The organism is Aquimarina litoralis, assembly GCF_039523995.1.
Taxonomy (GTDB): Bacteria; Bacteroidota; Bacteroidia; order Flavobacteriales; family Flavobacteriaceae; genus Aquimarina; species Aquimarina litoralis.
On record NZ_BAAAGE010000001.1, the window covers coordinates 1425398 to 1483068 of the forward strand.

The 57671-nt window shown below is 33.6% G+C and carries 37 protein-coding genes (1 of these 37 cut by a window edge); 16 read left to right on the forward strand and 21 right to left on the reverse strand.

Translation table 11 applies throughout. The features are described 5' to 3' along the window. The 8 genes from ABD077_RS05825 to ABD077_RS05860 form a co-directional block, all read left to right on the forward strand. Nucleotides 1-2890 carry the 3' portion of an Ig-like domain-containing protein gene (locus tag ABD077_RS05825; protein ID WP_343911377.1) on the forward strand. 2522 nt of this gene lie to the left of the window's left edge, so the window shows 2890 of its 5412 coding nt (coding positions 2523-5412); its start codon lies beyond the left edge, outside the window; the stop codon is at nucleotides 2888-2890. A gap of 85 nt (nucleotides 2891-2975) precedes the next feature. Beyond that, entirely contained in the window at nucleotides 2976-5207 is a 2232-nt protein-coding gene (locus tag ABD077_RS05830) for an Ig-like domain-containing protein (RefSeq protein ID WP_343911379.1), read from the forward strand. Nucleotides 5208-5732: 525 nt separating this feature from the next. After that, a complete protein-coding gene (locus ABD077_RS05835) occupies nucleotides 5733-7838 on the forward strand; it encodes a T9SS type A sorting domain-containing protein (protein ID WP_343911381.1) in 2106 nt (701 codons plus the stop codon). Nucleotides 7839-7933: 95 nt separating this feature from the next. Continuing rightward, nucleotides 7934-9421: a polysaccharide lyase gene (locus ABD077_RS05840; RefSeq protein WP_343911383.1), complete on the forward strand. Its 1488-nt coding sequence runs from the start codon at nucleotides 7934-7936 to the stop codon at nucleotides 9419-9421. Between the two features lie 68 nt (nucleotides 9422-9489). Next, nucleotides 9490-10905, forward strand: coding sequence for a T9SS type A sorting domain-containing protein (locus tag ABD077_RS05845; protein WP_343911385.1), 1416 nt, complete (start codon nucleotides 9490-9492; stop codon nucleotides 10903-10905). Nucleotides 10906-11002: 97 nt separating this feature from the next. After that, nucleotides 11003-12904: a BNR-4 repeat-containing protein gene (locus tag ABD077_RS05850; RefSeq protein ID WP_343911387.1), complete on the forward strand. Its 1902-nt coding sequence runs from the start codon at nucleotides 11003-11005 to the stop codon at nucleotides 12902-12904. 718 nt (nucleotides 12905-13622) lie between these two features. Next, on the forward strand, nucleotides 13623-18443 hold the full coding sequence (locus ABD077_RS05855; RefSeq protein WP_343911389.1) for a carbohydrate-binding protein: 4821 nt from the start codon (nucleotides 13623-13625) through the stop codon (nucleotides 18441-18443). A gap of 659 nt (nucleotides 18444-19102) precedes the next feature. Continuing rightward, complete coding sequence (locus ABD077_RS05860) at nucleotides 19103-23773, forward strand: G8 domain-containing protein (protein WP_343911391.1); 4671 nt, start codon at nucleotides 19103-19105, stop codon at nucleotides 23771-23773. A 156-nt stretch (nucleotides 23774-23929) separates the two neighbouring features. Here the strand turns inward: ABD077_RS05860 and ABD077_RS05865 are convergent, their stop codons facing one another. From ABD077_RS05865 to ABD077_RS05910, 10 genes are all read right to left on the reverse strand, one after another. Continuing rightward, the gene (locus ABD077_RS05865) at nucleotides 23930-25225 is read right to left on the reverse strand and encodes a TRAP transporter large permease (protein ID WP_343911393.1); all 1296 of its coding nucleotides are present in this window, start codon (nucleotides 25223-25225) and stop codon (nucleotides 23930-23932) included. A gap of 3 nt (nucleotides 25226-25228) precedes the next feature. Next, nucleotides 25229-25696: a TRAP transporter small permease gene (locus ABD077_RS05870; RefSeq protein WP_343911395.1), complete on the reverse strand. Its 468-nt coding sequence runs from the start codon at nucleotides 25694-25696 to the stop codon at nucleotides 25229-25231. Further along, the gene (locus ABD077_RS05875; RefSeq protein WP_343911397.1) at nucleotides 25693-26667 is read right to left on the reverse strand and encodes a TRAP transporter substrate-binding protein; all 975 of its coding nucleotides are present in this window, start codon (nucleotides 26665-26667) and stop codon (nucleotides 25693-25695) included. Before ABD077_RS05875 ends, ABD077_RS05870 begins: the two co-directional genes overlap by 4 nt. Then, complete coding sequence (locus ABD077_RS05880; RefSeq protein WP_343911399.1) at nucleotides 26664-27341, reverse strand: beta/alpha barrel domain-containing protein; 678 nt, start codon at nucleotides 27339-27341, stop codon at nucleotides 26664-26666. The genes ABD077_RS05875 and ABD077_RS05880 overlap by 4 nt, the downstream gene beginning before the upstream one ends. Beyond that, a complete protein-coding gene (locus ABD077_RS05885; RefSeq protein ID WP_343911401.1) occupies nucleotides 27342-28337 on the reverse strand; it encodes a PfkB family carbohydrate kinase in 996 nt (331 codons plus the stop codon). It lies immediately after the preceding gene. Nucleotide 28338: 1 nt separating this feature from the next. After that, on the reverse strand, nucleotides 28339-29580 hold the full coding sequence (locus ABD077_RS05890; RefSeq protein ID WP_343911403.1) for a DUF4861 domain-containing protein: 1242 nt from the start codon (nucleotides 29578-29580) through the stop codon (nucleotides 28339-28341). Nucleotides 29581-29670: 90 nt separating this feature from the next. Continuing rightward, on the reverse strand, nucleotides 29671-30462 hold the full coding sequence (locus tag ABD077_RS05895; RefSeq protein WP_343911405.1) for a gluconate 5-dehydrogenase: 792 nt from the start codon (nucleotides 30460-30462) through the stop codon (nucleotides 29671-29673). A 7-nt stretch (nucleotides 30463-30469) separates the two neighbouring features. Beyond that, nucleotides 30470-31309, reverse strand: a complete 840-nt coding sequence (gene kduI, locus ABD077_RS05900) for a 5-dehydro-4-deoxy-D-glucuronate isomerase (protein ID WP_343911407.1) — start codon at nucleotides 31307-31309, stop codon at nucleotides 30470-30472. Nucleotides 31310-31330: 21 nt separating this feature from the next. Beyond that, entirely contained in the window at nucleotides 31331-32512 is a 1182-nt protein-coding gene (uxuA, locus tag ABD077_RS05905) for a mannonate dehydratase (protein ID WP_343911409.1), read from the reverse strand. 10 nt (nucleotides 32513-32522) lie between these two features. After that, the gene (locus ABD077_RS05910) at nucleotides 32523-33353 is read right to left on the reverse strand and encodes an SDR family oxidoreductase (RefSeq protein ID WP_343911411.1); all 831 of its coding nucleotides are present in this window, start codon (nucleotides 33351-33353) and stop codon (nucleotides 32523-32525) included. A gap of 323 nt (nucleotides 33354-33676) precedes the next feature. Between ABD077_RS05910 and ABD077_RS05915 the strand changes: the two genes are divergently transcribed. From ABD077_RS05915 to ABD077_RS05945, 7 genes are all read left to right on the forward strand, one after another. After that, complete coding sequence (locus tag ABD077_RS05915; protein WP_343911413.1) at nucleotides 33677-34810, forward strand: T9SS type A sorting domain-containing protein; 1134 nt, start codon at nucleotides 33677-33679, stop codon at nucleotides 34808-34810. Between the two features lie 4 nt (nucleotides 34811-34814). Continuing rightward, complete coding sequence (locus tag ABD077_RS05920) at nucleotides 34815-36482, forward strand: hypothetical protein (RefSeq protein ID WP_343911415.1); 1668 nt, start codon at nucleotides 34815-34817, stop codon at nucleotides 36480-36482. Nucleotides 36483-36587: 105 nt separating this feature from the next. Beyond that, on the forward strand, nucleotides 36588-40688 hold the full coding sequence (locus tag ABD077_RS05925; protein ID WP_343911417.1) for a hybrid sensor histidine kinase/response regulator: 4101 nt from the start codon (nucleotides 36588-36590) through the stop codon (nucleotides 40686-40688). A gap of 236 nt (nucleotides 40689-40924) precedes the next feature. Then, nucleotides 40925-43939: a SusC/RagA family TonB-linked outer membrane protein gene (locus ABD077_RS05930; RefSeq protein ID WP_343911419.1), complete on the forward strand. Its 3015-nt coding sequence runs from the start codon at nucleotides 40925-40927 to the stop codon at nucleotides 43937-43939. A gap of 39 nt (nucleotides 43940-43978) precedes the next feature. Further along, nucleotides 43979-45484, forward strand: a complete 1506-nt coding sequence (locus ABD077_RS05935; protein ID WP_343911421.1) for a RagB/SusD family nutrient uptake outer membrane protein — start codon at nucleotides 43979-43981, stop codon at nucleotides 45482-45484. Between the two features lie 8 nt (nucleotides 45485-45492). Next, nucleotides 45493-46692, forward strand: coding sequence for a glycoside hydrolase family 88 protein (locus tag ABD077_RS05940; protein WP_343911423.1), 1200 nt, complete (start codon nucleotides 45493-45495; stop codon nucleotides 46690-46692). Then, nucleotides 46692-49121, forward strand: coding sequence for a glycoside hydrolase family 2 protein (locus ABD077_RS05945; protein WP_343911425.1), 2430 nt, complete (start codon nucleotides 46692-46694; stop codon nucleotides 49119-49121). Before ABD077_RS05940 ends, ABD077_RS05945 begins: the two co-directional genes overlap by 1 nt. An 81-nt stretch (nucleotides 49122-49202) precedes the next feature. On the opposite strand, the gene uxaC is transcribed toward ABD077_RS05945, so the two are convergent. Beyond that, the gene (gene uxaC / locus ABD077_RS05950) at nucleotides 49203-50612 is read right to left on the reverse strand and encodes a glucuronate isomerase (protein ID WP_343911427.1); all 1410 of its coding nucleotides are present in this window, start codon (nucleotides 50610-50612) and stop codon (nucleotides 49203-49205) included. A gap of 322 nt (nucleotides 50613-50934) precedes the next feature. On the opposite strand from uxaC, the gene ABD077_RS05955 reads away from it, so the two are divergent. After that, nucleotides 50935-51240, forward strand: a complete 306-nt coding sequence (locus tag ABD077_RS05955) for a hypothetical protein (protein WP_343911429.1) — start codon at nucleotides 50935-50937, stop codon at nucleotides 51238-51240. A 653-nt stretch (nucleotides 51241-51893) separates the two neighbouring features. Here the strand turns inward: ABD077_RS05955 and ABD077_RS05960 are convergent. The 10 genes from ABD077_RS05960 to ABD077_RS06005 all read right to left on the reverse strand — a co-directional run bounded on the left by ABD077_RS05960 (nucleotide 51894) and on the right by ABD077_RS06005 (nucleotide 57589). Next, nucleotides 51894-52058, reverse strand: a complete 165-nt coding sequence (locus tag ABD077_RS05960) for a hypothetical protein (protein ID WP_343911431.1) — start codon at nucleotides 52056-52058, stop codon at nucleotides 51894-51896. A gap of 157 nt (nucleotides 52059-52215) precedes the next feature. Further along, the gene (locus ABD077_RS05965) at nucleotides 52216-52968 is read right to left on the reverse strand and encodes a LytR/AlgR family response regulator transcription factor (protein ID WP_343911433.1); all 753 of its coding nucleotides are present in this window, start codon (nucleotides 52966-52968) and stop codon (nucleotides 52216-52218) included. Between the two features lie 21 nt (nucleotides 52969-52989). Continuing rightward, on the reverse strand, nucleotides 52990-53415 hold the full coding sequence (locus tag ABD077_RS05970; RefSeq protein ID WP_343911435.1) for a PH domain-containing protein: 426 nt from the start codon (nucleotides 53413-53415) through the stop codon (nucleotides 52990-52992). 11 nt (nucleotides 53416-53426) lie between these two features. Next, a complete protein-coding gene (locus ABD077_RS05975) occupies nucleotides 53427-54053 on the reverse strand; it encodes a hypothetical protein (protein ID WP_343911437.1) in 627 nt (208 codons plus the stop codon). A gap of 215 nt (nucleotides 54054-54268) precedes the next feature. Beyond that, nucleotides 54269-54646, reverse strand: a complete 378-nt coding sequence (locus ABD077_RS05980) for a hypothetical protein (protein ID WP_343911439.1) — start codon at nucleotides 54644-54646, stop codon at nucleotides 54269-54271. Between the two features lie 44 nt (nucleotides 54647-54690). Continuing rightward, nucleotides 54691-54972 (reverse strand): hypothetical protein, encoded by a 282-nt coding sequence (locus ABD077_RS05985; protein WP_343911441.1) that lies wholly within the window; start codon nucleotides 54970-54972, stop codon nucleotides 54691-54693. Between the two features lie 6 nt (nucleotides 54973-54978). Continuing rightward, entirely contained in the window at nucleotides 54979-55884 is a 906-nt protein-coding gene (locus tag ABD077_RS05990) for a hypothetical protein (RefSeq protein WP_343911443.1), read from the reverse strand. A 21-nt stretch (nucleotides 55885-55905) separates the two neighbouring features. After that, nucleotides 55906-56487, reverse strand: a complete 582-nt coding sequence (locus ABD077_RS05995; protein WP_343911445.1) for a hypothetical protein — start codon at nucleotides 56485-56487, stop codon at nucleotides 55906-55908. Next, the gene (locus tag ABD077_RS06000; protein WP_343911447.1) at nucleotides 56474-57019 is read right to left on the reverse strand and encodes a hypothetical protein; all 546 of its coding nucleotides are present in this window, start codon (nucleotides 57017-57019) and stop codon (nucleotides 56474-56476) included. Before ABD077_RS06000 ends, ABD077_RS05995 begins: the two co-directional genes overlap by 14 nt. Before the next feature lie 30 nt (nucleotides 57020-57049). After that, on the reverse strand, nucleotides 57050-57589 hold the full coding sequence (locus ABD077_RS06005) for a hypothetical protein (protein WP_343911449.1): 540 nt from the start codon (nucleotides 57587-57589) through the stop codon (nucleotides 57050-57052). Between the last annotated feature and the right edge of the window lie 82 nt (nucleotides 57590-57671).

Sequence of the window (57671 nt, forward strand, 5' to 3'; positions counted from 1 at the left end):
AGTCCCTGGTTATTATGCTGCTGATGGAAATGCTGCACAAACATCAGCAAATAATGGTAACAAATGGAGAGTGCATTTTGCACCTGATAAAACAGGTCAGTGGAATTACAATGTCTCTTTTAGAAAAGGAAATAATGTTGCTGTAAATGATGGAGCAACTGCAGGAACAGTAGCAGGTTTCATGAATGGAAAAACAGGATCTTTTTCAATTGAAGCATCCGATAAAACAGGAAGAGATTTTAGAGGAAAAGGTCGTTTGCAATATGTAGGAGAACATTACCTGAAATTTGCAGAAACAGGAGAGTATATGATAAAGCAAGGCCCTGATTCTCCAGAAAACTTGTTTGCTTATGACGATTTTGATAATACTCCCAATGAGGGGAATCGCCGAAAGGATTATCAACCCCATATAAACGATTGGGATAATGGAGATCCTACCTGGAAAAATGGAAAAGGAAAAGGATTGATCGGAGCTGTAAATTATATCGCTAGTGAAGGCCTAAATTCTATGTCGTTCTTGACGATGAATATCAATGGAGATGATAAAAATGTGTATCCATATATAGCAAGTAATCAGAGAACTCGTATGGATGTATCTAAATTGGCACAATGGGCTATCGTAATTGAACATATGCAAGAAAATGGAATTTTTGCTCATTTTAAGACCCAAGAAACAGAAAATGAAACCCTTCTAGATAATGGAAATACTGGTAATCAACGTAAGTTATATTATCGCGAACTTATAGCGAGATTTGGATATAATTTAGCCCTTAATTGGAATTTAGGAGAAGAAAACGGTGGAGGACCACAATCTGTTGATCAGTCACCAGCGCAAGAAAGGGCGATGGCAGAGTACTTTTATAAACATGATCCATATCGCCATCATGTGGTGATACATAAACATCCGAATGACTTTCCTGATTACTTAACTGGAAATCAATCTAGATTAACTGGTTTTTCGTTACAGACGAATAAATCTGATTTTGCCAATGTTTTTAGTAGAGTAAAAGAAGGAATTGACAAATCCAGGAATTCAGGTAAAAAATGGGCAATTGCCTGTGATGAACCTGGTGATGCACAACATGCTATACGACCAGATAATAATGCTGCAAGCTCACATACCGATGGACGTAAGAATGCCTTATGGGCAACATTACTAGCAGGAGGATGGGGTAATGAGTGGTATTTCGGATATCAAAATGCACATTCTGATCTTACACTTCAGGATTTTAGAAGCCGAGATAAATGGTGGGATTATGGGCGTCATGCGATCCGATTCTTTAATATTACCAATCTTCCATTGACGGAAATGCGTAATAATAACGGTTTATCTTCTAGTAATAATGATTATTGCTACGCAAAACAAGGAGAGGCTTATGTGGTTTACTTAAAAAATGGAGGGTCTACAAATCTAAATTTGAATGGACAAAGTGGTCAATTTACAATAAAATGGTACAACCCTAGAAATGGTGGTAATCTTGTTAATGGTTCGGTTACCTCGGTGAGCGGTGGCGGAAATAGATCATTAGGAACTGCTCCTAATAGTACTAGTAGTGATTGGATAATACTAATTACCAAAAACGGTTCTGATCCTGGCGAAAACGAACCACCTTCTGTATCTTTTGCTAATCCGTCAGGCAATACTTCTATACAAGAAGGATATAGTAGCTTTGAAGTTACGGTGAATGCTTCAGACAGCGATGGAACTATTGATAATGTAAAGTTGTATGTGGACGGAAACTTAATTCGTCAAGAATTGTTAGCACCTTATACTTGGGGTCAAGGGAATAATACAGATGAGCTTTTAGGACTTTCTGTTGGCCAACATATAATCAAAGCGGAAGCTACAGATGATGATGGTGCTACAACGAGTAAAACATTCACGCTAACAGTTACTGGAACTGGCAGTAATCAAGGGCCAAATGTTTCCTTTGCTTCTCCTTCTAACGATATTACGGTACAAGAAGGATATGACCTTGTTGTAATTGTGAATGCATCTGATCCAGATGGAAGTGTTTCTAATGTAAAATTATATATTAACGATAATTTGGTTCGTCAGGAAAATATAGCTCCATATGAGTGGGGACACGATGGATCCCCTAATCCACAAGAGGTAAATGGATTAGCAATTGGAACCCATTCCTTCAAAGCTGTTGCTACCGATAATGAAGGAAACACGTCAGAAACTGCGTTTATATTAACAGTACAATCTGATGACAATGGAGATGGCGATAACAATAATAGTTGTTCATTCGATACTCCTGCCAATAGCGGTCTTGCTGCTATGGATAAAGTTACATATTCCAATGTTCATGTATTAGGAAATAACGGTCCCAAGTTTAGTAATTTCAGGAAGTTTACCATCAATTGGGCACCTCAAAACAATGGATTATACCAGTTTGCAATCAATACCAATAATGGATCACCAGATTGGTATGTAGACTTTAAGAATACAATGACTTTCCAATTACAAAATGCACAACCTGAGGTAACGCTTAATGATACTGGTTTTGATGGGTTAGATGGTGCTTATTGGGTAGCTAGAGATGGTGAAAATCTTACATTGGTTTCTAAGTCTTGGAACTATACGATTTATTTCAGCAATTCGCCAACTGCTCCGAATTGTAATAGATCAAACCCAGAAACAGATCTTATAAAGATTAAAGCATTTCCTAATCCAGTTTTGGATTCCTATTTATTAGTTACAGGGATGATGTCTGAAGAATTGAAAACACTTCAAATAATAAGTGTAGATGGAAGAGTTGTAAAAGAAATTAATACTAAAAATGAGACAGAAACAATAGATGTTTCTGAATTGCCATCAGGTTCTTATTTCTTGTCAATCAAAGCTGCACGATTTAAAGAGTCACTCTTATTTGTAAAAAAATAAAGATCTACTATTAGTACTAGGATGTTTTGTTTAACAGAATGTCCTAGTTCTAATTGATATATAAAAACAACAACAACTAATCACTATGAAAAATTTTAAAACAAGATTTAATCAAGATTTATTTTGGTTGCGAGAATATCTCGCTACTAATAAGAAGCAATTAAATGTAAATATTAGAAGACAGAAATTGTTTTCTGATCTACTTATCAATAGGTCTGGTGTATTCCTTTGGTGTATCTTATTTGCCAATATACCCTTGCTTCAATCTCAAACTACTTCTTCTGCTACTTCCAGTTCAGGCAGTGGGTATTCTGTTATAAAAAATGATGGATTTGGCATAGAAGATCCAGATTGTAAGCACAAGAGTTTTGGACCTCATATTACCCAAAGATTTGATAATGAATTAGACAAGAATGTGTTTGTTTTTCATAGTCATATCGATGACGATGATGATCGATGTAAAAATGATGATCGTGTACGTATAGAAATAAAAGGAGGACCAGGTGCTAGTTCCAATACTTTGCGTCACCCCAGAAATTCTACGAGCTACTACAGATGGAAGTTTCGCTTAGCGAGTAATTATAAAGCTAGTAATAGATTCTGTCACTTCTTTCAATTAAAGGCTAAAGGCGGAAGTAATGATAAGCCTCCCATATTAACGTTATCAGCACAAAAAGATAAATTTGAGTTGGTGCATAATAGAAAAAATCCGAATTCTGTTTATGTTGATTTAAAACAGGAGCCACTATCTAGATTTAAAGGAGAATGGATCGAAGGCTATGTAAAAATAAAACATGGAGATAATGGTGCGCTCAATGTGGTACTGAAAAAAGTATCTAATGGACAAACCGTTTTTTCATATTCTAATTCGAATATAGATTTATGGAGAAGTGGAGCAGATTACAATAGACCTAAATGGGGTATTTATAGAGGAAAAACGAGTGGATTAAATGATGAGCAGGTACGATTTGCAGATTGGTGTGTTTCGGAGTCTTCTGAGAGTCAGTGTCCCTCTTCTATTGGTAATGGAGGATCCAATCAAAAACCAAACATTTCTTTTGCTTCGCCGTCAGGAGATATTAGTTTACCAGAAGGTTACGATGAACTCGAAGTTACTGTAAACGCATCTGATAATGATGGTTCTATTAGTAATGTAAAGTTGTATGTGGATGGCAATTTTATTCGTCAGGAAGTTAATGCACCCTACACTTGGGGACAAGGAAATTTTACAGATGAACTTTTAGGATTACCAGTAGGACAACATATAATCAAAGCAGAAGCCATAGATAATGATGGAGCTAAATCAAGTAAGTCGATAACAGTAACAGTGACTGGTACTTCAAATAATCAAAAACCAAATGTATCCTTTACATTGCCATCGGGTAATATTACGGTTGATGAGGGATATGATCTCACTGCAATTGTGAATGCATCTGATCCTGATGGAACTGTAGCTAATGTAAAGTTGTATATAAATAATGATTTTGTACGACAAGAGGTTAATGCTCCATACGAATGGGGTCATGATACTTCTCCAAACCCTCAAGAATTAAATGGGTTGGGTACAGGTTCTTATACATTTAAAGCGGTTGCTACGGATAATGATGGAGCAACTAATCAAGCAACATTTACACTAACTGTAAGAGGAATAGATTCAGGTGGCGGAGATACATGTGCATTCGGAGCACCTATGAGTAGTGCTTTAAGTGCTATGGATAAGGTGTCATATTCGAATGTTCATGTGTTAGGAGACTACGGACCTAAATTAGGGAACTTCAGAAAATTTACGATTAACTGGGTGCCAGATAGTAATGGATTGTACCAGTTTGCAATGAATACCAATAATGGATCTCCGGATTGGTATGTAGATTTTAAAGATTCCATGAACTTTCAATTACAGAATTCAAATCCTGAAGTTACCTTAAGGAATACAGGTTTTGATGGGTTAGACGGTGCTTATTGGGTAGCTAGAGATGGTGAAAATCTTGCATTGGTTTCTAAGTCTGGGAACTATACGATTTATTTCAGTAATTCGGCAACTGCTCCGAATTGTGATAGATTAAACCCAGAAACAAATTTTATAAAGATTAAAGCATTTCCTAATCCAGTTTTGGATTCCTATTTATCAGTTACAGGGATGATGTCTGAAGAATTAAAAACACTTCAAATAATAAGTGTAGATGGTAGAGTTGTAAAAGAAATTACTACTAAAAATGAGGCAGAAACTATAGATGTTTCTGAATTACCATCAGGTTCTTATTTCTTAGTTGTTAAATCAGTCAGATTTAAAGAATCAATATTAGTAGTGAAAAAATAAAATTAAAGTTTATCTAGGATGCTTCGAACCAACAGAAGCATCCTAGTTTTTTAAATTTTAAAAAGTATTTTATATAATCTTTATTTATAAAAATACAAAGGTCTAAGGTTAATTGATCTAAAACAATGAATCATTGGATAGGAATTATTCTTAATCTTAATAGATAAAGCATGTTATTTTTGTGCAAATTATCTATAAAAGGTATTGAAAAAATCAGGATAAAAAACTGTTAATCAGATGCCTGTATATTTTTCACCCCTATTCTGTACTCATGTAAACAGCTATTTTTACTAATTTTACATCGGTTGCAAAATGATTGAAGTTCCAGACCTTCAATCAATCATTCGATATCTGATTTAAACGGTTATATCCGTTTGAATATTTTTTAATTTACCTCCCTTAGTCTTTTAATATCTAAAAGAAGATGTTGCGTTTTGCATTGGACAAAATAAATTCATTTTTAGAATTTACTGTTCGAGAAAAATAGAGATAATTGATATTAAAATAACTACTAAGTCCCAAAAAATGAAAACCTACACAAGTTCGTTAACATCACGAATAATTACATTATTATTTACGTTTCTATCGCTCATAGAGTTTGCTCAAGCACAGGTGCATCAAGCCAAGCTAAATAGTATTAATTGTAATACTCTCGATTGTATTTTGGAAGCAATGACAAATGCTGTTCCTGGAGATGAGATTATTATAGCTTCTGGAACCTATGTTGCTCCTGATAAATTTAATAATCAAGGAAAGGCTTCTAGATTTGCTTCTTCTAATGATGGTACTTCATCAAACCCAATAATATTAAGAGGAGAAAACCCTGCTAATCCACCAATCCTTAAAGGTCCTGATGGAATTTATGATGGATATGCACTTCATATATTGGGCGATTATTGGCAGGTTAAAGACATTATTTTTGAAGAAGGTTCTAAGGGAATTGTCTTTGATAATGCCAATTATGGTGTTATTGAAAATGTAACAGTGAGAGAACTAGGAGAAGAAGGAATTCATTTAAGAGATGGATCTAGTTTTAACTTAGTTAAAGACTGCAAAGTATATAATGTCGGTATTAAAAAACCAGGTATTGGAGAAGGATTGTATGTAGGATCCGATAAAAATCAACATGCAGGACCTGGTGACGAAAATGAAAATAGTAAGTATGATCCGGATTGTAATAATAATACGATCGAAGGTTGTATCGTAGGGCCGAATGTAACTGCAGAAGGCGTAGATGTAAAAGAAGGAACGAAAAACACGATCATACGAGATTGCGTGTTTTCTGCAGAAGGAATCTCTGGTGAAAATAGTGCAGATGCGTTTATAGACCTTAAGGGAGCTTATGGTTTTGTGTATAATAATACGTTCAATCTAGATGGATCTACGATTATTAATGCAGGAATTGATTTTTTAGATCGAGGTACTAATTATAACACGGGATTTAGAAATGCAATATTTAATAATACGTTTAATCTAGAAAGTAGAGGAAATGAAATCCCAACAGCTAGGAAAAAGCAAGGCGACCCTTCAGAAATTCATGTATGGGATAATGTTAGAAATCCAAATACTCCAGATTTTCCAATTAGCGATGGTAGTTTAAACCATATCACACAATCTTGTCCTAGCTGGAATATAGAACCATGTGATGGAACACAGAACCAAGCTCCGGTAGTTTCATTTGTGAATCCAACCACAAATTTAACCGTTTTACTAGGCTATGATGCGCTAACTGTAGAGGTCAACGCAATGGATCCAGATGGTAGTATTTCTGATGTAAAACTTTATGTAGATAATGCATTAGTAAGACAAATAAACCAACCACCATACCAATGGGGAACAGGTGAGAATGCGAACGAATTAGTAGGACTTTCTTTAGGAATTTATACCATAAAAGCTGAGGCTACAGATAATGAAGGGAAAATTAGTGATGTAGAATTTACAGTAACAGTTCGAGATGAGAATACAGGAGGAGACGGAGATTGTTCGTTTGGAACACCAATAGCTACTGGCTTACCAACCTTCGATAATGCCTCTTTTGATCATGCTCACGTTTTAGGGCAAGGACCTGATGTAAGTAATATTAGTCGACTAAGAATTTCCTGGAATTTGGAAGAAAATAAATTAGACAGATTTGATATGAATACTTCAGATGGAGTACCAGAATTTTATATGAATCTTAAAGATGTTATTAGTTATGACTTTAATACATCGCAACCAGAACTTACCATAAGTAACTCGAATCTGGCTGGATGGGATGGTTCATATTGGGTTACAAAAGATGGAGACAATTTTGTTATGGTTTCTAAAAATAACGGATTTACAATCTATTTCAATAATGCTGTTGAAAGTCCAGAGTGTGAATCAACCTTATCGAATCCTGATTTTTCAGAAAGAGAATTACAAGTCACGATCTACCCTAATCCAGTTAATCAAAAACACTTGCATATAGTAGCCGTTTCTAAGGAGGAAAAAACTGTTGAAGTAATAGATCTTCTTGGGAAAAGAATTATATCTCAAAAGTTGGATACTAATGATCCTAAAGTAGATGTTTCTAGCTTGCATCAAGGAACTTATATTCTTTTAATCAAATCAGACAACAATAAAGAATCTTTATTTTTTGTAAAGAAATAATAGCATGTTTTAGGAGTAACCGATCTAAAACCGCAGAAACATAATTTCATTACATAGCAATCACAAAAGATCTTAAAACCAACTAAAAACTTATTATGAAAACACCGAACCTACACAAAATTCAGAAGTATAAGATCATCATTATTTTCCTTCTGATAAGCATTGGAATTAGAGCTCAAGACTGTAATAATTCACAATTAGTAATAGATCAGGATTTTAGCCAATACAATGGAGAAAACCAATTATATACTAGAAGTATGGCTAACAATGATTTTCCAAACTTAGGAGGAAGAACTTCAGGTGGAAATGTTAGAGGGCTTAGTAATGATTTTCCACAAAGAAATCGAGTAATTAATGGCGAGTTACGAGCAGAGTTTACCAAGGATGATGCTAGCGGCAGAACTGGAGGTTTTGTATTCGATAGTAGTTTTGATGGTGTCGAAGAGGCAGTATTACAATATCGTGTAAAATTTGCAGATGACTTTGTTTGGGCTACTGGAGGAAAACTTCCTGGTTTAGGAGGAGCTTCTACTCCGAATGGGTCTCAACCCGCCGGTTGTACACAAAATCAGAACACTATTGAGAACGCATTTTCTTGTCGATTAATGTGGCGTTCTAATACCGCACATACACAACCACCTTATCTTATTGTGTACGATTATTTGCCTAATAGGGAAACAAGATGTGGAGGAAATACACGTCTTGGAGATTTAAAACTGGAACGAAATACCTGGTACACCGTAAAGCAATATCTAAAATTAAATACACCTGGTCAAGAAAATGGTCTTTTGAAGATGTATATCGATGGAGAATTATTGGTGGATTTAGATGACGTTATGTTCCGATTATCCGGAAAAGGAAGCGTTAAAATTAATTCAGTTGTAATGCATACCTATAGAGGCGGAAATCGTTCAGATGATTGGTGGCAATCGCCTCAGGATGATTATGTATACTTTGATGATTTTAAAGTATGGACTAATTGTTCTGATGTTACAGATAATGGAGAGAACCAGTTACCAGTGATATCTTTTAATGATCCTACTTCTCCAACTGTGACAGTAGATGAAGGGCACAATCTAATGGTAAATGTAGCAGCGAGTGATCCCGATGGAACTATTGAGAACGTAAAGTTATATATGGATAACGTAGAAATACGAGAAGAGGTAAATCCACCTTATGAATGGGGACATCGAGATGATCTAGATGAGCAATTAAAAAACTTAGCTGCTGGCACATACCAAATGAAAGCGGTAGCTACTGATAATCGAGGAGGTACAAGTGAGATTTCTTTTGAGCTAGTGGTAGAAGAAAATGTGTTGTCAGTAGACGAGTTTGATGCATCTGATTTAAAGATTAAAATATATCCAAATCCTGCTGATAATATAATCTTTATAGAGAATGAAGGAAATACTACAGAAGATATTCAGATTAAAATAAATGATGTAAGCGGAAGAACGGTTAAAACGATTACTTCTAATAGTTCTGTAATAGAAATAAATACAAGTGCATTAAGTTCTGGAATGTTTTTGATGACGGTAAAAAGTGGAAAATTGAGTACATCCAAACTTTTGGTAAAAAAATAACTTGAGACAAGAAACTTATGGGACAGATAAAATCAAATAGCACTTCTAAATTTCTATGTCTAAAATTCATGGTCATAAACGTTGTATTGTTGCTTTCAATCAATAGTTTAAAAGCACAGGTTTTATGGTATGGAGATCCTGACAAGAGTGTTAATTCTAGCTTTAGAAGGTTTGATTCAGGAAATGCTGGTGATGATTGCAGTAATCAATCTAATAATAATTCTTCGGCATCTACAGTAAATGATTCTGAATATGGAAAGGTCTGGAGGATACAGAAACCCACTGGTCAAAAAAGAGGTGAATTTGCCAGAACTACTGGTACTATAAATAATTATGAACCCGAAGAAGGGGATTTTGTCTATTACGGGTGGCGATGGAAAATAGAGTCTACACCCAATATTACAAGTGGTGTAGCCGTTTGGCAATGGAAAACAGATGCAGGAGACCAGAACAATACACAGAATTACCCTTTAAACATGGGATATGGAAATGGTACGTTGACTTTTAGTGCTTGGGGTCCATGTTTTCCTAGTTGGAATTCCTGTAGTGGATCGATCAGTAAACGTAAAACTACACTATGGAGCAAACCTATTCCAGAAAATACGTGGGTAAGTTTTGTGGTTGGGATAAAAATGTCTAGAAATGATGACATAGGTTACGTAGAGCTATGGTATAATGGACAAAAACAAACACTTTCGAATTCTGATTTTCAAGATTATCAAGTGGATATTTCCTCCGATGGTAAGCGAGCATTTCATAAGACATTTGATGGTAAAGTGGTATATCCAAAATGGGGATCGTATAATTCAAATGCCTGTAATTTTAACACTACTACTTATTATGATGAAATGAGAATCGCTACTACTTTAGAATCAGCAATGCCATCTGGATCGGATTCTGGAGAGAATCAACTACCAGTAGTATCATTTAGTACACCAACCTCCCCAATAATAACAGTAGATGAAGGTCATAATCTAATAGTAAATGTAAATGCTAGTGATCCCGATGGAACTATTGAGAACGTAAAGTTATATATGGATAATGTGGAAATACGAGAAGAAGTAAATCCACCTTACGAATGGGGACATCGAGATGATCTGGACGAGCAACTGAAAAACTTAGCTGCTGGCACATACCAAATAAAAGCAGTAGCTATCGATAATCGTGGAGGTACAAGTGAAACTACTTTTGAGTTGGTGGTAGAAGAAAATGTATTATCTACTCCTGATTTTTCAATAGAAAAACCAATGACTTTGTATCCTATTCCAGTTGTTGATCTTTTAACTATAGAAATACCAAAGGCAGAAATTTCTAACGTTATCATATATGATTTACAGGGGAAAGAGTTATTTCAATCAGTTTTAGATAAAGAATCTAAAGAAAAATTTTCTTTAGATTTTTCTAAGTTTTCTAAAGGGGTTTATTTTCTAAGAGCACAACATGAAGGTAAAAATATACAGACTATTAAAGTACTTAAAAAGTAGATTGTTCACTTCACACTGATGGGGATTAAGAAGTGTAAAATAATCAGAGGGTTTCTTTGTAAAAGGTTTATAGATTTTTAATAAAATATCGTTAACTATGAATCACTTAAAACCAATTATAATAGTGTTTTCTGTTTTATTTATTTGTACTAATAATTTCCTAATAGCACAAGTAAGTTTAGAAAAACATGAAGAACTGAATCAAAACGCTTTGAAGTTTTGGTATGCGGATCCTGATCAATCAGCAGCACGTTTCAACAGAAATATTTCACCTAAGGGGGATTGTTTGCAATTCGTAAATGGGTATCTGTTTTTAACATGGTATAAAGGAGGAATGCAAAACAGAAATTTAATGTTATCCAGACTTCATTTAGAATCTAATACATGGGCTACCATACAATTTCCTGATAAGGTTAGTCTGTATAGTTCTGGTGAAGGAAATTCTCACCGAGTTGCATCATTAGGAGTTTCTCCAATTGATGGAACGATTCATCTAATGTATGATATGCATGCTAGTGAATTAAAATATAGATTCTCAGAAAAGAATATCGCTTTTGCGCCAGATTCGGACTTTACATTAGATAAGTTTTCATCCAGAAGAAATTATTTTAAACCAGGAAATGTAATATCCAGATTTACGTATCCCAATACGGAAGTAAATCAGAATGGTGAATTAATTGTAGAGTACCGTTTAGGAACATCTAGACAAGGAGATAAGTATATTATCCTGTACGATGGAAATTCTTGGTCGGATACTCAATTAGTAATGAGAGGAAACAACGAAAATCCTGAATTTAATCAATATGGAGGATTTAGATATTTTTTTGATCAATTGTATTTAGGATGTTCTGTTCGTATAAAAGGAGACGATGTCGAGTTTAATAAAGGATTTTACTATGCGGCGATTGGAAATAATGGATTGGGAGATACTTGGGAAAATCTCAATGGGCAAAACATTTCTACACCAATTGAAGGACTTACAGAGATGAATAAATTTAAAATTGCAGACCCTTTACCAAATGGAAGCAATGGAATGACTAGTGCTCCCAATTTTGTGGTTTCTAAGAATAAAGCAATTCATTTTACAAATAGAATACCTGGACAAGGAACCGTTCACTACTATACAAAACCGAATTCTGATGAAGTGATCAAAGCTTCAGGAGGTTCTCCACCTGTTAATTTTCCTGGGGATGATGGAAGAGTATATAGCATAGAGGTAAAGACTAATGGAAAAATTCAACTAAGAAGTACCAAAGAAGGTGAAAGTAATTGGCGAACTGATTATACATCTTCTGTAAATGAAGAATTTGATCAAATGGTATACGAGTATGCAAATGGGTATTTACATATTATTGCATCTGAAGAAAGAAATAGTGATCAGTTACCACTGCATTATTTAAAATTGAAACTGGAATCAGTAGATATTCCCAATGAATTACCTATGCTTTCTTTTGTAACACCTACGGAAGATATCGTGTTACAAGAAGGGTATGCTAGTTTTGAAGTAACGGTTGATGCATCTGATATAGATGGAAGTATAAGTAATGTTCAATTATATATTGACGATGATTTTATAAGACAAGAAGTAAATCCACCATATACTTGGGGACAAGGAAATCTCACTGATGAATTATTAGGGTTGTCAGTAGGAGAGCATACTATAAAAGCAATTGCTACTGATAATGATGGTGGAGTCTCAGAAATTTCATTCATATTCATTGTAGAACAGCATATACTTTCTATTGATGAGTTTGAAGAAGTAGAACAAAATGTCAAGATTTATCCAAACCCTGTTAAAGAAAATAAATTAAATATTAAGGGGCTTTCACAAAAGAATATGGTGTTAGAAGTGTATGATGTATTTGGAAAAAAAGTATTCACTCGATCCACCTCTGAAGAAAGTACAATATTAGATCTTTCTGAATTGAGTGCTGGTTTGTATGTCCTTCATATTTCAAGTAATGTAGAGCAAATCAATAAAGTATTTGTAAAAAAATAATGCCAAAAAATGTCTGATAGTTTCGATTATAATCAATTAACACAAACAACTAAATTATTACGTTTTAATAATGATAAAAAAATCTTTAAAGTATATTGAAATTTAAATATTAAATAATTGTTTATCAGTGTTTTGTGATCTTTTAAAGAAAGATTCAATAAAGATAATAGACAATATATTTACTAGTTTAGCTTTATACTTATTAGAGAAGTTCCAGACCTTTTCTAGAATAAAAAAGAGAGTAATTATTAAGAAAAAGTTCATAGAAAAAAGAACTTTCATAGAAGGCTCAAGTTTTCTTTTTTTTGATATAACTCTAAATAGATAAACGAATGTAGTTCGTTTAATATTTAAATATTTTCTTCCCTTAGATCTTTAAATATTTATTCGTTTTAGCGCATCAGTATTTGTACTGAAAATCCTGTGTATAGCAAGGATTAAAATAAGATATGTCATCGATTCATTTGTAATTGAAGACATTAAAAGAATATAAAGAAGAATAGTATGAAAGTATTTCTATGATCAAAAGTAAATGTACATCATTACTCAGTTTTTTTGAGTGATGAGATATATCTATAGGATATAAGTCTAATAATGAAACTCTCAATTAACCAAAATACTCTTATTAATGAACCTTATTAAATTAACCTAACACAAACTCACAATGAAAAATCGTAAACGCACAACTAGGTATAAGCATCTTTACACATTGCTTATAATGATGTTACTATGTATGGGAATAAGTAATGGTTTTGCTAATACACCAAAGAATACTAAACCCAATAAAGTATCTTCTTCTTATGATTGTGTTCCACCAACAACTAGCTTAGCAACTATTAGTCCTGTACAATCAGGTTTCTGGAATCAAGGATCTACGTGGCCTAATGGTGTTGCTCCCACATCAAATGATGATGTTGTAGTGCCTCCAGGTATAGATTTAGTTATGGTAGGAACCTGTAGAGCAAGAAATATCAATGTACAAGGGAAATTAAGTGCTGTTAATTGGCAAGCTGGAGGAGCGTGGATCGATTTAGAAGCGCGAAGCATTATGGTTGCCAATGGCGGTTATATGGAAGTTGGAACTGAAGCACAACCTTATCATGCTAGTAGAAATGCTAATGGAATTAGTTGTCAGATCACACTTACGGGTACCAAAGTAGTTAATGCAGCTGCATCTTATAAAGCCATTATGGTTATGGGTGGTGGTCGTCTAGAATTACATGGAAAGAAAAGAATGAGTTGGACAAATATTGCAACTACAGCTAATCAAGGAGCCCAGCAAATTACATTGAAAGAAGCTGTAGACTGGGAAGTAGGAGATCAAATTGCATTAACTGCTACAGGATTAGCAAGCTCTCAGTCGAAAGCTTGGAACAATGTTGACGAAGCTCGAATAACTGCGATTAGCGGAAATAGAAGAACACTTACATTAGCATCCCCACTGCAATTTACACATATCGGTGGATCTAGGACATACACAAGAGCGCGAGATGGTAAGACCTGGGATGTTAATATTCAGGCTGAAGTTGGTCTGCTGACACACTATATCAAGATTCAAGGAAAAATGGATGCTAATAATGAGCAAACTGGATTTGGAGGTCATATTATGTTGATGAAAAATTCTATCGCTCATGCAGAAAACGTTGAATTATATAAAATGGGCCAAAAAGGAGTTTTGGGAAGATACCCATTTCATTGGCATTTAAATGAAGATAAAGCACAAGGAAGTTATTTTAGAAATAGTAGTGTACACAAATCATTTAATAGAGCCGTAACTATTCACGGTACTGATTATGTAACTGTAGATGGGATATTTGCCTATGATCAAATAGGGCACGGAATCTTTTTAGAAGATGGTGCAGAACGTTTTAACACCATTAAGAATAATGTAGTTTTTGTAACAAGAAGGCCAAAACCAGGAGAACAATTAACACCTTCAGATAATGAAGCAAACGAGCCCCAAAATAGAACTCCAGCTTCTTATTGGATTACGAATCCGAATAATTACTTCGAGAATAATGTAGCTGCAGGTACAGAAGGGACAGGATTTTGGTTTGCTTTTCCAGAAAGACCGATGTTTGATTCTGGAGACTTAGCCTATTATCAGGGTTTAAATCCTTCAAAAGAACCTTTAGGAAGTTTTGATGGTTTCGTAGCGCATACTTGTATGACTGGTTGGGACGTTTTTGACAGATTAAACCCTAATCATTCTTTAAAAAAGAATTTTGGATGGGATGTAAACACCAGACAATTAATTAAAGATGGTCTGATGTACGGAAATGATCAGGCATTATACAGTGGATTGGGAGTAGGAGGTACTAATGAGAATACAGTTTTTTATAATTGTGCTTTTAGTGATAATAAAACAGTTTCTATGCTTGCTGGAGATCTAACTATAGAAAATAGTTTGTTTAATGTAGATACAGATCTTGGAGTATTCAATGGAGTACGAGAATTCTTTAGGTTTTATGATGGGCCAGGAAGACATATCGATTGTCATTTCGAAGGATGGAATCGATCTAATGCAGAAATGATTAAGCAAATTACAGGAGGAGGAGCCACAGAGAATTTTAACCCTACGTTCCGTGGAACTACAAAAGGGTTTTCAGAACCGTTCCCATTTAGATTTTTTCCTTTACCAAATACAGATAATACTCGCGCCAGAAAAGTGGGACAGTTCTTCAAAGACTATGATGGAGGATTAACAGGGAAAGCAAATACAACGCTTATTAGAGATATAGCATTCCTCAGAGATGGACACGAATACAGGCATCCTTCTTGGAGAAATGCTGCGAGATCTGATTATTTCTTCGCTGGATTATGGCTTGCAGGGATTAATTCCAGTGGAACCCGAATATCAGTAGTCCGTTCAAAACCTGGAACAGAAAATGTTTGTTTCTACGAATCTGGAAATGCATCTTCAGGTACGTATAAGTTTCCCACTATCGTTAATGAAGGCTTTAGGTATACCTATTATCTAGATAGAGCACCATCAAATAAAAGCATTCATCTCATTTGGAATAGAGGAGATGCTGGTGATTTAGGATTTGTAGTTTTTAAGGGACTTGGAAAACTAGGTAATTTTAGAGCAAGGGGGCATAATTTTAATTTACCACGTCTAAATTCTATTGTTGCGGTAGAAAATGCAACCGATAATTCTTATTTCATAGCAGGTAACGGTGATGTATATCTTAAACTTAGAAATTTAGGAGGAGATGATAGATCTAATATTTTCTTCAATTGGGATAATAACGGAAGCTTTCAACCAGCAAATCTACCATGTACTACAAATGATCTAGATGGAGTAACTGCAATGGATAGTGATGGTGATGGCAGACCAGATATTGTAGAAACAGATACTTGTGGAAACCCAAATAATGCATCTGATTTAAACTTTGAGTTTAGTAATACAGATGAGAGTTTTCAACGATTTAATACAGCTGCGGCAAATACAAGTAGTGATCAATTTTGGTTAATTAGAGCAGATAACTCCAATGATCCTTATATCGTTAGGAATGGTTTGAAATTTAGTGGAAATCAGGTGCCGCAGTTAAAAATTAGAGCAAAATCTGAAGCTGCTGGTACTTTTCAGCTGTTTTGGGCAACTACGGATCAACCGAATTTCGCTGCTGCTAGATCGGTAACAATTGCTCCGCAAACAACTAACGTATTCGAAGAACTTGTATTTGACATGAGTAATCTGAATACATGGATGGGAAAAACAATTACCAAAATTCGTTTGGATTTTCCACCAGATGCTTCTGCGCCTAGACATACTTGGATAGATTATATACATGGACCCGATGCCTCCAATGCTCCATGTAATAATACTCCAGAGATAACTTTTACAAGTCCATTAAATGACCAGTTTATAGCAGGAGATGATGTTGGTGTTGTAGTTGGAGTTACCAATGGAAATATTGCTAACATCAGACTTTATCTAAATGATATTTTGGTAAGACAAGAAAATGCAGCACCGTACGAATGGGGAAGTGCGAATCCAGGTGCTAATGATACTGCCTTATTAAATTTAGCAGCTGGGACCTATGAGTTAAAAGCAGTAGCGACAGCTACAAACGGTACAAGTACTACGGAAATTAAGACGATTACTGTAATTGATCTAACATGTGATATCATACCATATGTAAATATCAATAATACGGGTTGGGAATCTGTAGATATGGCTAGTGCAAATGTAGGTGATACGGTTTGGTTTGGTCCTCAATCTGAAGAATTTGGACCCACATCAAACGGTTGGTCCTGGACAGGTCCAAATAATTTTAGTCATAATGATAGAGGATTGTTATTGTCGAATGTTCAGTTAGATCAAGCAGGTACATATATCGTTACAAATATTGATGTGAATGGTTGTACGGCCTCAAAAAGTTTCACGCTTAATGTTGAAGAAGATGTAAGTGCGATTGCTATTCCTGGGAATTTTGAAGCTGAAGATTATATTAATATATCAGGAAGTGTACGAATAGAAAATACACCAGGTGGAGGAGAGAACGTTGGATTTATCCTTAACAGTGATTACACAGAGTATGAAATCGATGTGGTTGATTCCGGAACATATGAAATTACTGCTTTTGCTTCTAGTGCTACAGAAGGAGGTAGTATCCAAATTTACACTAATAATACATTGAAAGGAATGATTCAAATTCCTGGTAATGCAAATTGGCATTCATATCAAGCCTACACCAGTTCTATAGCGATGTCTAGCGGGATTCAAACATTACGATTATCATATACAGGAGGAGGTAATTACTTATTTAATGTAGATAGAGTTGAAGTTACAAAACCAACTCAGATAGAAACTACTACCACATTATCAGCAATACATGATGCTTATCTAGATAATGGTATCCGTTTTAATAATAACATGGTGAGACTAGAAAATGGAAGACGTACCGGATATTTAATGTTTGATATATCTGGAATTAATGGAGAGATAGTAAGTGCGGAATTAGAATTTGAAGTATTTGGAGATGCTGGTAATGGAGCAGTTATTATTCAGGAAGGTACACATAGTAATTGGACGGAGGCAAATCTTTCCAATCAGAACAAACCAACTAAGAAATCACAGACAATAGGATCGAGAACAGGTACTTATACCATTGGCTCTATGATCACGGTGCCACTGGAACTTTCTAAGACTACTAGTAATAGAGTAAGTCTAATACTAGAAATGAATGGCGGAAATGATTTTGCTTTTGGATCTAAAGAAAATGGAACAACTGGAGCTCCAAAATTGGTAATTACGTATTTAGATAATAAAAACTCTGAAGGAACACAAGGCACACCTGTGTTATATCCGAATCCAGTGAGAAACATTCTAAGTATGTCTCAAGCAAATTTTACTAAAACTGTAAAAGTGTATGATATGCTTGGAGCAGAAAAAATGAATGTTTCTTTGGGGGAAAACGATAATGAACTTGATTTAGGTCGATTATCCAAAGGAATATATATGGTACGAATTATTGATCTAAATAATCGTAGAGCAGAACCTATGTTATATAAAGTTGTAAAATCGGATTAGTAAAAGTGAATGTAGCCTTTAGACTATAATTCTATTAAAAAACCAAATCGCATATAAAGCGGTTTGGTTTTCTATACAAGGAATGTTATATCAATACGTTTAAATAGACCAATAAAATGTGAAAGTTTATAATGTAAGATCCATTAAATATCTCTTGGACTTAAACCAATCATTATTTACTAACTTATTAGAGGTAATATTATATGATAATTGTATCTCTATTATCTTTTGTCGAATAATATCTACTAAAACAAGAAAAAATAGTTTCAAGTATAGAAGAAATTCCAGACGTTTCTTCTTTAAACATGAATTTACATTGTATCACTTTATAGAATTTATTTAATACAGATCTTATTTGCAAGTCTTTCCATTGTATTAAGATCCTGATTAATTTTCTTTATCGTGAAGAAAACAGTTCAATTGTATTTGTTTTAATGTTCCTTCTCCTCTAGGACCTTTAACACTTTATTTTAAACATAAGATGTTTTCATTTTTTCAGGTTTCAATTAGTTGTCTGCAACATAATTGTATAGGATTTAATTGTCTATGACTTATTAATGTAAATAAAATATAAAATGTAAATATGGTTTCATATGCATATATGAAGATTATCAAATAAAACAATATAATTCTTTTAACCACTAAAATTAAACTAACTAATGAAAAAGCGTAAATACATACCAAAAAAACAACGTTTTTGTACGTTTGTTGTAATGATGTTTTTGTTCGTGGGAATTGGCAATATTTTTGCTCATACTCCTAGAAAGAATACCATTAAAAAGGTGACATCTTCTTATGATTGTCTACCTCCTTTAAATTTAGCCACCATACAACCAATACAATCTGGAGCATGGAATCAAGATAGTACCTGGCAAAATGGTATACGACCAACTTCAGGTGATGATGTGGTAGTGCCAGAAGGAATGACACTTACACTAATTGGAAACTGTAATGCCAGAAGTATTAGAGTAAACGGAACTTTAAGAGCTTATAACCATCAAACTCAGGGAACTTGGTTCAACCTAACGACCAAATATATTATGGTAATGGGGCAAAATGCATTAATGGAAATTGGCACAAAGGATCAACCCTATATCAGTACGGAAGGAGGTGTTATTACCTTAACCGGAACCAATAGAAATGAATTAATCCCAGGAACTCTTGTTAATTCTAAGGCTATTATGGTAATGGGTGGTGCTACTATGAATTTACACGGTAATCCAAAAAAATCTTGGGTAAAAATAGGTGCCCAAACACCTGTTGGTTCTACATCAATTACGCTTGCAGAAGGTGTGGATTGGGAAGTAGGTGATACAGTAGTTATCACGTCTAACAGATTAAATCCTGAGGAGGCAGAAGAAAGAATGATAACTGGGGTCTCCCCTAATGGAAGAACAATTTCATTTGCACAAGGGTTACAATACCCTAGAATGGGAGAGTTACAAACATATTCTAATGGATCCAGAAGTTGGACAATGGATACAAGAGTTGAAGTAGGGTTGTTAAGCAGAAATATTACTATACAAGGTGGTAATGATACTACAGATGCCAATAGATATGGTGCGCATGTTATGATAATGAATGGATCTGTTGGAAATGCTGATAATGTTGAATTCTTCAGAATGGGACAAGGAGGAACCTTAGCTAGATATCCTTGGCACTGGCACTTATTAGGGGAGTCTGGTACAGGACAGTATATCAGTAACTGTAGTATTCGAAAAAGTTACAACAGAGCAATTACAGTTCATGGTACCTGGGGTACTTTAGTGGATAATAATGTTGCGTATGACCATAGAGGGCATGGAATCTTTTTGGAAGATGGCTCAGAGATTAATAATGTGTTTTCAAATAATTTGGTCTTGCTATCCAGAAAACCGCTTGCTCAAGATAAATTATTAGATTCTGATTTTGATTTTTCTCAGAACCAAAATGCTTCTCCTTCTGCTTTTTGGATTACCAATCCCTACAACACCTTTATTAATAATATCGTTGCAGGTACAGAGGGTACGGCCTATTGGTTTGCTTTTCCAGACAAACCCACAGGCTTATCTGAAAGTTTACCTGCTCTTGCAGATTTAAGACCACGTCAAACCGAGTTTGGTGAATTTTCTGGAAATACTGTCCATAGTACGTTTTCAGGATTTGATATTAATGATGCACTTACAAATAGTCATAGCCTAAGAACTAATGTTGGGTTCAGCATCAATAGTCCATTTATTGTAAGAGATTTTACGGCCTTTAGTAATAACTTAAATATATATGCTGGTATTGGTAGTGTTTTAGAAGATATCATTTTTGAAAATGCGACCTTATCTGATGCAAGATTTCATACGATGGTAGCTACCAGATTAACGGTTCAAAATTCATTACTTATATCTGATACAGGTAATGGCATCTTCTCCTCAAACCAGCAAAAATCCCTAAACCTTTTGTATGATGGTGCGATCAGAATGTATGATTCCCATTTGGTGAATTGGAATAGATCTGACAGCTCTATATTTGATAATAACGGAGCAGGATCTAAATTCTCTAATCACTTATTGCGCGGTATCACCTATAACCATGAAGGAACTGCAAACGTGAACATTGCCCATCAACATAGACCTCCTACAACAAATTCTGCTAATTGTATGCAAACTTGGAGTAATGTTATTAGAGATTTGGACGGCTCTGTAACACGTACAGGTGTACCAAGTACATTACTTAGTCAAAACGGTTTTATGTTACTTGATGGCTCCTACCAGCCTTATAACTGGAATGGACTTCATAGTACTCCAGAATCTTTTGTGACGATGAGGGTTGGTAACGATGTAAACAGCACCATTACTAGAAAGAGGGAGGGATGTGATATCTCTAAATCTATTCAAATGAACCCTTGTGCAGTAGGTCCTAATTCGAATTTTCACTTGACAGTTGATGATGCACAAAACAAATATGAGCAATCTATATACTATAATAGTCTTGTTGGCAATAATATGGAAATAAAAATGTATAATGATCAGTTAGCCGGTAGAGAAGTAACCGTTCGTTTTAAAGGTTTTGGAAACCTGAATGGAATAAGAATGGATGGAATAGCTCAGAGTAGTAGCGTTAATGATGTGAAAAATTCCAACACTACTGCTTATACAAGAAATAACGGTGATTTATATATAAAATTTGTACTAAGTAACAAACTGAGATATACTCAGTACATGGTTAGATGGAATTCAGGTAATTTACCTAATTTTAATATCTATAATTCAGAACCTGATTTGATGAATGCCTACGTTACCACATCTAATCAATCAGGTTGTAATGCAAGAGCTACTTTTCATATTGATAACAATCCCAATCGTACGAACGTAGAAATAAGTTTAGACGGAGGAAAAACTTATTCCCAAACGATTAATGATAATGTAGGTAATAGAAGTTTTAATAACGTTCCAGTCGGTACTTTGATTTATGCAAGATGGGCTGGGCAATCCTGTGGTATACCTGTCGGTATGGTAAGGAATAATAATAAAAATGCTGATTGTGACAGCAATATTCCGGTAGAAAACAATCCACCATCTGTTAGTTTTCAAAGTCCAAGTAGTGATCAGTTTGATGAAGGAGCGGATTTAGGTGTAGTAGTTAATGCATCAGATAATGATGGTACTATAACTAATGTTAGATTATATATCAATGACGTTTTAGTACGACAAGAAAATGGAGCTCCTTATGAGTGGGGAACTGCAAATGCAGGTAATGAAGATACTTTATTACTCAACTTGTCTGCTGGTAATTATACCTTAAGAGCAGTAGCAACTGATAATAGTGGTGCAAGCACCACCATTACGGAAACTATTTACGTTTCAGGAGAAAATCAATCCCCAATAGTAACGTTTACAAGTCCTGTGAATACATCATTTGACGTGGGAGAAAATCTTGGTGTAGTGATTGATGCATCTGATAGTGATGGTTCTATTGCAAATGTTAGATTATTTATCAATGATGAATTTGTACGTCAGGAAAATGTAGTTCCTTATGAGTGGGGAACTGCAAATGTAGGTATTGAAGACCCCTTATTACTCAACTTGGTGGTTGGTAGTTATACCTTAAGAGCAGTAGCTACTGATAACAGTGGAGCGACAGCAACTGCTATAAAGAACATTACCGTAGTGGATTCAAATCCCGATCCTGATACAGGTTGTGTAGTATCAAATCTTAAATTCGATTTTAACGGAACCGACGAAGGTTTTACAAGACAAAATATTGCCGCGCACAATACCTCAAATGATACGTATTGGTTATTACGAGCGGATTATTCTAACGATCCATACATTATCAAAAATGGATTAAGTTTTCAAGGAAATCAAGTGCCTAAATTCCGTGTTAGAGCTAAATCAGAAGCAAGTGGTATGTTTCAATTATTTTGGACTACAACAGATCAACCTAATTTTGCACAAGCACGTTCAGTGATAGTAGCACCACAAACTACCAATGTGTATGAGGAGCTGATCTTTGACATGAGTGGTTTCAATACATGGATGGGAAAAACAATTACAGCGATACGTTTGGATTTCCCGACTGATGTAACTGCTCCTAGACATACGTTTATTGATTATATACATGGAACATCAAATGAACCATGTGATGACGGTGACAACCCTATTGAAGGAAATACTATCGTTCACATACGTAAGCGTAATGCTATCAATTTCGCCCTGGATGGTGGTAATGGTGGAGCTCCTAATAATAATGTGATTTTATATGCTGCCAATCCTAATAATGTAAACCAGCAATGGATAGAAATAGATCGTGGGAATGGCTATTATTCATACCAAAAAGTAAATACTGATTTATGTATGGATGGTGGAAATAATGGAGCATTACGTCAAAACATAATTCTATGGAACTGTCAAAATAACAATCAGAATCAGCATTGGAGAAAGGTGAAGATCTCTGGGGATATGTATCGTTTGGAAAAACGAAACTCTAGTGGATTCTCAATAGATGGAGATTTTGGAGGAGCTAATGGAAGGGCTACCTATCTATGGACTAACAGTAATAGTAATCAAAATCAACATTGGATTTTTGAGGTGTTAGATGAGGATAAAACCCCAATAGAAGATCAGGAGTTGAGACTTTACCCTAATCCAGTTCAGAACACTTTATTTATTTCTGGAAATACAGCTGGAAAAGTAGTTACAGTATATGACGTATTAGGAGCTGTTAAAATTAAAAAGGAATTAACAGAAGGAGAAAATATTATTTCTATGGAACCTTTTTCTGCTGGGCTATATTTAGTTAAAATAATAGATTTTGATAATAGTTCAAATACTAAAACTTTTAAAGTTGCTAAAAAATAGGTTGTTTTTCTTAGATAAATAATGGATGATTAGAATTATTGATCTAAAAAACTCAAATGCTACAAAAAAGTGGTAAAACAGATGAATAGAACGATAACGGACCTTTTAGTAATTCTCTAAGAGGTCCGTTACTTTATAAAAAGTGTACAATTAGGTTTAAAGATCAAATGCTTGTGGTAACCATAGACTTAATTCTGGTATATAGGTGATCATTACCAGAACAAGTATCATAATAAGAAATAGGGGCATTAAAGGCCTAATTACTTTCTGAATACTTAATTCTGCAACACTACATCCTACAAAAAGAACAGAGCCAACGGGAGGCGTACATAGCCCAATACATAGATTTAGTATCATGACAATGCTAAAATGAATAGGATTCATTCCTAAATCGGTTACAATAGGTAAAAATATTGGTGTAAAAATTAGTACCGCTGGAGTCATATCCATAAATACTCCCACAAACAATAAAATAAGATTGATAAGGATTAATATAACAATCGGATTATCACTAACAGAAAGTAATGCATTACTAATTTCCTGTGGAATATTTTCATAAGACATTACCCAAGACATAGCAATGGAAGTAGCAATTAATAATAATACAATTGATGAGGTTTTAATCGTTTCTAGTAATATCAATGGAATACTTTTAAATGTAATTTCCTTGTAAACCAATGCTAAAATAAACGTATAGATCACTGCAATTGCAGATGCTTCGGTAGCTGTAAAAATCCCAGCAACAATACCTCCAATAACTACTACTAATAATAAAAGGCTGGGTAATGCATCTAAAAATCTCTTGAAAAAAGTAGCAATACTGACTAATTTTTCAGTGGGATATTTTTTGATAATCGAATAAATTCCTGCCACTAACATTAGGGCAAAGCCAATAAGTAATCCAGGGATATATCCAGCTACAAATAAAGCAGCTATAGAAACTCCACCGCTGGCAAGTGAATATATGATTAATACATTACTTGGTGGAATTAATAAACCTGTCGTAGAACTTGTGATATTCACCGCAGCACTAAAAGATTTGTCATATCCTTCTTTTTCCATCATCGGATTCATAAACCCTCCAATAGCAGAAGCAGCTGCTACTGCAGAACCAGAAATGGCACCAAAAAGCATACATGCAAATATATTTACAAAGGCTAATCCACCTGGTAAAGGTCCTACAATGGCTTTCGCAAAATTAATAAGCCTTACCGCAATACCTCCTCTGTTCATAATTTGTCCAGCTAATATAAAGAACGGAATAGCAGAGAGAGTAAAACTATCTAGTGATGTCGCCATGCGCTGTGCTAATGTAGTAACCGATGGCATAAAGGGCATTGCAACTATCAATGTAAATAATCCTGAAAGCCCAATAGCATATGCTACAGGAACTCGAATCGATAGTAGTACCAGAAAACTTAATGTTAAGATTAAAACTTCAGTATAATTCATAAACTATTTTTTAAGAGCTCTTTTTTGTAGCAAAATTTCCAAAGAATAATAACAAACCAATAAACCACTTAGTGGAATAACCAGATATATAATCCCTAAAGGAATCTCCAGCGTAGCTGATTTTTGTTGAAATACAAAAGTTAACCAACACAGTCTTGCACCACCAATTACCATTACCAGAAAACCAAAGACAAATACTGCTATTTGTATAATCCCGTCGTAGAATAGTTGTTTTTTAGCAATGATGCGAGATGGAATTAAATCTATAGCTAAGTGCAGCCGTTTCCCTGTAGCATATGCAGCTCCTAACAATCCTAACCAGATCAGTGAAAAACTAGAAATTTCATCAGTGATCGTACTTGGTGATTGTAATAAAAACCTTGAAAAAACCTGCCAGATGACACTAAATAGCATTACCAAGAATAATAAAACCAATGCTTTTTCTAAAACCGTATCTATTATCTTTTTCATTGATTTGTGTTTTTGATATTGTGTATAAGAGATACTATTTCTGGGCGATCACTAAACATAGTTTGAATACTTTTAGTGTTTTCTTGAAACGGGACTTTATCAGGTGTAATAATTTCCACACCAGCTTTAGTAATAACATCTAAGGATTCTTTCTCTGAAGCGGCCCATAATTTTCGTTGTTCTATAGTGGATTCTCTGGCAGCTTCTTTTAGCCATTTTTGTTCCTGTTCAGATAATCGTTCCCAAGTATCTAAACCAATCAATAGCACATCCGGAACCGAAGTATGCTGATCCAAGCTAAAGTATTTACATATTTCATAATGCTTAGAGGTATAAAAGCTAGGAAGATTATTTTCTGCACCATCGACAACACCTTGTTGTAATGCGGTATATAATTCTCCCCACGAAATTGGAGTTGGAGATCCGCCTAAGGAATTCACCATAGCAATTGCCATATTACTTTTCTGGACTCTTATTTTAAGCCCTTCAAGATCTGTAGGAGTGTTAATGGGTTTTTCTTTGGTATAAAAACTTCGGCTACCAGCATCGTAGAACGTGAGTCCTCTTAGTCTAAATTTATCACCTTTGGTGAGCATCTCATCACCAATAGCACTATCAAAAACATCAAAAGCATGTTTTCTATCTCTAAATAGATAAGGAATGCTGAACACTTTATATTCTGTTATAAAATTTTCTAAAACAGCGGCAGAAACCTTGGTGATGTCTAAACTACCTATTTGTAATAGTTCTAGACATTCTCTTTCAGCACCAAGTTGACCACTTGGATATAACTTAACTTGTAGGGCTCCATTGGACTTTTTTTCAAGTTTTTCTCCCAAAATAACCATTGCTTTATGCACCGGATGTTTTGTGTCCAAAGTATGAGCTAGCCTAAGAACTTTGATCTCTTTTTCTGTGGAACATGATATTAACAAAACCAAACCAGTAAAAAATAAAATTAATTCCTTCATTTCCATAGACTTTGATTTTTTATTGATTGTATATGCTGTATCACTTGTTTGATATCACTAGTAAGTTTTGTGAAGTTTTGTTTTTTGATATCATTTTTATCAAAAAGTTGAGATCCCATTCCTACACAGCTCACTCCAGAATCAAACCATAGTTTCAAATTTTCTAATGTAGGCTGCACGCCTCCTGTGGGCATTATTTTTATTTGCGGCAAAACAGATTTTACTGCTTTTATGAAATCCGAACCTAAAACGTTACCTGGAAAAGCTTTGATAAGTTTTGCTCCATATTGGTGGGCAGTATATACTTCGGTGATGGTGGCACATCCAGGAATGGATAATAAGTCTATTTCATTGCAAAAATTAATAACTTCTGGAATCAAAGCAGGTGAGACAATGAAATCTGTTTTAGCATCTATAAATTGTTGTGCTTGAGCTTTACTAAATATGGTTCCAATACCTAAAAGTAAATCTTCATATTTAGTTGCGTATTGCTTTAATTCGGTAAATACATTAAGAGCTTCGATATCTCTATTCGTAAATTCGAATACCCTAATGCCAGCATCATACGAAGCGTCCAATACTTTTTTAGAAATTTCAATATCAGAATGATTAAAAACAGGAATGACACCCACTTTTTCCATTGTAGAAATTATATGTTCTTTTGTGTAATTCATTTATCGTAATAATCGTCCAATATTGTTACCATTTACTATTTGTTCAACTTCCTCTACGGAAACTAAATTAGCATCACCAGTAATTCCATGTTTTAATACTGATGATGCTAATGCAAACTCTAAAGCTTCCGTATTCTCTTTGTGTATTAACCCATAAATTAGTCCAGCCATAAATGCATCTCCACCACCAATTCTATCTACGATACTTTGCATATCATAGGTTTGAGAAGTGTATAGTGTATTGTTTTTCCAAAGCACAGCCGATAATTTATTATGAGAAGCAGAAATAGTTTCTCTGTGTGTATTGGATATCGTATGAATGTTAGGATATTGTTTTTGAATTTTTTTACAAGCTTCTTCATAGTTATCCGCAGAAATGTTCAAACAGTTTTTGAAATCTGTTAAACCTCCAACAATCACATTACTTTTACTTATTAGATCTGGCATAATGTCTAAAGGTGATTTTCCATATTGCCAAAGATTTCTACGATAATTAATATCACCACTGATAGTAATTCCTAGTTCTTGCGCTGTGGTAATAGCATTTAAACATATTTGTGCAGCAGAAGCAGAAATTGCAGGAGTAATTCCTGTCCAATGAAACCAATTTGCATCTTTAAGAATTTCGTTCCAGTCAAATAACGAAGGCTCTAATTGAGAAAATGAAGAATGAAATCGATCATAAATAATTTTTGAAGATCGTTGCATGACGCCATGTTCTAGAAAGTATAAACCCATTCGACCTTCAATGAATTTGATATAATCTGTATGAATTCCAGATTTTTTTAAATACGCATTGGCTGTTTTTCCAATTGCATTATTAGGAAATCCAGTGATATGGTAAGTAGATACATCCCATCTCGCTAAAGATGCGGCAACATTGGCTTCTGTACCACCAAAATTAATATTGTACGAGTTCGATTGTTCGAATCGTTCATGGGATGCTGTGGTAAGACGCATCAGTACTTCTCCAAATGTTACTACCCGTTTGCTCATACTAATTTATTACTATAGGATTTGATAATTTATAGCTAGTTTCCTCAACCATTTTTTCGAACCCTTCAGAAGTTTTGAATTGTTTGTCAGATGCTTCCCATCCAGAAAGAAAATAGAAAGTGGTTGGTTTTTGACTGGAAACCTGCATGACAGTATAATAGGTGTTTACAATATCCATTTCTCCATCATCAACTTTTTCCTGAGTAATAAAATCATCTGTAGAAACTAACAGCGCCATGCCTAGTAAATCCTTATTTTCCGATTGCTTACCAAAGGTTTCTAAAACATTGTATTTGTTGTACACTTTGGTGTTCATTTCATTAGGTTTTAGATTTACAATTCCACTTACTAGTTTCATTTGATCTGTTAGGCCTTTAAAAAAAACATCGCTTTGATACCCCCATTGTCCTTTCCAAATAGTAATTCGGTGAATCACTTCTGCACGTAGGTCTCCGATCTTTGAATTCTTATAATTCATTTCGAAAATTGACCGGATAGGACCTTCAGTAATCACTTGGAATTTGGAGTGATCTACTCCAGTAATTCGATATAAAGAATCCCTATATTTAATCGCTAAAGCTCCTGCACCTAATGATTTTCCAACTTTTAGGATATCCATACCCCAATCAGCTAATTCATGGTAGTTTCCTTCTCCTAATCCAACCTTGTCTAAAACAGGTTCTGAAGTTGTTTTACCAAAAATGTCGATGCCATTTCTAGGATCAAAATAGAACCTAAAACCTACTTTATCATTCTCCCAAGCTGGTCCTTCCATTTGATAAAAAATACTATCATTAGTTCTGGGATCTTCCTTTCTTTCTTGAGCTAAAACTTCTTTTACATTTAATTTGTTGGTTCCTATACCGAAACGAATATTTGTTTTTGGTTTAAAGGAAGGAATGCCATCTGAAGGGATAGTTGTCAATGCTAACTTTATAGTTTGATTCGGTTTAAAATCTAAAACTAGACTCATCTCATCCCAGATACGATCATTTTCTAAATCATCGAGTTGAAATGGAACCACTTTTCCTGTAGAATCCTTCAGTACTGGAACATGGTTCGTCGGAATACTATCTAAAATTTTAACGATTCGATCTCTAGAAATAACAATACGTTCATCTATTCTATCAATATCATTAGTGTTCGTAAAACTAAGATACTTTGCAGGTAATTCAGGTTTTGAATTGTCTTTACAACTTGTGACTAGAAATAGTAAAGAAATAATAATAAATAGATGTTTCATCTGTCTATTTTTATGGTTTTAATTTTTAGATGGAATGTACCTTGAAGTATAACCGTTATTGATAACCTAATAATAGGTTTCATTCCATTATTACTCGTTTGAAGGCTTACCAATTGTGGCAAGAATTCCTCCATCTACATAGAGTATATGTCCGTTGATAAAATCACTTGCTTTTGAAGCAAGAAAAATTGCTGAACCAGCAAGATCATTAGGATCTCCCCATTTTGCAGCTGGAGTTCTGTTTACAATAAAATCATTAAATGGATGCCCGTTGATTCGAATTGGCGCAGTTTGTTCGGTTGCGAAATATCCAGGACCAATTCCATTAACTTGTATATTGTGTTTTGCCCACTCCGTTGCCATATTCTGAGTTAACATTTTTAAACCTCCTTTAGCAGCAGCATAAGCTCCGACAGTATTACGACCTAATTCGCTCATCATGGAGCAGATATTAATGATCTTTCCCGATTTTCGTTCTATCATTCCTCTGACTACATGTTTGGAGACAATAAAAGGGCTCACTAGATCTACATTCAGTACTTCTTTAAAGTCATCAACTTCCATATTCTCCAAAGGGATTCGTTTGATAATTCCAGCATTATTGATAAGAATATGAATAGGTCCTATTTCGCTTTCAATTTTCGTGATCGAATCTTGTACTTCGTTCTCATTGGTAACATCGAACTTATAGCCTTTAGCTTTGATGCCTAGATTGGTATACATTGCAACAGCTTTGTCAATTTTTTCTTGTGATGAGTTTCCATTTACAATGATAGTTGCACCAGCAAGTCCAAGACCTTTTGCCATGGCCATCCCCAAACCGTGAGTAGCCCCGGTTATTAAGGCATTTTTGCCTTTGATATCGAATAGTGATAATGACATACGTTATTTATTTAAGATCGGTTATTTTGCAAGTATCCATATCTCCATAATCCAAATTTTCTCCCGCCATTCCCCAAATAAAAGTATAATTAGAAGTACCAGAACCAGAATGAATGGACCAAGGTGGCGAAATCACTGCTTGTTCATTTTGCATCCAGATATGTCGAGTTTCATTGGTTTGACCCATGAAATGGCAAACAGACTGATCTTCAGGAACTTCAAAATAGAAGTATACTTCCATTCTTCTATCATGAGAATGAGCTGGCATGGTATTCCACACACTTCCTTTTTTTAGTTCAGTCATTCCCATTTGTAATTGACAGGTCTCTACAATTCCTCCAACAATGAGTTGTAGTACAGTCCTATGATTAGATGTTTCCAGAGAACCTAATTCAATTTTATTAGCTTTTTCTTTAGTTACCTTTACTGTAGGGTAGGTATGATGAGCAGGAGCAGAGTTGATATAAAATTTAGCTGGATTAGAAGCACTTTGACTCTTAAATAGTATCTCTTTATTTCCTTTTCCTACATATAAGGCTTCTTTATATTCTAAATCATAAGAACTACCATCCACTATAACTGTTCCTTTTCCTCCAACATTGATGATACCTAATTCTCTTCTCTCTAAAAAATAAGATGCTTTTAAAGGATCGATAGGCTCAAGTTTTAAAGTGTCTTTCGGTACAGCAGACCCAGCAATATATCTATCATAGTGAGAATAAGTGAGATTGATTTTTCCAAGTTGCATGATGTTTTCTATCAAAAATTCATCTCTTAACTCGGTAGTATCCATTGCTTTTACAGCCTTAGGGTGAGATGCATATCTTGATTCGTAAGCGGTAGCCATAATTCTATTATTTTATTGATGTCATAAAGATTTTCTAATTCCTAATTCTAAACCTCTCAGTTCTGCAAGGCCTCTTAGTCTGCCTATTCCCGAATATCCGGGATTTGTTTTCTTATGTTGATCGTCTAACATTTTGTGACCATGATCTGGTCTCATCGGAATGTTTATATCTGATCGACCATTTTTTGATCTCTTATTTTGCTCTTTAATGAGGGCTTTCATTACCTCAAACATATCTACATCACCTTCCAAATGATTTGCCTCGTAGAAATTACCTTCTTCATCTCTTTTGGTACTTCTTAAATGAATGAAATGAATTCGATCTCCTAAATGTTCAATCATACTTGGTAGATCATTGTCTTTGCGCACTCCAAAGGAACCTGTACAAAATGTTAATCCATTGTTTGGAGAATCTACAGCCTTATATAAATCCAGAATGTCTTGCTCAGTACTCACTACTCTTGGCAAACCTAAAATGGGATACGGAGGATCGTCCGGATGAATACACATTAGTACTTCAGACTCTTCTGCAACGGGTATAATTTCTTTGAGGAAGTTAAATAAATGTGTCTTTAATTCTTTTGGCCCAATACCGTTGTAGGTGCTTAAAATATCATTAAAATCTTCTAGTGAGTATCCTTCTTCCGCTCCAGGTAATCCAGCAATGATATTATTTATTAAAAGCTTTTTCTGATCTTCCGACATTTGCTGTTCAAAAGCTTTTGCATTTTCTATCTGCTTATCAGTGTAATCATTTTCAGCTGCTGGTCGATTTAATAATAATAAATCAAACACAGCAAATTCTGTTGCATCAAAACGAAGAGCTGTGGATCCATCAGCAACGGGGTACGCTAGGTTTGTTCTCGTCCAATCCAAAACTGGCATAAAATTATAGCAGATGATATAGATACCACAGGAACTTAAATTTCTGATGGTTGTTTTATAATTTTCTATATATTGTTGGTAGTTTCCTGATTTAGTTTTAATGTTTTCATGGATAGGTACACTTTCTACAACTGACCAATGTAATCCAGATGCCTCGATGGTGTTTTTTCTTAATAGTATTTCTTCTTTGGTCCATACTTCTCCATTAGGAATATGATGTAATGCAGAAACAATTCCTGTTGCTCCTGCTTGTTTTATATCTGATAAAGTAACTGGATCATTAGGTCCATACCATCTCCAGGTCTGTTCTAAACTCATAATTTACTTTTTATACTCCGCTAAATGCGCTAAAACCTCCATCAATTGGAATTACTACACCAGTAACAAATTTGGAACCTGATCCACATAACCATTCGGTTGTGCCTATTAGATCTTCAGGTTCGCCATATCTTCCCATTGGGGTATGTTCAATGATTGTTTTTCCTCTTTTTGTTGGATTTCCTTCTGCATCTGTCAATAAGGCTCGGTTTTGATCCGTGAGGAAAAAACCAGGAGCTAAGGCATTTACTCTAATGCCTACTTTAGCAAAATGTACTGCCAACCATTGAGTGAAATTGGAAATGGCAGCTTTGGCCCCGCTATACGCTGGTATTTTGGTTAGAGGTGTAAAGGCATTCATAGAAGATATATTAAGAATACAACAGTCCTTCTTACCAACCATGTCTTTTGCAAAAATCTGTGTTGGTAGTAGTGTACCGATAAAGTTGAGATTAAAAACAAACTGAATTCCTTCTGAATCCAGATCAAAGAAAGTTTTAAAATCACTTTCGTTATTCTCAAGATCTTCTAAAGTTAAATGTGTATTAGAAGTAGTCCCTTTTGGATGATTTCCACCTGCACCATTAATTAGTATATCACAACTTCCTAGCTTCAGTTGTATTTCTTTTTGAGCTTCTAATAAAGACTTTTTACTAAGAACATCAGCAGAAACTCCAATCGCAGTTCCTCCTTGTTGTTTGATTTCTTCTGCTACTTTTTCGGCAGCTTCTTTTCTTAAATCTAAAACGGCAAGTTTTGCGCCTTTTTTAGCTAAAGCTATTGCTAATGTTCGACCTAAAACCCCACCACCACCTGTAAGTACTACGACTTTATTATTCATGTATAAAGAGAAAAAATTGGATTACATCAAATTTGAAGTTTTTATGACAATTACTATTTGAATTTGAAAAAAGGATCATACATAAAGTAGGATAAAAAAGTACAATAATCTGAATATCAATTGTTTATTTGCTTTCGGTAGCTAATAGTGTAGATGTTAAAAATCTAATCACTCTATTGTTAACAGTTGTGGTTATTGATAAAAATGATAAATTTTAAGAGTCTTTTTGTGATTAATTGAACAATTAACCCCCTTAAAGTGAACTCTTGCAATATTTAGATTTGATAGTTTTGAGATTAAATAGGTTTTAAATCTTTTTAGTCATGATTGTTAAATTACCCCTACACGGATTTCTTTTAAGTTTGATATTGTGTTGCTTTAATAATTTATTGAACGCTCAAGATGTAATAACATTATTAGAAGCAGATGGTCCTGGTGACACTTATGAATTGATAGAAAATACTTTTGGCGGTACACCGTATGAAGTACCTGATTGCGATCATACTCCAAGAATAGATCATGTCTCCGAAGTATTTGATGACGATTTAGATAAAAATGTATTTAAGTTCGATATCCATACGGATACAGATACAGATAGATGTCGGATAAATATCGACCGACAAAGAAATGAGATTAAAACATATGATCCTTCTCCAGATAAATTAAAAGCAGTAAAAGGAGAGTCCGTTGTCTATAATTGGAAATTCAAATTAGATGACGATTTTCTTCCAACGAATAGATTTACTCATATTTTTCAAATAAAGGCAAAAGGGGGAAACGATGACTCTAATCCAATTCTAACCATTTCTCCTTTTAAATCCAGTTCTTCTTCTGCGGTACGTAAGTTGAGAGTTCGTTATAGTCAAGGAGATAATCCTCCTTCTGGACCAGAATATGTTACGGTTAGAGAGATAGATTTAGAACCTTTTTTAGGAAACTGGGTTGATGTAAGTTGTGAAGTATATGTAAATGAAGATAGTACTACAATTTCTTCCGAAGAAGAACCGGGGTCTATAAAGTTAATTATCAAAGATATTGTATCTGGAACGGAACTATTAAATTATCAAGACAATGATATTGATATGCTTAGAGAAGGGGGTTCCGTATTTTTAAGGCCTAAATGGGGTATATATAGAAGCTTAGAATCCTTGATGCCTCTAAGAGATGAAACCGTTTATTTTGCAGATTTTTCCATAACAGAAAAAGATCAGTCATTGTTAAGTAATGAAGAGTTTGATCGAAATGACTTCCGTTTTTATCCAAATCCAGTTTTAGAAAAAATATTTCTTCAAAATATACGATCAAATGTAGATGTTCAAATATATAATCTCCAAGGTAAATTGGTTATTTCAGAACAAAAAGATCAAATTGATGTAAGCCATTTGAAGACTGGAGTATATTTTCTCAAAACATCTGATTCCAAAAACTCTTCCGTTTATAGAATTATAAAGCAGTAGTGCAATGCGTATTATATCTTTAAGTAATCTATATATTATCATATGCTTATTATTTACTTCTATGATAAGTACAACTTGGAGTCAAGACACGTATAGTATTCAAGACTTGGCAAATAATAAAGGTCCCTTTATCCCCGATTATAGTTACGCTGGATATCATTTTGGAGAAAAGGAAATTGAAATCCCAAAGAATATTACTGTATTAGAGGCAATCGATTTTGGAGTCATCTCAAATGATAAAAAAGATGATTCTAGAGCATTAAAGAAAGCATTTAAAAAAGCACATAGTGTGGAAGGTCCTGTACTTATTCAGTTACCAAAAGGTAGGATTATTATAAGTGAAATATTTTATTTTGAAAGAAGTAATATCATACTTAATGGTTATGGAACTGGAGATCTGGGAACAGAAATTTATTGTCCAAGACCGTTAATGTATTTAGAAGATCCAGAAGATTTAAAAGAACTTAGAGAATATTTAGTTACACTGGGTAAAATTCAAAAAGAAAAGGAAAATAATATTTCTATACCCTTTTCACAGTATGCGTGGTCGGGTGGTATGTTTTGGACTAGAGTTCCTGGTGTAAGAGTGAAATCATATTTGCAAAAGTATAATCTCCAACCTACTATTCTTGGCACTATTTGTAGTGCTAAAAGAGCAGATTTGATTTTTAAAACAAACAAAAATCATGAATTAAAAGTTGGAGATATTGTCGAAATACAGTGGTTTAATAAGCAAGGAGAAAATGGTAAGTTGCTAAATGAACTATACGGAAATGAAGATTTAAAAATAGGTTCTCATCATTGGAGTTATCCCGAGCTTCCATTAGTAAGACAACAAGTGAAAATAGAAAAAATTAAAAAGAATATTATTACTATTAAGTCTCCATTATTGTTGAACATTTTACCGGAATATGAAGTGAGAGTTATAGAATGGAAGTATTTAGAAGAAGTTGGTATTCAGAACTTTAAAATCACATTTCCATTTTCTAATTATATCGCGCATCATGTAGAGCAAGGTTATAATGGTATTTATTTAACTCGAGTATTTAATAGTTGGGTAAAAAATGTTGTTATTGATAATGCTGATAGTGGAGTTTTAACAGAGGCAGTTGCCAATATTACTATCCAGGATATCGTAACAAAAGGAAAAAAGAAAGCACATTATACAGTTCAAATGGGGGGTGTTCATAATGTTTTGGTAAAGAACTTATCTGTATATAATGACAGTGTACACCCATTAAGTTTTAATACTTTTTCTACAAAAAGTGTATACAGCAATTGTAAGATTTTTAAGAATCCGATTTTGGATCAACATTCTGGAGTGAACCATCAGAATCTCTTTGATAATATAAAAGTAGATATCCATGCTATTGGTGATGATACGTATCCGCTTTTTGCTGGAGGAGGAGCTGGATATTGGAAGCCATCACATGGATCTTATAGTACATTTTGGAATATAGAAGTAAATTTTTTGAATAATACCGAACAAAAAAAATCGATTATACTTAATGGGATGAATGATGGATCTAATGCAAGATTGATTGGGGTTTGGGGGAATAGAAAAATGACAGTAACTTATAAAACAGATGCTTATGTGGATTTTGGGAATAAGAAAATGGAGTTGATTCCTTCGCTATATGAGTATCAACTGGATAAAAGAATGAATATGTAGTATGATTTTCGAGTTATGGAGAGTTTGTTTAGTTGTTAACTTATTAACATTTTTTTAATATTTTAGGATTGTAGACGTTATTAGTTGAAAAAATTAGGGGAATAGATGAAATACATATACTGCGCTTTATTATCATTTTTTACTATAACTGGAGCTATTGCGCAAGATGATTTTTACAACAAGTTTTTACACCTTTTCACTTCGGATGGTTTATCGCAGAGTTCAGTAATTGCAATTCATCAGGATCGTTTGGAACAAATGTGGATAGGCACACGTGATGGTCTTAATAAATATGATGGTAATACATTTACGGTTTACAGAAATATTCCTGGAGATTCTACATCCATAAGCAATAATGATATACTATCCATTCAGGAAGATCAGGAAGGCTATATCTGGATAGGAACCTATAACGGACTAAATAGATATGATCCAAAACTAAATGTCTTTAAATCTTACTTTCATTCTAGTAAACAAGGAAGTTTATCAGACAATACCATTTGGACAATAAATCTGTTGGATAATGGCGAGTTGTGGTTTGGTTCGTCCAATGGTTTAATGCTATATAACCGTGAATCTGATTCTTTTACCACAATAAAGAACGATGCAGCCGATGCTTCAAGCCTATCTAATAATTATATTTTGAGTATTTATCAGGATAGTAAAAAGAATATTTGGATAGGAACAGCAAATGGACTTAATAAGCTTGATAAAAGAGATAAAGACACATTTGTTTTTAAAAGGTTTTATAGTAGTAATAAAGTAAATACTCTCAGTGATTCTTACATTCAGGCCATTGTAGAAGACGAGCAAAATAGATTATGGATTGGAACTAAATATGGAGGACTTAACTATTATAATTCAAAAACTAATTCTTTTAAGCATGTTAAACGAACTAAAAAAAATACATTAATCAATAAAGACGTAAGAAGCTTATCTATTGATCATCGTGGAGTTTTATGGATTGCAACCTATGATGGACTTTGTATAAAAGACACAAACGATGTTATTATTGAAATCAAACATCAACAGAATAATACAAAAAGTCTCAGCCGAAATTCTATTAAGACTATTTTTATAGATAAAAAAGGATCTACTTGGCTGGGGACATACTATGGAGGGATCAATGTATGGGATGAGTCTAATTCAAATTTTATATCGCTTCAGAAGAATAATCATGATATAGAATATGGTGTTGTAAGTAGTATTATACAGGATAAAAATGAGAATATATATTTTGGTACAGAAGGCAAAGGGATTAGTATTTTGAATTCCAGAAGAGATATATCTTTTGATATTAAAACAATTGCCGAAAAGAAACTTCCTAGTCTTAATATAAAGTCCTTATTCTTAAATCAAAATATACTGTGGATCGGAACATATAATGCTGGAATTGCATTGTATGATATTACTGCCAAAGAATTTGTGACAGATCTATTAAGTAAGGAATTACGATTACTTCTAAAAGATGTAGGAGTTTATTCTATTAAGAAGTCGAATGAATTCATGTATTTCGGAACTTTTGGAAAAGGACTGATTCAATATAATTTAGATACTAAAGGTTTTAGATTTTTAACTCATAATAATATTGATAAGAAGTCTCTTTCTAATAACATCATTAGAGTTATGCTTGTAGATAATAATTCGAATCTATGGGTGGGAACACAAAATGGGCTTAATTATATCGATCACACTAAACTTAAAGAAGATAAAGTTGTTATAAAGCGTTTTTTCTTTAACGAAGAACAACTTTCAGGAGATGATATTTTATGTATTTATGAAGATTCTGAAGGAACTATTTATATAGGTACCAAAGCTAATGGAGTCTATAGATATGAAAATGAAGTGTTCAAAAAAGTTGAGCTTAATGTCGTAGGAACTAAGATTAGTACAGTATTTAGTATTGTAGAGTATGATAAGAATTCTATTTGGATAAGTTCTAACAAAGGTATTATCGCATACAACCCTAAGAAGAACAGTTCGATTTTATACAATCAAACCGATGGTCTTACCAGTAATGAATTTAATAATAACTCTTGTCTTAAAGCTAAGAATGGAGATTTGTACTTTGGAGGGCCTTCTGGTGTATCGTTTTTAAATCCTAAACGTATCAAGAAAAATACATTCATTCCTCAGGTCATTCTAACTGATTTTAGTATTCAAGGGAAAAAAATTGACACCTATGGCGAGGAAACAGTGTTAAAGAAAGATATTTCTTATGTAGATAAAGTTACATTATCGTATGATCAGGCTTCTTTTGGTATTGGCTTTGCTATTCCAAACTTTATCAATCCTTCAAATAACCAATATGCATATAGGCTAGTAGGATTAGATAATCAATGGCAGTATACTAAGAATACAGAAATTAACTATACAATACAGAAACCCGGAAAGTATATTTTTGAAGTTAAAGGTGCTAATAATGATAATATTTGGAACGAAAATCCTACACAACTTCAAATATCAGTAAGACCAGCACCATGGAAAAGCCCTATGGCATTAGCGGGGTATGCCCTAATGATTGCGTTAGCATTATTTGGATTAAACTATATCAATAAGGCACGTACAAAATTAAAACACGAACTCGATTTAGAGCATTTAGAAAATTTGAGAAAAGAGGAAATGAACCGTTCTAAATTAGAGTTTTTTACCAATATCTCACACGAATTTAGAACACCTTTAGCTTTGATTATAGCACCATTACAGCAATTGATAGAAAACTATCAAGGAAGTAATAAGATGTATAAAAAGCTTTTGGTAATAGAACGAAATGCCGATCAATTATTAAAATTGATAAATCAACTGTTGGATTTCAGGAAGTTTGAAAATAAGCATTCCAAATTGCAGGTAGCAGAGGGTAATTTGGTAAAATACCTTAAAGAAATTTATCTGTCCTTTAATGAATTTGCCAAAGCAGGATCGTATATCTATACCTTTGAAACCTCTTCCGAAGATATCAAAGTATATTTTGATCGTTATAAGTTAGAACGAGTTTTTTATAATTTGATTTCTAACGCTTTTAAATATACACCCGAAGGAGGAGAAATTAATGTCCGTATTTATGAAGAAAGTGCACAGGTAATTGTAGAGATTAAAGATACCGGAAAAGGCATTGAAAAGGAATTCGTAGATAAAGTTTTTGATCGTTTTTATGAAGTGGCAGGTGATAAAGATTATCAAAAGCAATTTAATCAAGCTAGTGGTATTGGATTATCAATTGCTAAAAAAGCTATTGACTTACACAAAGGAGCCATAGAAGTTATAGATACGAATTTAGAAAAAGGCACTATTTTTAGAGTTAGTTTATTAACTGGAAAAGCACATTTAGAAGAAGCGGATATTATCAAGGATTTTAAGGTGAGTGATGATATTACTCAATACGAAAATCAGATTTCCAGGGCGAAAGAAACTAATGAATTAGATATGGAAATGGTTTTTAAAGATGATGAAAAACCATTGGTTTTAATTGCAGAGGATAACGATGAGTTAAGAAATTTTATTGGTGATATGCTTAAAGATTATTACCAAGTCATTAAAGCTGAGAATGGGCAAGTTGCATTTAAAAAAGCATTGCAGAAAATACCAGATCTTATAATTAGTGATGTAATTATGCCTAAAATGGAAGGTACCGAGTTATGTGCGAAAATAAAGAATGATATTCGAACAAGTCATATTCCATTTGTTTTACTTACCTCAAGATCTTCTTTAATATATAAATTCGATGGATTAGAGTCTGGTGCAGATGCTTATATAAACAAACCTTTTAATGTAAAGGAGTTTTTACTAATCATTCGTAATCTACTTTCTTCTATAGAAAAGCAAAAAGAAAAATTTTCTTCTAATGAATATACATCCTCAGATGTCACCGTTACTTCAATAGATGAAGAGTTATTGAAAAAGGCAGTAAAAATTGTAGAGGATAATATTAGCAATACTTCTTTTGATATTCCTTATTTCAGTTCAGAACTTGGGGTTAGCAGAACTATGTTATTTTCTAAAGTTAAGGGTTGGACCAATTTAACACCTAATGAGTTTATACATTCTATTCGTATGAAACGAGCTTCTCAATTACTGGAACTTGGGCAGATAAATGTTTCGGAAGTTTGTTATAAAGTTGGTTTTAGAAACCCAAAATATTTTACAAAATGTTTTAAAAAACACTTCAATCAAACCCCATCAGAATACGCTTCCAAATTTTATTCTTAAAAAAGCGTCGATTTTAGCATAACTCCCTTTATTACAGGTTCATTTTCAGTGTTTAGTACAGAAATATACCCTTTTTAGGACTTTTAGATATAGGGTTTTGACTAGGTTTGAGTATGAATAGAAAACAAAACAGATATATCATTTTGCAGCTCTTCTTTTCGTTGTGCATCATCTTTTTTTGTCTTCTCATTATATACCTCTACTAAACACACACACACTAACATAAATCAATACTCATGAATGCAAAGCAGACGTATTTAAAAATACTGAAAAAATCTATCCCAATTTTTATTTTAATGTTTGGAACTGGTTTGTTTGCACAAATCGAAATAACAGGAACTGTAACTTCTGATGACGGAGTTCCAATTCCTGGAGTTAATATTAGCGTGCAAAACGAAGCAATTGGAACTACCACAGATTTTGATGGGCTTTATAAGATAGAAGTTCCTGATGAAAGTTCAGTATTACTATTTTCCTATGTAGGATATACGGATCAAAAAATAACTGTCGGTTCTCAACGAAAAATTGATGTAACCTTATCTGCTTCTGTAGAATCGTTAGATCAAATTGTAGTCGTAGGATATGGATCTAGAAGAAAAAAAGATCTAACAGGATCAGTTGTATCGGTGGAAGCAGAGGATATTACAGCGTATCCATCAGCAACTGCGCAACAGACTTTACAAGGAAGAGCGGCAGGTGTATCGGTACAATCTGCCAACGGAGGAGAACCAGGAGCCGATATAAGAATACGAGTTCGTGGTGCTACCTCTATTAATGCTAGTAGTGACGCCATATTTGTAGTCGATGGTTTTGTTGGAGCTGCATTGCCCGCTCCAGAAGATATTGCTTCCATTCAAGTTTTGAAAGATGCTTCTGCAACCGCTATCTATGGTTCTAGAGGAGCAAATGGAGTAGTGATTGTAACAACTAAAAAAGGAAAGAAAGGAAGAATGAGAATAGATTTTAATACCTCTTATTCTACTCAAACAGTTACGAATACTTTAGATCTTTTAAATGCTGAACAATTTGGAGATTATATTCAGGAAATTAATCCCGGATATGTAAGAGGCTCCGCAGATACAGATTGGCAAGATGTTATATTCAAAACTGGTCAGATTGCAAATCATCAGATAGCATTATCTGGAGGTGCCGAAAATGTAGATTACTACCTGTCTGGAACTTTTTTTGATCAAAATGGAGCTGTATTGGGATCTGGATTAGAACGTTTTTCGTTTACAAACAACATCAATATTAATTTTTCTGATCGTTTAAAAGTAGGGATGAACGCTTTAGGAAGAAGATCTACTAGAGAAGGAGCGAGAACACAAGAATCTACTGGTGGAACTGGAAGTGCTGGCGCTATTTCTGCTGCATTTAGATTTAGCCCTGATCAAGGAATTAGAGATGCTAATGGAGATTTTACACTTCCGAGTGTAGGAGATGATATCGATAACCCTTTTGCAACAACCACACAAATCTTTAATGAAAGTGTAAATGATCTTTTTCAAACCAATGTATATGCGGATTTAAAGCTTTTTGAAGGATTATCCTTTAAATCTACACTAGGATATAACGTAAGAAATAATAGAGAAGGAACTTTTTTTCCTACCACCACGGTTAGAGGAGCTGGTGTTGGTGGAGAAGGAAGTATTCAAACAATTAAGCAAACTAATATTCTTTCCGAAAATTATTTTACATATAAAAATGATCTAAGCTTTGCTAAGTTTTCGGCTACTGTTGGATATTCTTATCAGAAAGAAAGATCAGAAAGAGTTACTACATCGGGAGCAGGTTTTTTAGATGATGGTTTTAGTTTTTGGAATTTAGATGGTGCAGCTAATCTACTATTCATAGAGTCGAGATTATTGGAATCGGAATTGGCATCTTATTATGGGAGAATCAATTTTGATATCCTAGATAAGTATTTAATTACATTTAATGCAAGACAAGATGGTTCTTCAACGTTTAGTGCTAATAATAAATGGGGATTCTTTCCTTCTGGTGCTATAGCATGGAATATGGGCGATGAGAGCTTTTTGCAAAACTCTAATCTAATTTCTCAATGGAAATGGCGAGTGAGTTATGGTCTTACTGGTAATAGAGCTATCCAACCCTTTGGAACCTTGGCAACTTATGAAGATATTATATCAATCCAAGGAGGAGAATTGGTGAATGCAGTTGCTTTGCAAAGATTAGCAAATGATAATCTAAAGTGGGAAACGACAAAGCAATTTAATGTAGGTGTAAACATAGGATTATTTAATAATAGAATTAGTTTAACAGCGGACTATTACGATATGATCACTGAAGATTTACTATTAGATAGACCTCTACCTGAGACTTCAGGACTAAGTAATCCAGTACAACTTCAGAATGTGGGAAGTTTAGAAAATAAAGGATTTGAAATAGAACTGTCTACCAGAAACCTAGTCGGAGCTTTTACCTGGAATACCAATATCAATTTTTCTAGAAATAGAAATAAAGTTTTGGAACTACCTGATGGTGAGGATATTCGTGATATTGGAAATTCAAGTCCAGGACACTTACTACTTCCTGATGTGCCAATATTAAGAGAAGGTCAGCCAGTAGGGGTTTATTTTGGATATGTATATGACGGAGTATACCAAAATGGAGATACATTTTTGCCAGGAGCGATTTTTGAACAACAAGCAGGAGGTGAAAGATACCGGGATCTTAATGGAGATGGAGAATTAAATAGTGATGATCAAACCATAATCGGTAACCCTCATCCAGATTTTACCTTTGGGATTAATAACACCTTTGCTTATAAAGGTTTTGATCTAAATGTATTTTTTCAGGGAGCAGTAGGAGGAGACATGTTTAACTTTACCCTTTTAGAATTAAATACACTAACAGGTTCTAGTAATGCTACTACCGAAGCATTAAATCGGTGGAGTTTGACCAATCCAAATACAAATGTTCCAAGTGCTGCTCAGCGAACTAGAATTATATCCTCCAGATGGGTATACGATGGTTCTTACGCTCGTTTAAAAAATATCACATTAGGATATACCTTTAATGAAAGGCTTTTAGAAAAACTAAAAATGACCAAGCTACGAGTGTATGTAAGTGGTCAAAACTTGGTAACATTTACAGATTATCCGGGATTAGACCCTGAAGTTTTATATCGATCGGACAGTAATAGCAGAAGTAATATAAATCTTGGTTTAGACTACGGAAGTTACCCAAATGTTAGATCCTATACCTTAGGACTTAATGTTTCTTTTTAAAAAGATAAACAACAATATAACAAACTTAAAATCTGACAAATGAAAAGGATAATTTTTATATTAATCATGGTAGCAACTTGGAGTGGTTGCACGGATTTGGAAGAAGAACCCATTGGAATTTTGGCTCCAGAAACTTTTTTTACCACTACTGATAACTTACAAGCAGCTGTGGATGGTGCCTACGGACATATAGCCTCAGAGGAATTTTGGGGAAGAAAATTTACGCTAAGTCTCCTTCTTCGAGGTGATATGGTAACCATTGGAGATCCAACTACTTCATCCAGAAGAATCGAAGTAGACGAGTTTCGTATGAATGGTGATAACGGAATGGTTACCAGTTTTTGGCCTAGAAGTTATGCAATTATTGGCTCTACAAATTATGCGATTGAAGGAGCTGCATCAGTAGAAGGAACCGAAGAAGAGGTTAATGCTATAGTAGCTCAAGCTCGTTTTGTAAGAGCATTTACGTATTATCACTTGGTACGCATTTTTGGAGAAGTACCCTATATTGATTTTGCCGTACGAGAAGCCGAAGCCTTATCAAGCATAGAAAAAACTTCTGTTGAAGAAATTTATGAAGGAATTATTGAAGATTTAGAATTTGCAAAAACTTGGTTGCCCGATCAACAACCATTTCGCTCAATGCCGTCTAAAGGTACTGCAGCTTCTTATTTGGCATCGGTATATTTAACTATTGGAAACTGGCAAGGTGCCTATGATGAAGCTACTTTTGTGATCAACAATAGTGGTAGATTTGGATATGCTTTGGAAGCAGATTTTCAGGATTTATTTGATGCAACCAAAGCAGACGGACTCGTAGAGCATATATTTTCAATTGATTTTAAAGGTTTAGATGTTATTAGTGGTGCTCCAGGAATTGATTTTCTACCACCAGTAACAGGTATGAGAGGTCCAGATATCGAAGGTTGGAGCGTGGCAGTGCCAACTGTTGCGGTATTTAATTCCTTTGATGATAATGATTATAGAAAAGCAGTAAGTTTTGATACTGAAGCGGTTTTCGATGGAGTAACTGTTCCTTGGCAAGATTTTGGAATGGCGAATAGGGGAGTTTCTAGACCTCATATTGCAAAATATTATCGTTTTCCAGGTACAGCAGGAAATAATAATAGAGACTCAGATCATAATTATGGAGCTATGCGATATGCAGAAGTGCTTTTAATTGCGGCAGAAGCTTCTAATGAACTTTCTGGTCCTACAGGAGAAGCTGTTGATTATATCAATCAAATTAGGGCAAGAGCTAGGAATGCTGCAGGAACGATGAATACTTTCCCCGAAGATCTTACATCTGGACTTTCTAAAGACCAATTAAGAGATGCTATTTTAGAGGAAAGGAGAATAGAATTGGCATTCGAATTTAAAAGATGGTATGATATTAAAAGACTAAATTTAGGAATGGAAGTTTTCGGACCTACATCTATGGAACCTCAAACAAATTTTGATAGTACTAGAGACTATTTGTTCCCTCTACCAGATGACGAACTAGGAAGAAACCCAAATTTATTGCCTCAAAATCCGGGATACTAATAACACTTATGAGAAAAGAAAAAGGACACATCTTTGTTCCAATAATTATCGTTTTATTGTTGATTTTTACTGGTTGTAAAGACACCTCTACATATAAAGCTGAAGAGGAGATAAACGGAGGAAATACCATTGCCAAATATTCTGATAGATTTTCATATTTGTTAGAATATCCAATAGATTCTATTGCCTTTCCTAGAAGTGCTGATGCAAATGGAGTCATAAAAAGGGTACCATCAAAAGATTGGACAAGTGGTTTTTTTCCAGGAAGTCTTTGGAATATTTATAGGTTGACAGACGATACACGATATAGAGATAGGGCAAAAGAGTGGACGGCATTTATTGAAAAAGAAAAGTATAATGATAAAACCCATGATATGGGATTTAAGGTGTTTTGCAGTTTTGGAAATGGATACAAAATACTAAATGATCCTACTTATAAGGATATCATTATTGCAAGTGCCAAAACATTATCTACACGCTATAACGATAAGATAGGGTCCATTCGATCTTGGGATTTTAATAAAGAAGAATGGCAATTTCCAGTAATCATAGATAATATGATGAATTTGGAACTACTTTTCGAAGCTTCTAAGTATTCCCAAGATCAGAGATATTATGATATTGCAGAGCAACATGCCAAGACTACTCTAAAGAATCATTTTAGAACCGATAATAGTAGTTATCATGTTGTAGATTATGATACTATTACAGGTCATATAAGATCTAAAGTAACACACCAAGGTTTTGGAAAAGAATCTTCGTGGGCTAGAGGTCAAGCTTGGGGGCTTTATGGATATACCATGGCATATCGGTATACTGAGAGTACAGAGTTTTTAGAGCAAGCGAAAAAAATAGCAACATTTTTAATACATCATAATAGACTTCCAGAAGATGCAATTCCTTATTGGGATTTTGATGCACCTAAAATTCCTAATGAACCAAGAGATGCATCGGCAGCGGCAATAATTGCTTCTGCAATGATAGAATTATATGAATACACAACAGACAAAAAGTATTTGGAATTTTCCGATAAGATCATGAGTAGTCTTTCTTCTGAAAACTATGTCATACAGGATAAAACTGAAGTGCCATTTATTTTAAAACATAGTACAGGAAATTGGCCTAAGAATGATGAGATTAATGGTCCAATTAGTTACGCTGATTATTATTTTTTAGAAGCAATATTAAGAAGAAAAGAACTTAAATAATGAAGAAGAATTGTAGATATATAACTGATTTTTCTTCTTGTAAATGCATGGGTTTTTTACTAGTTCTATTTATCTATTCTTACAGTTCGGCTCAGATATATCGATCAAAAGAAAACCTGAATTCTGATTGGCAGTATTTAGAAAAAAATATAGAAACTATTGACCAACTAGCTGGACAAAAGGATTGGATATCCATTAATTTACCACATACCTGGAATAACCATGATACGATGGATTTGGAACCAGGATATAGACGAAGTGCTAGCTGGTATAAGAAGAAAATTCAAATCAAAAATTTTAATGAAGATATAGCTTATGAGTTATATTTTGAAGGAGCCAATATAACCACTCAGTTATATGTAAATAATAATTTGGTAGGAAATCATATTGGAGGTTATATAGGGTTTTCTTTTGATATTACGGATTATCTCAAAAACGGTGAGAATGAGATTTTGGTGAAGGTAGATAATAGTTATGATCCTGAAATTATACCTTCTCAAAAAAGTGACTTTTTTATTTATGGAGGAATTACTAGAGATGTATGGTTGATTAAAAAGCATAAAACCCATATTTCGAATTTAAAAATTACTACTCCAAAGGTTTCTAAAGAAAGTGCTTCATTACAAGTAGCGATAACTATTGAAGGAATACAAAAAGAAGAAAAATATAAAGTAGAAGCTCAGCTGTTTGATCCGAACGGAAAAAAGATGCAAACTGTTTCTAAAACTATAAAGAATAAGCAATTTAATTTGGATTTTGAAAAGACTGCGAATCCTATCTTATGGGATATCGATGCTCCAAATTTATACCAAATACAGTTGGTATTATTAGAATCAGGAAAACAAATCGATAAGCTATCAGATCGGTTTGGTTTTCGCTGGTTTGAGTTTAAGCATAAAGGACCTTTTTACCTAAATGGTAGGAGAGTATTATTAAGAGGAACACACAGACACGAGGAACACGCTGGTTATGGAGCCGCAATGCCTAATGAATTACATCAGAAGGACATTAAAGCTATTAAAGAGATGGGAGCTAACTTTATAAGGTTAGCTCACTATCCACAGGATCCAGAAGTCTATAAAATGTGTGATGAGTTAGGACTTTTAGTGTGGGACGAACTGCCATGGTGTAGAGGTGGAATTGGTAATGAAAATTGGAAAAGGAATACCAAAACAATGTTAGAAGAAATCATCAATCAAAACTATAATCATCCAAGTGTTATAATATGGTCTTTAGGTAATGAAATTTATTGGTTGCCGGATTTTGAAGATGGAGATAATCAGGAAAAGATGAATACTTTTCTTAAAGAATTAAATACGCTATCACACACTTTAGATCCTTACCGAAAAACAGCCATTAGAAAGTATTATGCTGGTTCGGATATTGTTGATGTTTTTTCACCATCTATATGGTCTGGATGGTATTCAGGTAGTTATGTTACTTATGAAAAAGCTTTAAAGAAGTATATAAAAGAGTATCCACACTTTCTTCATGCAGAATACGGCGGATCCAGTCATTATGGTAGGCATACAGAAACTCCGATAGATGGTTTAGGAGAAATGGATAATGATGGTTGGACCGAAGCTATTACCCAAACCGCCGTCACAAACATTGCCAAAATTGGTGATTGGAGTGAGAATTATATAGTAGATCTATTTGATTGGCATTTAAAAACTTCTGAAACTACACCCTCTTTTGTAGGAAACGTGCAATGGGCATTCAAGGATTTTGGAACACCATTACGACCAGAAAATGATATTCCTTATGTAAATCAAAAAGGAATTATGGATCGAGAAGGAAATCCAAAAGACGCTTATTATGTTTTTAAAAGCTATTGGGCCAAAGATCCATTTGTTTATGTAGAATCTCATTCCTGGACAGAAAGACAAGGACCAAAAGACAAATCAAGAACAGTAAATGTTTACAGTAACTGTGATACCGTAGAGTTGTTTTTTGATGGGAAATCTTGTGGGAAGAAACAAAAGGATATATCTGTGTTTCCTGCTTCTGGACTTACTTGGGAGGTTCTTTTTAAAGAAGGAGAAAACAAACTGAAAGCTGTGGGTTATAAAAATGGAGATAAGGTTACAGATAGTGTGGATATTAATTATAGAAATAAGAAAAATGGAGTAGCTAATGCTCTGAATCTTTCCTATGAGAAAATGAATAACGGAAATTATTTGGTAATCGCAACAGCATTAGATAAAGAAGGGTTAAGATGTTTGGACTACGAAGAAAGAGTATATTTTCAATGTCTATCGGGTGGAGAAACTAAAAAGTTTATGGGGACACCGATGGGAAGTGAATCTATAAAAATGTCAAATGGAAAAGCAGTAATAGAAGTAATACCTCATAATGGAAAAGAAAAGATTAAAATGATGGTGTTAAACCAGAGTTTTAAAGGGACTTATTTAACCATACCATTATGATTAAATAAAGTTCTCACATTTTGTTAGTTTTTGAATTGTTTTTAGGGGAGTTATCTTTCGGGATTTCTTCCCTAATACTTTTTAAAAAGGGAAGTATGCTTTTGCATTATAAAAACAGATATCAGCAACAATCTTACCTAACCATTTTTCATCTTTGGGAAGCATTCCATTTTTTACATCATTTCCCAATAGATTACAAAGAATACGACGAAAATAATCATGTCTTGGAAAAGACAAGAAACTTCTAGAATCTGTAAGCATACCAACAAAACAACTAAGCATCCCTAAGTTGGATACCGTATTTAGATGCTTTTCTATTCCATCCTTTTGGTCTAAAAACCACCAGGCGGCACCATATTGAACTTTTCCTTTTGTGGATCCATCATTAAAATTACCAGCCATTGTTGCAAAAACCTCATTTTGCGAAGGGTTTAGATTATATAGTATTGTTTTAGATAGTTGATCAGATTTGTCCAAAGAGTTTAAGAACTTGCTTAAGTTTTTGGCTTGCAAAAAATCACCAATAGAGTCAAAACCTGTATCAGGACCAAGCTTATGAAGAAGTCTGGAATTATTATCTCGTATTGCTCCTAAATGGAATTGTTGTACCCATTCTCTTTTATGATAAAAAGTACATAAAAAATAAAGAACTTGATATGTAAAATGATGTATCTCGCCATTTTCAAGAGGTTTTTTTGATTGTATCTTTTTAAAAATACTGTCGATAGAATAGTTTTCTTCTAGCTCAAAAGACAGTGTTTCTAAACCGTGATCAGCCAACCTACAACCTAATTGATGGAAATAATCAATTCTGCTTTCCAAAGCTGTTAAAAGATCATCAAATGAATTTATCTGTATGTTTGATGCATCACTAAGCTGATCTAGATATTGTAAATAAGTATTTGAATCCTGAATAGTATAGGCTTTATCTGGTCTAAAAGTAGGTAACAGCTCCATAGATTTTTTCTGAGTAGCATAACTGTTATGATACTTTAAGTCATCTATTGGATCATCAGTAGTACATACAGTGATTACATTATTCATTTCCAATAATCCTTGTGTCGAATGATTCGGCATTTGCAGCTGTTCATTGGTTAATTCATAAATTTTATCTGCTGTAGTTGGAGATAGTATTTCAGAGATAGAAAAGTATTTCATTAGCTCCATTTGTGACCAATGAAATAAGGGATTTCGTATGGTATAAGGAACTGTTTCGGACCATTTTAAGAACTTATCTTTATCAGTAGCTTTTCCTGTAATAAAATCTTCAGTAATACCAAGTGTTCTCATAGCTCTCCATTTATAATGATCACCATGAAGCCATGCCTCAGTGATGGTATTAAAATTTCTATTCTGACAAATATCTTTTGGGGATAAATGATTATGATAATCTATAATCGGTAGGTTTTTTGCGTAGGTATGATATAGAATTTTAGAAAAATCATTTTGTAATAGGAAATCATCATGTATAAAAGGAGACTTAGCTTTCATGCTATCTATTCTTTAATTGTGAACGCAAGATAAATAGTTGCAGGAGTCTAATGATCTACTTTAGGGTAGTGGATTGTTCAGTATTATGGAGTGTATTAAAATTTTGTTTAGCATTAAAGCGCACATAATCATTTTTCAAAGTGTCTAAATAATAATATTAATGCCAGAAAGATTAGCTATATAAAAGTTGTTTTCTACAATTAGTATCGTCCACATATTACACAAATGCTGTCGGCTATTACTTAGTGCTTAGAATCAAATGGTCCTTATATATATCTTGTGTCAAAGCAGGATTTAATTTTCCGAATAAAAACTCTCTTTGATGATTTATAAAAATGATATTATAAAAAGGTTGATTCAAGCGATATTGAAAGAAATTTCATTAACCAAAGAAAGAATTAGGAGAAAGAAAAAAAGAAATAAAAAGTATAATAAAATTGATAGTATATTAAAACCACAAAATTCGGAAGACCTATTAAATAAGAAAAGACTGGATCATTATATAGAACTGTTAAAAAGCTTACCTTTTTATGATCAAAAGATTGTTCATAAAGGAAGTATAGTTCAGCAGCAAAATCTGATCACAAAAACAAAAAGGGAAATACATAAACCCAAATTATCAAGATAAAATCATATAAGAGATTCCAATAAAAGTTCTGCAATAGTCCTATGTTCTCTTATACAATTTAGGCTGTCGTAAGCAGATTCTTTGTTTGAAAAGTGTAAAGCCTTTTTATATTTAATAATTAGCTTAGCCCAAAACTACTTCTTTTATTAGTTTTATTTCTAGAAGATGATGTTACATTTTTACCTTCTGTATTTCTGTTTGTAAAAGACCTTGAGGGAGCCTTAGTCAGACCATTGATGAATCCAGAGTTTAAGCTATGCTGTTGTGAATTGCTTTTATTTGATTTCCCTATGCTTCTAGTATTGTTGGTAAGATAAAGGGCTGCTTTTATCTTTTTTAAGCGAATAATATTTCTTAATCGTAAGATCGCAAACTTATATTTTAACCATTCCCGACGAATGGATGTTTTTGATACCTTATAATATTTATCGAAATTCTCTAAACTGTCTAACCTTTTTTCGTAATCTTTAATGGCACGATTATATATTTCTATGAAGCCAAGATTTTTATCTATTTGTTTCTGATAAGAATTTTTTATTTTTTTCTAAGGTCACGTTTTTCTGTATTTTCTAATTTTTGACGACGTTCTTGCGCTAAACTATTATATCTGTCTACATATTTTTGGCGGATTGTTTTGTAGAGATTATACTTTTCTAGATACTGTTTTTTGTAATTCCTCTTATGTCTATTTTGTACTGCTTTGATATACGAACCACTTTTAATTGCATTTTTAATGCGTCAATGGCTGTTTCTAATGTAGATATTGGAGTAGTGGATTTTGATAATTCTTTAAGTTGATCTTTAAGTGTTGCTTCCATAATAGATGATATTAGTTTAGGTTAGAGTATGGCTTTTTTATTTGAAAGGAGTTATAAATATATAGGTATCAGTAATCCTTTACTAAGGTAAGTTAATAATTGAGCAGCTTCCTGTAATAAATGGTAGATTCCATATTGAAGCAATGTATTTTGTTGTTTATTTTATTCCTAAAAATTGAAAGAGTGATTCTTTTTTTCTTTTTGCTACAGGAATCATATCTCTATTATTCATTTCTACATAAACCCCATCTTTTTTTTGAACATTAACTATGTTATCCATGTTAACTAAAAATGAGTTATGTATTCTGAAAAAGTTATTGTTCACTAGTTTTTTTTGATATTCTCCAATATTCGTACTAGAAACGACTGTTTTGTTTTTAGAAGCATGAAAAGTTGTATAACGGCCTTCCGATTCTAAATATAGAATGTCACTTATTTTTAATAGTTTGATATCATTGGAGGAAGGAATAGCCAATAAATTAAGAGGTTTTGGTATAGAAATATTATTAGGCGGAATGTTAGGGAAATCCTTTTGAGTCAGTAGGTTTTGTTTTACTTTCTCTATAGCATCGACAATATTTTTAGAATCAATAGGTCGGGTTATAAAGTTAATAGAGGTATCTGCTATTACCTTTAGCGTTCGTTCTTGTTTCGTGGTAATTAAAAGTAATTCTTTTTCATGGATAGCATATGGAAGTTCTTCTAAAATTTCAAATGCATAATCAATACCTGTTTGAAGCCCTAAAATGATGATATCATAAAATGTATTGTTGATAATCCTTTTAGTTTCTTTTGGATTATTACTTATACATCTAATTGAAATATCAGGACACTGTTTTTCTATGAAACATTTTAATTCTTGCGCTTCTTGAGTGTTTTGTTCTATGATGATAGCTGTAATAGTTTTCATATTGTTACTACGTTTATAGGTTTAATGAAAATCTAATTCTTTAACTCCTTTAACATCCCTTCTGCGATCTACTGCTATCCTTATTTTTTCGGTTAATTTATTGCCTTCTTCTATTCCTTTTAAAATATACAAGGGATCGGTACTATCAGAAGTGGTTAAAATGATATTAGATAGTCCAAATATTCTCAGAATGAGCGGTTGTTCCAGTCTAATGTCTTTTACTCTATAGAGTTCTAATTGGTTTGTTGATATAGAAAGAATCCCTCGTTTTTCAATAATTCGCTGATCTGTTATTGTTACTTTATTATATTTCGTATCTAGAAACTTCCATAAGGCAAGGATTAATCCTAACCCAAATACCACAATTAAAATAACACAGCATATGTAAAACATAAAGTTCATCCACTGTGATGGTGTACCTTTCCAGATGTTATTTTCTACTTCCATAGTTAAATCTTTTACTTAGGAATACTAATAGGTTTAGATTTTAAAAGATAGTTTTCTATTAATAAACCATGAGGATTTTCATTAGTTCTGGCCACATTATGAAGCACGAAATTTGCTCTAAACTCATTCACAGATTCTACTTTTTGATCAGTTCTGGATACTCTAAGTTTACCATAGAATTTTGCTTTATAAGGAGTTACCTTATCATTTACTTTTATAGAGTCTATATCTATTTTTTGAGTTAGGTTTTCTGTTACCAATTTGGCAAGATGACCATTAGCTTGTAATGTTTTAAATAATTGCTTACCTGATCTTCCAGACAAGTATAAGGCTCTATCAATTCGTCTTTTGTAATTAAATTGGTCTATTTCCCAGAAAGACTCATGAAACATTTTTATATGATTTATGATTTCTGGTTTTCTGAATTCATCCACTTCATTTAATGAGATTCCTTGCATCATAGCGGCCTGACCATCTTTTGTCAATACGAAAGCGGTGTTTTTAATATTGTTCGTTGTAACAAAGGCCCAGACAAGACTTCCGATAGAAATTAGCGTACTTATAATTAAACAGTATAATAGTGCTCTTTTTGCTAAAGCAAAACTTGCCGGAATATTCTTTAATGATTTTAAGTCCATTAGTATTAATTTGTGCTATTAGTTATTTACAAACGTTAAGGGTTATCCAGATATGAATTGATATTACTTGCGATACTTTAGTGGGGAAAAAAGCAATTCAAGAATATACGATAGAATAAGATTTGCTTGGTATTTGCTGCAAATTATTTTCTAAGTAATACCGAATAACCCTTTATATAGTTTAATTGATTAGGATATATTAGGTGTTAACCGTATTAGTCTTGTATTTCTAAGTCTGCCGCATCTGGTAAAAAGATATTGGCTATTAGTGCTACTAGCCCAAAGATGGCTAACCCCATGATGAATCGAACAAAGTTTTTCTGAGCTTGTTCATTTCCTTGCATATATTGAATAAATATTAGAAATCCTCCTCCGATAGAAAAAATCCCAACAGCAGCATTTAAGATAGCTCTTATAGAAGTACTCCATTCACCAATCTTTTCTTCTACACTCTGTCCAAAAACTGGTGCCATATACAATAACATTAAAAGAATTGTGCATATTAATTTGGGGATTTTAATTTTTGATTTTAGGGATTTAACATTCAATTTATTTAGATGTTGTTGTACTAGATTTAACTTGATTGTTTTCATTGTTTTAAAATTTGATTTAGTGATTATATATTTAGTTAAAGAGTTTATTTTGTTTTTAAAAGAGATCTTAAGGGCTGTTCAATTCGTACACATTTAATACTGGAATTATATTTTAATAAGGTGCTTAACTGACCTTTTTGAGGATATTTTTTTTGAATTTTTACAAATACAACTGCGATTCCGATAAATACAATCGATAGTAGAAATGAAACAAATACAGTGAATAAAAAGAGTATAGAGCATACCGCAATCACTACAATTGTTACTAGATCAAAGCCTGCTATTACAGGTTTTTTCTCTAATACTTTGGGTGTTTTATATTCCATTGTTACTTATTTTCCGTTTCGTCTATTATTTTCTCTGGAAGAAGATGTTCCTCTAGCGAACTTACTGTAGTACATTTCTCTGGCAGCCGCAAAAAGATATCCATTAGTATCACCGTCACCAGAACCACCAACTAAAAAGTTTGCATATTTTGGTACTTGTAGAATGAACATAATCATAACGATTTGTAGCACCAGAGAATATAACGGTTGTGCAAATCCCTCTAAGGGAGCTTGACTTATTAAGGTTATAATAGTCTGAAATATTCTCAAAATAGGAACCCACAACAGTACCGAAAGAAATCCGAAAAACCATTTTTTAAGAATTTCAAAATTGGCTGGGACTAGAGAAAGAGGTAATACTAATACACCAATAATAAAGTATACAGCTTTTAATAGCAGTTGTCGTATCATGAGATATCCTACTACTACTAGAGCAACTATTTGTACAAGAAAGTGTATCATTTCTAACAGTGTGGATACTTGAAGTATGTCATATATACTTGGGATATCTGCATTTCCTGTGGCAACGTTTAAAACACCAATTAGAGTACGCTGCATGGCTCTTTCAAAAAGACCCCAGTTGCCATATCCTGTTGCGGAAAGTGCCGCGGTTTCTGTTATTTGTGTAATTAGTCTAGAAGGTTCAAATAGTAGTAATTCTACCAATGGCTGATATAAAACCAGTGCAACAAGTATTAGCACTGGTTTTACTAAGATATAAGGATCCATGTTCCCTGCTGGGTTCATGAAATATGTAAAAACCTTGGAAGATACCAAAATTATCATGATAACTGCTGCCAACGCGTAGCTATATGGCATCAAAGTTTCTACGAAAACTTTGACTCCTGTAATATTAGAATCACCTCCAAAAATATAGAAGTTTATTGTGTCTAAAAATTCAAAAATATCCATGATATAGTTTTTGTGTTTAAATTATCTAGCTAGTATTCTGGTTACTGTCATTTTAGCTTTTATTTCTTTATTTATCCTAAGTATGTTGTTTTTAATAGGGGATATCCTTGTCAATAGTTTTAGATACGAAGTATATACATGTCCTGTTCCTCCACTTATAAATACACCGCTGGCTATAATGCTATTTTCATTTTTTATTTTCATTAGGTAATTCTCTTCTTTTTTTAATTCATTTTCGTATCTAGATAAACCTGAGCCAAATAGAAAAGAAGTTACTTTTAGAATTCTAATATTTGCACGTATATCTCTTATCTTTTGTTCTAGAAATTGGATTTCTTTTTGTGCGGCATAAATGATCAATGAATTAGCTCCAATATTTGAAGCAGAAAATGTTCTTTTTGAATTATAGCTTTCTTCTGTTTCTTCTAACCCTTTTAAAAGAGCAGTTTGCAGGTTTCTTTGGGATAGTTCATAACCGAGCATTGCGTTAATGGTAGCTTTTTGACCGGCAACAAAAGCATCAGCAATACTCTCTGAATGTGTTTGTGCCAGCATCCAGTAGTTAGATAGTAGTAAAACTATAACAAGTTTAATAGGTTTCATTTTCTAGTGTTAGATTGATTACATTTTCTAATGCGGTAAGTATTAGTAATACACGTTCACCTTCTGGGATAGGATTTATAGGATTAAGGTAGTCGCTAAGTTTTTGACTCTCGGATTCTAGTTTACGCTTAAATCTTAGTTGAATGACACCATTCTTAAAAGTATCATTGCCGAAGGCAGGGTTCAAAGGGTATTTTTTCTTTATATACCCGTAGCTATTATATCCAGTTACACTGCTAAAAGTAGATCCGCTGATAAAGTTTTTAAGCGATACCAATTGAATCCCAAAAGCTGGATTATAACTAGTTAACTCTGTTAATTGATCGTTTATAGGAGCAGTAAATATTCTTGTACTACCAGCTCTTGCTAACTCTTGAGTATTTAATGTTCCGTTAATTAAATTAATGCGGTTATAGGAGGACTGTGATAATAAATCTGGAGACCATCCAGGTACTGTCCAACTTATTGTTATTTGTGCATTTGCCAAATTGAGCATGAGTAAAAAGGTAATACAAGTTAGTATGAGTTTCATGAGTATTCTTGATCTATTAGGTTGCATTTTTTAGTTGAAAAAATTATGAAGGAGTTTACTGCGATCAATATTGTCTTCCACAATATCCATGGATCTATGTATTTCTGTTAAAGACTTCATTGTATTTTGAAATAGATTGAGCTTTTCTCCATAAATAACATTAATACTACTTTGAGCTAGCAATGCTTTTTGTGTGTTATTAAGCATTTTTTCAATGAATTTTAGCATTTTTTGATTTTCCTTTCTCTTGGAATAGTTAAAAAAAGATAATGACTCATTTCTGCGTTTTAAATCATAGTACCTATTAAAAGAAACAGAAATTTCATCTCTTATTTTATTAGAGATCACAGCAGAAGTAACAAGATAGGTCAGTCGTTTTCCGTAGTCTACATTAAATCCCGATACCCTTCTAAGTGTATTTCTCTCTGCGGTTGTTGAACCAGAATATAGTCCTGTAGATACACCAGAGCCAGTTAATGATCCTGGATCAGTAAGAAAAGGAAAGCTTTGTGCATTTAATACAACTGAGCATAGAATGAATAAAATTGTTAACCATTTTTTAGTTTTCATTGTTAGTTGTTTTTAGAAATAAGTATGTTCATCATAAATAGGATTTCATCTAAAACTATTTTTATTCGTTAAGCTTATTTAC

Bases quoted from the DNA above. Each gene is read 5' to 3' on its own strand.
- ABD077_RS05895 (WP_343911405.1), bottom strand. From the start codon at position 30,462: ATGTCATTATCACTATTCGATATCAAAGGCAAAAATGCCTTAATAACC.
- uxuA (WP_343911409.1), bottom strand. From the start codon at position 32,512: ATGAGTTTAGAACAGACCTGGAGATGGTATGGACCTAATGATCCAGTT.
- ABD077_RS05940 (WP_343911423.1), top strand. From the start codon at position 45,493: ATGAGAAAAGAAAAAGGACACATCTTTGTTCCAATAATTATCGTTTTA.
- ABD077_RS05855 (WP_343911389.1), top strand. From the start codon at position 13,623: ATGATGTTACTATGTATGGGAATAAGTAATGGTTTTGCTAATACACCA.
- ABD077_RS05990 (WP_343911443.1), bottom strand. From the start codon at position 55,884: ATGGATATTTTTGAATTTTTAGACACAATAAACTTCTATATTTTTGGA.
- ABD077_RS05975 (WP_343911437.1), bottom strand. From the start codon at position 54,053: ATGGACTTAAAATCATTAAAGAATATTCCGGCAAGTTTTGCTTTAGCA.
- ABD077_RS05965 (WP_343911433.1), bottom strand. From the start codon at position 52,968: ATGAAAACTATTACAGCTATCATCATAGAACAAAACACTCAAGAAGCG.
- ABD077_RS05830 (WP_343911379.1), top strand. From the start codon at position 2,976: ATGAAAAATTTTAAAACAAGATTTAATCAAGATTTATTTTGGTTGCGA.
- ABD077_RS05930 (WP_343911419.1), top strand. From the start codon at position 40,925: ATGAATGCAAAGCAGACGTATTTAAAAATACTGAAAAAATCTATCCCA.
- ABD077_RS05865 (WP_343911393.1), bottom strand. From the start codon at position 25,225: ATGAATTATACTGAAGTTTTAATCTTAACATTAAGTTTTCTGGTACTA.
- ABD077_RS05885 (WP_343911401.1), bottom strand. From the start codon at position 28,337: ATGAGCAAACGGGTAGTAACATTTGGAGAAGTACTGATGCGTCTTACC.
- ABD077_RS06000 (WP_343911447.1), bottom strand. From the start codon at position 57,019: ATGAAACTCATACTAACTTGTATTACCTTTTTACTCATGCTCAATTTG.
- ABD077_RS05995 (WP_343911445.1), bottom strand. From the start codon at position 56,487: ATGAAACCTATTAAACTTGTTATAGTTTTACTACTATCTAACTACTGG.
- ABD077_RS05920 (WP_343911415.1), top strand. From the start codon at position 34,815: ATGCGTATTATATCTTTAAGTAATCTATATATTATCATATGCTTATTA.
- ABD077_RS05880 (WP_343911399.1), bottom strand. From the start codon at position 27,341: ATGAATTACACAAAAGAACATATAATTTCTACAATGGAAAAAGTGGGT.
- ABD077_RS05835 (WP_343911381.1), top strand. From the start codon at position 5,733: ATGAAAACCTACACAAGTTCGTTAACATCACGAATAATTACATTATTA.
- ABD077_RS05870 (WP_343911395.1), bottom strand. From the start codon at position 25,696: ATGAAAAAGATAATAGATACGGTTTTAGAAAAAGCATTGGTTTTATTA.
- uxaC (WP_343911427.1), bottom strand. From the start codon at position 50,612: ATGAAAGCTAAGTCTCCTTTTATACATGATGATTTCCTATTACAAAAT.
- ABD077_RS05845 (WP_343911385.1), top strand. From the start codon at position 9,490: ATGGTCATAAACGTTGTATTGTTGCTTTCAATCAATAGTTTAAAAGCA.
- ABD077_RS05915 (WP_343911413.1), top strand. From the start codon at position 33,677: ATGATTGTTAAATTACCCCTACACGGATTTCTTTTAAGTTTGATATTG.
- ABD077_RS05910 (WP_343911411.1), bottom strand. From the start codon at position 33,353: ATGAATAATAAAGTCGTAGTACTTACAGGTGGTGGTGGGGTTTTAGGT.
- ABD077_RS05980 (WP_343911439.1), bottom strand. From the start codon at position 54,646: ATGAAAACAATCAAGTTAAATCTAGTACAACAACATCTAAATAAATTG.
- ABD077_RS05840 (WP_343911383.1), top strand. From the start codon at position 7,934: ATGAAAACACCGAACCTACACAAAATTCAGAAGTATAAGATCATCATT.
- ABD077_RS05890 (WP_343911403.1), bottom strand. From the start codon at position 29,580: ATGAAACATCTATTTATTATTATTTCTTTACTATTTCTAGTCACAAGT.
- ABD077_RS05960 (WP_343911431.1), bottom strand. From the start codon at position 52,058: ATGGAAGCAACACTTAAAGATCAACTTAAAGAATTATCAAAATCCACT.
- ABD077_RS05945 (WP_343911425.1), top strand. From the start codon at position 46,692: ATGAAGAAGAATTGTAGATATATAACTGATTTTTCTTCTTGTAAATGC.
- ABD077_RS05955 (WP_343911429.1), top strand. From the start codon at position 50,935: ATGATTTATAAAAATGATATTATAAAAAGGTTGATTCAAGCGATATTG.
- ABD077_RS05935 (WP_343911421.1), top strand. From the start codon at position 43,979: ATGAAAAGGATAATTTTTATATTAATCATGGTAGCAACTTGGAGTGGT.
- ABD077_RS05985 (WP_343911441.1), bottom strand. From the start codon at position 54,972: ATGGAATATAAAACACCCAAAGTATTAGAGAAAAAACCTGTAATAGCA.
- ABD077_RS05925 (WP_343911417.1), top strand. From the start codon at position 36,588: ATGAAATACATATACTGCGCTTTATTATCATTTTTTACTATAACTGGA.
- kduI (WP_343911407.1), bottom strand. From the start codon at position 31,309: ATGGCTACCGCTTACGAATCAAGATATGCATCTCACCCTAAGGCTGTA.
- ABD077_RS05850 (WP_343911387.1), top strand. From the start codon at position 11,003: ATGAATCACTTAAAACCAATTATAATAGTGTTTTCTGTTTTATTTATT.
- ABD077_RS05875 (WP_343911397.1), bottom strand. From the start codon at position 26,667: ATGAAGGAATTAATTTTATTTTTTACTGGTTTGGTTTTGTTAATATCA.
- ABD077_RS05970 (WP_343911435.1), bottom strand. From the start codon at position 53,415: ATGGAAGTAGAAAATAACATCTGGAAAGGTACACCATCACAGTGGATG.
- ABD077_RS05860 (WP_343911391.1), top strand. From the start codon at position 19,103: ATGAAAAAGCGTAAATACATACCAAAAAAACAACGTTTTTGTACGTTT.
- ABD077_RS06005 (WP_343911449.1), bottom strand. From the start codon at position 57,589: ATGAAAACTAAAAAATGGTTAACAATTTTATTCATTCTATGCTCAGTT.